Source organism: Geobacillus sp. PK12, from assembly GCF_004123125.1.
Taxonomy (GTDB): Bacteria; Bacillota; Bacilli; order Bacillales; family Anoxybacillaceae; genus Geobacillus; species Geobacillus zalihae.
Genome location: NZ_SDKL01000036.1, coordinates 57,672 through 102,948 on the forward strand (window position 1 = coordinate 57,672; position 45,277 = coordinate 102,948).

Sequence of the window (45,277 nt, forward strand, 5' to 3'; positions counted from 1 at the left end):
TTCGAGCCACGCCGCGTTGTCAGCCGGTTTGCCTTGCTGGGCGATCAGTTCCTGCAGCGCCGCTTTGGCGTCGCTGACAATCGGAATTTTGGTCGGCACGTTTTTGCCGATTTCCGCCGGGTCGATGTCGATATGAGCGACAGTCGCCTTTGGCGCGAAGTATTTCAAGTTGCCGGTGACCCGGTCGTCAAAACGGGCGCCGATGTTGATAAGCAAATCGCACTCATAGAGCGCCATGTTCGCCGTGTACGTCCCGTGCATGCCCGCCATCCCCAAGAAAAGCGGATGGTCTGCCGGGAAACCGCCAAGGCCAAGGAGCGTATGAATGACCGGAATGTTTTGCTGTTCGGCGTATTGCCGCAATTCATTGGACGCATTGGCGTGCAAGACGCCAGCGCCGGCTAAAATGACCGGCCGCTTTGATTGGCTGACCGCCTCGACAAGCCGGCGGATTTGCCAATGGTTCGGCTGCGTCGTCGGCTGATAGCCAGGCAAATGAACGTCTTGATCGTAATCAAACTCCCCTTCGGCCGTCGTAATGTCTTTTGGAATATCGATCAACACCGGTCCGGGGCGCCCGGTCGTCGCGATGTGAAACGCCTCTTTAATGATTCTCGGCAGCTCGCTGATGTCGCGCACTTGGTAGTTGTGTTTCGTAATCGGCATCGTAATGCCGACAACGTCCGCCTCCTGAAACGCATCCGAACCGATGACGCTTGTCGCCACTTGCCCGGTAAAGACGACGAGCGGCAGCGAATCCATCATCGCGTCGGTCAACCCGGTGACGATGTTGGTCGCTCCCGGGCCGGAGGTGGCGATGACGACCCCCGGTTTTCCAGAAATGCGCGCATATCCTTCCGCCGCATGGATGGCCCCTTGCTCATGCCGCGTCAGCACGTGGAACACGCCGGCTTTATACAACTCGTCATACAGCGGGAGCACCGCCCCCCCTGGATAGCCGAAGATGACTTCGACTTTTTCTTCCTTGAGCGCTTCAATGAGCATCAGCGACCCGCTCATTCTCGCCTTCGTCCTCGCTTTTTCTTGTTCCTCGACTTTCATTTTTGTCATCGTCGATCCTCCCTGTGATTTGTCATCCATATAAAAAACCTTTCCGCCCACGATGGCTGTCATTTCCAGCCAAAGGGGCGAAAAGGTTTCCTTTCCGCGGTACCACCCTTCTTCACGGCCGTGACGGCCGCCTCAGGAGCGGCCAGCCGAAGCCGGCCGCTCATTTTGGTAACGAGTGAAGCGCGCGTCTCCACTCGTCCAGCCCTACTAGCCGTCCGGCGTTCAGGCTGGCGCTCAGAGGTGAGTTCATCAAGCGGCAACATCACCGGTTCGCAGCTCCCCCGGCTCTCTGTGGATGTTGGCCCCGCTGACTACTTATCCTCGTCAACGCTTTTTCGCTATCCACTTGTCATGGACGATCAACCGACATTGGCGTTCGTCGGATACACCTTTACTCCTTCGACGACCACGCGGCGGCGGAATTCTTCAAGCAACCGCTTGGTATGCGGTCCCGGCGTCCCGTCGCCGATCGTCCGGCCATCGACTTTAATGACCGAAATGACTTCGGCCGCCGTCCCCGTCAAAAACACTTCATCCGCGACATAGACGTCATGGCGGGTAAACGGCTCCTCTTTCACCGTATAGCCGAGATCCTCCGCGATTTCGATGATCGCTTGGCGCGTAATGCCTTCAAGCGCCCCGACATACCCAGGCGGCGTGTAAATGACGCCGTTTTTGATGATGAAAACATTGTCTCCCGAACCTTCCGCGACATAGCCTTGATCGTTTAAGATCAGCGCTTCGCTTACGTTCGCCAAATGCGCCTCGATTTTGACAAGCACATTGTTTAGGTAGTTGAGCGATTTGACTTTCGGGCTCAGCACATCAGAGCGGTTGCGGCGCGTCGCCACTGTCACCACTTCGATGCCGGTTTCATATAAATGCTTCGGGAAGAGCGCGAGCGGCTCGACGATAATCACGATTTGCGGCGTTTTGCATTTGTACGGATCCAGTCCTAAATCGCCGACCCCGCGCGAAACAACCAGGCGGATGTACGCATCTTGATAGCCGTTGCGGCGGATCGTTTCGAGCACGTGGCCAATCATTTCTTCCTTCGTGTACGGAATGTCGAGCAAAATCGATTTCGCGGAATTGTATAGCCGATCTATATGTTCTTCGAGGCGGAATACGTTGCCGCTATAGACACGAATGCCTTCAAATACCCCGTCGCCATACAAAAATCCATGGTCATACACGGAAATTTTGGCGTTTTCTTTTGTCACAAATTCTCCGTTTAAAAAGATCCATTGTTCGCCCACTTCGGTTCCCCTCTTCCTTGATCAGTCAGCAGTTGCTTTGAACGGCTTGATCATTGTATTGAGTCGTTTCTCTTATTTGAAAATTATAATAATCCGAAACCTTTGCGCCGTCAATAACGTTTTTCGAAAATTCCGATTGGTCAAACTATTTGAATGCGCTTACATTATGATAGAATCAAGGTTTTGCCGATTCAAAAATTTTTTCTTTCTTGGCGGCTCATAGAAAGCGGACGCGCTCTAACTGCCAAAGACGAAAAACAAAAAATAGCGGACGTTTTGTCCGCTTAGATCGAAAAGGTTCGTTCCATTCCGGAAACGGGCTGCCCATTCACTTCATAAAATTGGACATGCACGCGCCCGCCGCCGATGGTCAACACCGCGTACGTTTTTTCTTTTCTTCCGCGCGGCAAAGCAATGCTGCCGGGGTTGATGAACAACCGCCCATCCATTTGCTCGGCGCCGGCCAAATGCGAGTGGCCGAAACAAACGACGTGAGCCCCTGTTTCTTGCGCGCGATAGGATAAACGCAAAAGCGACGTTTTCACCCCGTATAAATGGCCGTGGGTGACAAACAACCGAACGCCGCCTGCCTCTTCGATGCGCTCAGCAGGAAACGCGGCGAAATCGCAGTTGCCGCGCACAACGGCAAACGGGGCGATCTCGTCCGCCCCCACCTCCAACTCCGAGTCACCGCAATGGATAAACAAATCCGCTTCATGGCGATGACGGTTGACAATTTCAGCAAGTTCGGCAGTCAGCCCATGGCTGTCGCTCACAATCACCGCCTTCATTCCGTCCGCCCCTTTCCACCGACGATCTCCTCCCACTGCTCATCGAGCTTCGTCAGCGCCTTGGCGCGATGACTGATTTGATTTTTTTCCTCCGGCGCAAGCTCCGCCATCGTTTTTCCCCACTCCGGAAGGTAAAAGATTGGATCATAGCCAAAGCCCCCCTCCCCACGCGGCACTTCGGCGATATAACCATCGCATGTCGCTTCGACAACGGCGGTCGGCCGCCCTGGGATCGCGACGGCGAGCGCGCAATGAAAACGAGCCGTGCGCTGCTCCATCGGCACCCCGTCAAGCTCGCGAAGCAGCTTGGCGATGTTGCGTGCATCGTTTTTATCTTCCCCGGCATAACGGGCCGAATGAACGCCCGGCCGGCCGCCGAGCGCATCGACCACGAGCCCGGAATCATCGGCGATCACCGGCCGCTTTAGACGCCGCGACGCCGCTTCTGCTTTGAGCACGGCATTGTCCGCAAACGTGCTTCCCGTTTCTGCGACATCCGGAGCGTCCGGAAAGTCAAGCAACGATTTCACTTCGACGCCCCGCTTGGCAAACAAAGCGGCGAACTCGCGCACTTTGCCAGCGTTTTTGGTCGCGATGACGATCTCCTTCACTCTGTGTCCTCCTCTGCCGCTTCTTTTTTTTCGCCGATGCGCGCCGCCCACTCGCCCAATGCGCGGCGCTGAACGGCGATGAGCTGCTCGATGCCGATTTGCGCCGCTTCAAGCAATTCATCAAGCTCGGCGCGCGAAAAAACTGCTTCCTCTCCGGTTCCTTGAATCTCAACAAATTGACCGGCTCCGGTCATGACGACGTTCATATCCACTTTCGCCCGCGCATCCTCGTTGTAATCTAAATCAAGAATCACCCCATGCTCCGGATCGATGCCGACCGAGGTAGCGGCGAGAAAATCGCGGATCGGAAGCGCCTCGAGCTTCCCTTCTTCCACCAGTCTGGCAAGCGCCAACACAAGCGCCACATACGCACCAGTGATCGACGCCGTCCGCGTTCCGCCATCCGCCTGAATGACGTCGCAATCGATCCAAATGGTCCGCTCGCCAAGCTGTTCAAGATCAACAACCGAGCGAAGCGCGCGGCCGATTAAGCGCTGAATTTCCATCGTCCGCCCCGACACTTTTCCTTTGCTCGCTTCCCTCACATTCCGCTGCTCTGTCGCCCGCGGCAGCATCCCATATTCGGCCGTAATCCATCCTTTGCCGCCGCCGCGCATAAACGACGGCACTTTCTCTTCGACCGTCGCCGTGCAAATGACTTTCGTGTCGCCGATTTCAATGAGCACCGACCCTTCAGCGTGCTTCATGTAATGCGGGTGTATATGTACAGGGCGCAGCTCGCAACTGCTTCGTCCGTCCGCTCTCATCAACTGAGTCCTCCTTTTCTCCATCTTCAACGGAATGCCAGACGCCGCATTTCTTTCCGCCTAGCGAAAAAAAAGAAAGAGGCAGAATACGTTTCCACCTCTTTGTTATACCATAACGTCCTATTCGTTTCCAGCCAGTCAGCACCAACCGGTTAAAATGTCCCGGTATTGACGTTTTGCGGCCGAGCGACCGGTTTGGTGAGCGGCTTGCCATCTTCCGTGACAAGATTGGCTTTGCCATTGACGGTGATCGCCACGCTTTCGACTCCTTTTTGCTCCGTGAGCGACAAAACGAGAGAATTCAACACGACGTCGGAAATGACATTTTTCTTGTTGCTTCCATAAATGCCTTCGTTAAAGTTGAGCGTCACTTTGCCATCCTCGTATTTCGGGGCATCGACAAGCTTCGCGTCCGGCTGAAAGACGCCGACAAGCCCGCTCCCTTGCTCTGGTCCTTGAATCAGTTCGTTGACGGCCGCGGCAATATCATCTTTCTCCTTATTGGACACACGCCGTGTCACCGGCACATAGTATGTGCTGTTCCCTTGTTGGGCGACAAAATAAACGGTGACCGGATGCGTATTCGTAATGTCTGGCACGCCGTTCGCTTCCATATTGATGCCATCGGCGCGGCTTACCCCATCTTGGATCGGCGTTTTATTGACCGGCATCACGTTTTGATCGTAGCCGTTGATGCGGATTTTGACGCGCTTGATATTGTCAAATTGCGTCAATGTCCACGTAATGGACTGCAAAATTCGTTTTTCGTCCTCCGGCTTATAGTTTTTAAATTCCGGCGAAAAGTCAGCGATCAACGTTCCGTCTTTTTCCAATTTTGTGCCAAGCACCGTCGTTCCGGCCGGAATGACCGCGCGGAAGCCGTTCGGTAACATTTCTGACACGGGTCCGTCTTCAACCAAATATTCGAGTACTTGTTTCGCCACGGCCTGCGTTTTCGGCAATTCCACTGTTTGCGGCACGACAAAGCCGTTTTTGTCAATCAAGTACAGCTCTCTTTTCACCGTCTCGGTGGCCTTCGCTTTCTCTTTCCCTTCCTTTTGGCTTTCCGTCGCTTCCTGAAGCGCTTGGCCGTCTTTGACATAACTCGTCTCTTGCGGCGGATCGATCTCCTTCACCGCCTCATCTCGCCCAAACAAACCGCAGCCGCCAAGCAACAACAGCGAGGCGAGCAGCGGCGCCGCCCATATTTGAGTCGTCCGTTTCATTGACGTTCCCTCCTACTCGTAGTTTGTACTACTATGTATACGAGCCGTTTTCCAAAATAGAATAAAAAAATCCTTTAGCGCATGGACGCTAAAGGATTGGTTGGTTACAGCCGAATCGCTTCGACCGTGCCGATCGGCTTGCCAAACCACTTCCCGGAAATCTTTTCAAACAGCTCTTTCGGCCCGGTCGTGAAAAACAAATGCTCCGGTTCGCGCTCGCCGGTGTAAAGGAGCTGGCTGTGGTGCAAAATCGCGCTCACTTCACGAGCCGTCTCACCGCCCGAGCAAATGAGCTTCACGCGTTTGCCCATATACGTGCGAATGAGCGGCGCGAGCAACGGATAATGCGTGCAGCCTAAAATCAGCACATCGATCGGCAGCGGACGGAGCGGAGCGAGCGATTCGGCGACGATCGCCATCGCCTCCTGCCCTTCAAAGTCGCCGCTTTCCACAAGCGGAACGAATTTCGGACAGGCCAAGCTCTCGACTTGGACGCGCGGATTGATGGATTGAAGCGCCTTTTCATACGCCCGGCTTCGGATCGTGCCAATCGTGCCGATGACGCCGATGTGCCCGCGCCTAGTCGCTTTCAGGGCCGCGCGAGCGCCGGGATGAATAACGCCAAGCACAGGAATGTCAAGCTTCGCCCGCACGTCGTCAAGCGCGACCGCCGTCGCGGTGTTGCAGGCGATAACAAGCATTTTCAAGGGATATTGCCGCAAGTAATCAATCATTTGCCACGTAAATCGACGGACTTCTTCCACCGGCCGCGGCCCGTACGGGCAACGGGCGGTGTCGCCTAAGTAAATAATTTGTTCTTTCGGCAGCTGCCTCATAATTTCTTTGGCGACGGTCAAACCGCCGACTCCTGAGTCAATGACACCAATTGCTCTTTCCAAGTGATCGCCTCATTCTTTCGTCATTTCTTGATGCAATTTGCGCAAACAACGCTCAAAGAGAACGATTTCCTCTTCAGAAAAATTTTCCAACACTTTAGCTAAATCTCTCTGGCGTTTTTCAATCACTTCCTCAATGATGCGCTCGCCTTTTTCCAACAAGTGAATGCGGACGACGCGGCGGTCGTGTTCATCGCGGACTCTGGCGACAAGTCCGTTCCGCTCCATACGGTCGACCAAGTCGGTCGTCGTGCTGCACGCCAAATACATTTTGTTCGATAACTCGCCGACCGTCAAGTCCCCTTCTTCAAGCAGCCACTGCAGGGCGACAAATTGCGGTGGGGTGATCGGATAGTTGGTTAAAATTTCACGGCCGCGCTGTTTCAAATTGGCGGCGATATAGCGAAGCAATTTTTCCAACTCGGCGACCGTTTGTTCATTCATCGCAGACGGCATACCATCTCTCCTTGATCGTTTCCGCGGCCAGCCTCAAACGGCGGCTTGCGTCGACAGCTATTCTTACTTTTCATTTTACAACACCGGCAAAGATAATCAACAAAAAAATGCGGCGGCCGCCGCGGACGAAGGCCGGACGGGCGCCAAGCCTCGTCCGGCCGCAAGGGAACATAACAGCCGGCTGTCCAACAAGGAAAGCCGGCATCGTTTATAGTTCAAGTTCGCCCATTCGAAGCAATTCAATGACAGCTTGCGAGCGCCCCTTGACCCCAAGCTTTTGCATCGCATTCGAAATATGGTTGCGGACCGTTTTCTCGCTGATAAACAGCTCTTGGGCGATCTCTTTCGTCGTCTTGTCTTGCACGAGCAATTCGAAGACTTCTTTTTCTCTTTTTGTCAAAAGCGGCTTCGATTGAAATGATTTGTCCTTCAACGGTTGTAACCCTCCTTGCTCTCAATGGGCCCGAACTGCCGGATGGGTATTTCCTCGCCATATCGTATGTGAGAGCAAGAGCGGCGGTGACGAAAATTTGCTTATCTAATAGAAAAATGGGTCTTTTTTTTTCGGTTCATCACCAAATGACTTTTAAAGACAAACATGATAGCAATGTTGTTCAAAGAGATGTGTGGTATAAAAAGGAAAAAATGCTGTTTTGGTTTTTCTTTATCATGATCGTCTTTCTTTTTCAAGTACACTTTGTGATGAAGAGCCTTTTCTTCTTTATCTTTCGATTCGCCGGAGACGGTTGGCTGCCGCTTGTCCAGCAAAACAAAAAATCCCCCTCATGTCTGTTCGAATGAAGGGGATTTTGATTCTGCCGCTACACTTCGTCGCTGCCAAAGAAATCGCGGAACATTTGAATCGTCGTTTCGCGGTTTAACGCCGCGATCGATGTCGTCAACGGAATGCCCTTCGGGCACGATTGCACGCAGTTTTGCGAGTTGCCGCAGTTGGCCAGTCCGCCGTCGCCCATAATCGCCCGCAACCGTTCGGCTTTATGCATCGCCCCGGTCGGATGGGCGTTAAACAGCCGCACTTGCGACAGCGGCGCCGGGCCGATAAAGTTCGACTTGCTGTTGACGTTCGGGCACGCTTCCAGGCAGACGCCGCACGTCATGCATTTGGACAGCTCGTACGCCCATTGCCGCTTCCGCTCCGGCATGCGCGGCCCCGGGCCCAAGTCGTACGTTCCGTCGATCGGAATCCATGCTTTCACTCGCTTCAACGCATCAAACATCCGGCTCCGGTCGATGACCAAGTCGCGGATGACAGGGAATGTGCGCATCGGCTCAAGGCGGATCGGCTGCTCGAGTTTGTCAATGAGTGCGGCGCACGCCTGGCGCGGTTTGCCGTTAATGACCATCGAACAGGCTCCGCATACTTCTTCCAGACAGTTCATTTCCCAAGCGACCGGCGTCGTTTTTTCCCCTTTGGCGTTGACCGGATTGCGGCGAATTTCCATGAGCGCCGAAATGACGTTCATGTTCGGGCGGTACGGAATGACAAACTCCTCTTCATACGGAGCAGAATCCGGACGATCTTGACGGGTGATGATGAATCGAACCGTTTTGTTCTCGCTCATCTTACTTCACTTCCTCTTTCTTTTTGCTGTAGTCGCGCTTGCGCGGTTTAATCAACGAGACGTCAACGTCTTCATAATGGAACGCCGGACCGTCTGGCGTGTAGCGGGCCATCGTCGTTTTCAGCCATTCTTCGTCGTTGCGCTCCGGAAACTCCGGCTTGTAGTGCGCGCCGCGGCTTTCATTGCGATAGTAAGCGCCAAGCGTAATGACGCGGGCGAGCTGCAGCATGTTGTACAGCTGGCGGATAAACGTCGCTCCTTGGTTGCTCCATCTCGACGTATCGGTGACGCTGATGTTTTTATACCGCTCCATCAGCTCTTGAATTTTCTCATCGGTCTTCAGCAGCCGGTCGTTGTAGCGGACGATCGTCACGTTTGCCGTCATCCATTCACCGAGCTCTTTATGCAGCACGTAGGCGTTTTCCGTGCCGTCCATCGCCAAAATGTTTTCCCACTTTTCTTGCTCCCGTTTCACATAGCTGTCGTATAACGTCGACGGCATCGCATCGGCCGATTTCTCGAGACCGCGGATGTAGCGGACGGCGTTCGGGCCGGCGACCATTCCGCCGTAAATCGCCGACAGAAGCGAGTTTGCCCCGAGGCGGTTCGCGCCGTGAATCGAATAATCGCACTCGCCGGCAGCAAACAACCCTTTGATGTTCGTCATTTGGTCATAGTCGACCCATAAGCCGCCCATCGAGTAGTGAACGGCCGGGAACACCTTCATTGGCACTTTGCGCGGGTCTTCGCCCATGAACTTCTCGTAAATTTCGATAATGCCGCCGAGCTTGACATCCAACTCTTTCGGATCTTTATGTGACAAATCCAAATACACCATGTTTTCGCCGTTGATGCCGAGCTTCAAATCGACGCAGACGTGGAAAATTTCCCGGGCGGCGATGTCGCGCGGCACCAAGTTTCCGTAAGCCGGATATTTTTCCTCAAGGAAGTACCACGGTTTCCCGTCCTTATACGTCCAAATGCGTCCGCCTTCCCCGCGCGCCGATTCGCTCATCAACCGAAGCTTGTCATCGCCTGGGATCGCGGTCGGGTGAATTTGGATGAACTCGCCGTTCGCGTAGTAAACGCCTTGCTGATAGGCGATCGAAGCCGCTGAACCAGTGTTGATGACCGAGTTCGTCGATTTCCCAAAAATGATCCCCGGGCCGCCGGTCGCCAAAATGACGGCATCGGCTGGAAACGCTTTGATTTCCATGGACCGCAAATCTTGTGCGACGATGCCGCGGCAAATTTGCTCGTCATCCAAAACGACGCCTAAAAACTCCCAATGCTCGTACTTCGTGACGAGCCCGGCCACTTCATGGCGGCGCACCTGTTCATCAAGTGCATACAAAATTTGCTGCCCGGTCGTGGCTCCAGCATAGGCGGTCCGGTGATGCTGCGTCCCCCCGAAACGACGGAAATCAAGCAACCCTTCCGGCGTCCGGTTGAACATGACGCCCATCCGATCGAGCATGTAAATGATCCCCGGCGCCGCTTCACACATCGCTTTGACCGGAGGCTGGTTCGCCAAGAAGTCCCCGCCATAGACGGTGTCGTCAAAATGCTCCCACGGCGAGTCGCCTTCCCCTTTCGTGTTGACCGCTCCGTTAATGCCGCCTTGGGCACAGACGGAATGAGAACGCTTTACCGGAACGAGCGAAAACAGTTCGACAGGCACTCCTGCTTCGGCGATTTTAATCGTGGCCATCAAACCGGCCAACCCACCGCCAACAACGATGATTTTCCCTTTTTTCATAGCTACTCACTCCCTAATAGATTGCTGCTTTTGCTTGCATGCCGCACGTTTTGCCTTGCCGGCCCGCCATCGACCAAGCGATCGTTCGGCGAACGGCTAGAGCACGTTTGTCACGAGCCAACGCAGCAGTTCATCGTTGAATCATTCCTTAGGAATGGAACGCTTGTCTTACGCAAACGCCAAGATGGCGCGAATGCCGACAATGGAAAGCGCGATGAAAATGATCATCGTAATGTACGTAAATACTTGCTGCGAACGAGGGGACACCGTCAACCCCCAGCTGACGCAGAACGACCATAAGCCGTTGGCGAAGTGAAAGACCGTGGACAAGATTCCAACAATATAAAATCCGAGCATAAACGGATTGTCGACAATGTTGGCCATCATGTCGTAGTTCACTTCGGCGCCGAATGCAGCCTGCACCCGCGTTTCATACACATGCCAGACGACAAAAATCAATGTAATGATGCCGGTGATCCGCTGAAGCATGAACATCCAGTTGCGGAAATAGCCGTACTGGCGAGTGTTGAATTTGGCTGTAAACGCGATATAAATGCCGTATACAGCGTGGAACAACAATGGAAGAAAAATAACAAAAATTTCAAGAAAATAGCGGAACGGCAAGTTTTCCATAAACGCCGCCGCCCGGTTAAACGCTTCCGGCCCACGGGTCGCAAAATGGTTGACGACCAAGTGCTGCACTAAAAAGATGCCGACGGGAACAACCCCCAGCAGCGAATGGAGCCGGCGATAGTAAAACTCGCGATTCCCTGCCATTATGTAAACCCCCTTCAATTGAATAAAAAATATGTCCCTCTCGCTCGCCATGCGGAAACGGAAACGTCTTCCATTCCCCTATTCGCTTGTCACATTCATTGTACTCCCACATTGTACAAGCGTCAAGAAAACACTGACACAAAATGTTCAAACATTCTCATAGTTGCGCCACCTTAGGAAAGAGGATGCACTCCGGCAGCAATTCAGCTATAATGGGGAAATGGATAGAAAGAGGGGAAAACGATGAAACAGCCACCATTAGAGGACCAATATCAAATGTTTGGGTCAATTGCGCTTTCCGCCTTCGGGACTGAGCTGCTTCGCCATTCGCTTCTTCCCGAGCTGCTTGGCAAAGATGCCGCTTCGCTGCTGTACTGGGCCGGCAAACAGCTGGCGCGGCGCTACCCGCTCGGAACGCTCGATGACGTCGCCGTATTTTTTGAACGGGCGGGCTGGGGGGAGCTATCAACCGGCGAAGAGCGAAACGACGAACTCTATATCGAGCTGTCGGGCCCCATCATCGCCGCCCGCTTTTCCTTGTACGGCAGCTGCTCGTTCCAGCTTGAGGCTGGATTTCTCGCCCAGCAAATCGAACAACAAAAGCGGTTCGTCACCGAAGCGGTCGAACTGCCGCCAAAGCGGGACGGCAAAGCGCGCATTTTGGTGAAATGGGATCGGAAGCAGGCGATCGAATGACATGCAAAGAACGGGCGTCCGCTCGCAAAACGGGCGTCCGTTCAGCCATTATTCATGCAGTTTTTCATAGATTTTCTCCGCCACCGCCCGTGGAATGTTCGCCCGTTGCAGCTCATCAACGGTCGCCTCTTTCATCTTTTTGACTGATCCGAAATAGTTTAACAGCGCTTTTTTCCGCTTTTCCCCGACGCCGGGAATGTCATCAAGCACGGAATGGAACATCGTTTTCTGCCGCGTCTTTCGGTGAAACATAACGGCAAACCGATGCACTTCATCCTGGATGCGCTGCAATAAATAAAACTCTTGACTTTGCCGGTCAAGCGGCACGACATCCGGCGGGTCGCCGGCCAAAAGCTCTGATGTGCGATGTTTTTCGTCTTTCGCCAATCCAGCCAGCGGCACATCCAGTCCAAGTTCGTTTTCGAGCACATCCCGCACCGCCGACAAGTGTCCTTTGCCGCCGTCGATGATGATCAAATCGGGAAGCGGCAATCCTTCTTTCAACACGCGCGTATAGCGGCGGCGCACGACTTCGCGCATCGTTTCATAATCGTTCGGCCCCGCGACCGTTTTCACCTTATATTTCCGGTATTCTTTTTTCGCCGGCTTGCCATCGAGGAAAACGACAAGCGCCGAGACCGGATCGGCCCCGTAAATGTTCGAGTTGTCAAACGCCTCGATGCGGCGCGGCGCCGGAATGCCAAGACGCTCTCCGAGACGTTCGACCGCTTTGATCGTCCGTTCTTCGTCCCGCTCGATGAAATAAAATTTTTCTTTCAGAGCAATGGCCGCGTTTTTGCTCGCCAGCTCAACAAGCTCTTTTTTCTTCCCTTTTTTCGGCTGGACGACGGCAACGCCGAGCAATTCGCGGGCGAGCTCGCCGTCAATGTCGGACGGGAGGACGACTTCTTTTGGCTTCAAATGATGCGCTTTCGCATAAAACTGACCCAAAAACGTAAGCATTTCCTCATCCGGGTCTTGGTAAAGCGGGAAGATCGACACGTCGCGCTCGATCAGCTTTCCTTGGCGGAGGAAAAACACTTGCACGCACATCCAGCCTTTGTCGTACGCATAGCCGAATACATCGCGGTCGATGAAGTCGTTGAGCATCATTTTTTGCTTTTCCATCGTCATCTCAATCGCTGCGATTTGATCGCGGTATTCTTTCGCCCGTTCAAACTCGAGCGCTTCCGCCGCCTCGTGCATTTTCTCGGCCAACTCCCGCTTCACGTCTTCATACCCGCCGTTTAAAAAGCGGACGATTTGTTCAACCATCGCCTTATTTTGTTCGTCCGACACCGGGTGGACGCACGGGGCGAGGCATTGGCCCATATGGTAATACAAACAGGCGCGCGAAGGCAGCGTCGAACATTTGCGGAGCGGATATAAGCGGTCGAGCAGCTTTTTCGTTTCGTTCGCCGCCTGCACGTTTGGATACGGGCCGAAATATTTGCCCCCGTCTTTTTTCACTTTGCGGGTGATCAGCAGGCGCGGATGCTTTTCCGCGGTGATTTTAATAAACGGGTAGCTTTTATCATCTTTCAGCATGACGTTGTATTTCGGATCATGCTTTTTGATCAAATTCATCTCCAAAATGAGCGCCTCGGCGTTTGACGAGGTGACGATGTATTCGAAATCGGCGATCTCCTCAACAAGCCGCTGCGTCTTGCCGTCATGCGTCCCGGTGAAATACGAGCGGACGCGCGCTTTCAGCGACTTCGCTTTGCCGACGTAAATGACCGTTCCGTGTTTGTCTTTCATCAAATAGCAACCCGGCTGTTCCGGCAGCACGGCCAGCTTTTCTTTCAGCCGCTCGTTCATTGGCCATCACCTCACTCTCCATCCACCCATTCGTACAGCGTAATCGTCCCATACACCGGATCAGCAAGCAGACTGGAACGATACGTTTTCACTTTGCGCACATGGCGGGAAACATCGATCCCTTGAGCCTCGAACCCTTGGACAACGTGATTGGTCATATATATCGCAGCATGGCGGTAGTTTTCTTTGTCTTGCAAAAAGAAGGAAAAATGGAGCACGTCTTTATGTGGAAAGGGCACGTTCAAATAGTCTAGGACGCGCGTCTCTTCCCACGTATATACCACAAACGGCTGCCGTTTGTCACGCAAATCGTCCGCAAGCTGATACACTGCCGGCGGCGTCTTTGCCTGCTCGCACAGCTGCCCGATGCCGATTGCAGCCTGCAGCAGCACAACCGCCGCCGCCAACACATGCTTCCATGATCGCGGTGCAGCCAATACGCGCCCCCACACGAAAACGAGCGCAATGTGAACGAGCGGAAGGAGATGACGCGGCTTGTCAATGTTTTGTCCGAAAAGCGCCCACAAAGCATACAGCAACGCGGAAACGACAAGCGGGCGCGGCAGCCGAAACGGCCCAGTGCGCCAGGCGATGGCGCCGACCACTGCATAGGCAGCCAGCAGCCAAGCATTTCGGCTGGCCATGCCGGTCCAAAGAAAGTTGTCAAGGACAAAGCGGCGCACCCGCTCCCAAAATGGAAGCGGGCTCGCCGCCGCCGTTCCCCCCCAGTCGCTGAAATGACCGACGACAAACGCCCAGCCAAGCTTGAAAAACGGCCAAAGGCCGCCTTCCGTCGCCGCGACCGCCGCCACCCAAACAAATTGAAAGGCGGCCGCCGCCAACAGCGATGCCGCCACGCGGCCGAGGCGGCGGTGCGTTTTCCAGTCTTCATGCCAAAGGATCAACAACGCAGCGGCAAACGGGGCATAAGACAAACGGATGCCCATGAGGATGCTGAACAACGCGGCCGGCCAAAGCTGCGCCATCCATGTTGTTCGCCGCCGCGCCCATTCCACCGCCCATATGTACCACCAAAGCACGCCAAGCGCCGCGCCGTCCGACATCGGTCTGGCGGCGGCAAGGAGCACGTAGCTTGAAGAAAGCACCGAAAGCGCCGCCCATAGCGCCGCTGAACGCGGCATATGGCGAGCGAGCAGCCAAACGATGGGAAAGGCGGCGGAAAACAACACGAGCACATTCAAGATCGAAAGCGCTTTGGCCGGATTGGCGACCAGAGCGTGCACTGCCATGCCGCCAAGAATCAAATACGGATAGCCCGGGAAATGCGGCTGCATGGCCAATAAATCATAGCGTTCCAACGCCCGCGCAAAGTCAACTTCGTCCCACGAGGCCGCATACGGGTTCGCCCCATACAAACCGGCGCCGGCCAACAAAGCAGCCATTCCGACACCAAAGCTCATCCAAAAGCGATCATCGCCCAACCGTTTGTCCACCGTGTTTCCCTCCAAAGAAAACGTACAAGGCGCAGCGTCCTTGTACGTTACATGACGTTTTTGGCTTGTTCCTCCAACGAGGCAACCGCCGGCTTCTCAACCACGGCCTTCTTTTGACCGCGGCGGCTCGCCACCAACAAATACACGACGACGAAGTAGCCGATATAGGCCAACACTTCTTCAAGCGACGGCATTGAAGAATAACCGAACAGCGCTTTTAAAAAGACGCCGACTTCGCCGGAAAAGACAGGGGCGACGCCATGGTCGCGCACGTAATGTTCGTAATCGATCGGATGTTCCGGAAGCAGCCACGTCAAATCGTATACGTGCGGCATGACGCTGCCGATGAGGCCGATGTCCTGCATCATCGAAATGGCTTGCACGAGCAGTCCGGCGGCAATTAGGACGATAAACGCGCCAGTCACTTTAAAGAACGTCTTCAACGGAATGCGCATCGTCCCTTTAAAGAAGAAGTAGCTGACAAAAGCGGCAATGACGACCCCGGTCGCCGCTCCCCAGCCTTGCATCGCCGCGCCGATGTTGCCGTGCGTAATGGCGGCGAAGAAGAAGACCGTTTCCACTCCTTCGCGCAGCACGACCAAAAACGAGTGGATGACCATGCCGGCGACATTGCCGGCGGTGACAAACTGATCCATTTTCCCTTCCACGCTTTTTTTCATGTCCCGACTATGTTCGGCCATCCAGAACACCATTTGCGTCAAGAGCAACGCGGAAATGACCATGATGCCGATTTTCAAATACGTCTCGCTTCCCATTGCCGCAAAACCGGTAAAGACGAGCTGAAACAACATGGCGACGCCGACGCTCGCCGCCACAGCAAGAGCGGCGCCAAGCCATACATATTTCGTGTATTCACGGTGACCGACCCGTTTCAAATACGATGTAATGATGCCGACAATCAGCAGCGCTTCCAGCGCTTCACGAAACGTGATAAGCAGCGCTTGAACTTCCATGCCCCCGCCTCCCATTCAGTTTAGACTAAGCACGCTTCCGGCGACGTGCGTAAATCAAGACAGTCCCGATGATCACCACAGCGATGACGATGAGCGGAATCCAGTTTTTGGCCTCGGACAAATCGGTCCACTCTTTCTTTTGCACTGCATCCGGCTTTTCCGTGGCGCTTTCCGAAAAATGGCCGACTTTTAGGCTTTTGAGGCCAAATTGCTTTTGCAACGCCGATAAAATGGTTTCCTTGCTTTTCTTGAACGTTTCGATGTCTGATTTTTTCTCGCCGACGCCAAACAGCCCCGGGTTGCCAAGCGACTGAAGCGCCTTGTCAAACTCGGTGCGCAGCTGTTTGTCAAGCGCAGGGTCTTTCCCTTGGATGATCGGCGACAGCGCCTCATACGTCGCAAACGCCTTCGCCAACAGCCGCTTGCTCGTGTCGTACTGATCAAAGTTCGCCTCAATATTGTCCAAACGTCGGGCGATATTGAGCACTAAAATTTTTTCCATGTCTTTGATCACCGCCTGGCGGTCCTTCGCTTCGATGGCTGCAAGCACCGCCTTGGACGGCTCAGGCCCCATGTGCATGTCGATTTCTTCTTTTATGGTTCCGAAAATTTCCTTCGCTGCGGCAAAGTTCGGCGGCTGCTCGTTCAACTTTTCTTTCATCTCTTTATACGCCTCAGCAACCGCTTCTTTGTTCGGATCTCCATACGAATAGGCGAACGCTTTCAGCGGAATGAGATTGAGAATAATGATCACTGCTATGTAAAAAAAGAAACGGGATGTTTTCACGTTTCTGATCCCCCTCCATCAAGATCAATGATAATCATTATCACCATCATTGTCAATATTGGAAAAATGGCCGGCGGCCCAAGGCGGCCGCCTCACGAACAATGGCGCTCCCGCTCCAAAGAAAGCAGATGCGCTTTTCGGTCAATGACCGCTTTTGTTACCGGGCGGCGCATTTCCTTCCAGATGGCCGGGATGACCGCGGTCATATAGGCGGTGAACTTGATGAACGAACGGCCGGTCGTCCGCACTTGGTAGCGGATCGGCACTTCCTTTAGTCGAAACCCTTTGCGCACTAAGTTGAGCGTCAACACTTGGGCGTAATTGTAATCGTGGATGATTTCCGCCTCTTCCATCGCTTGGCGGGAAAACGCGCGCATGCCGGATTGCCCGTCGTACAGCCGCTGGCCGAGCAGGAGCGACTGCAGCCACGTAAAGGCATAGTTGCCGAGGCGGCGGTGCCATTTCATGCCGCGAATCGTGCCAAGGAAGCGCGAGCCGATCGTATAGTCGGCCTCACCGGCGAAAATCGGCGCCAAAAGGTCAGGAATTTGTTCCGGCGGATATTCGTTATCGGCATCGATCATCACGCCGATATCCGCGCCAAGACGGACACACTCTTTGAGCCCTCGCCGCACCGCCGCCCCGAGGCCGCGGTTTTCCGGCCAGCGGCAAATGTAATCGGCTCCCGCTTCTTGCGCCGCTTCAGCAGTCCGGTCGGTCGACCCGTCATCAATGACCAAGACGCTGACCTCTACATCGGGATGGAAATGACGCGGAATGCGGCGAATCACGTCCCCAATCGCCCCTTCCTCATTGTGCGCCGGCAAAAAAACGATGACGTGCTGCTGTTTCATCGCTCTCCTCCTTCCGCATTGCTTCGATCAAAACAGGGCCGCGGCTATGGCTTGGATACGGCGCGCCAAGCAAATAGGCGATCGTCGGCGCCAGCGAGACGAGGCTTCTTTTCTCATCAACCCGTTTCCCTGCCTCAATCGCCGGACCGTACATGAAAAACGGCACATACCGCTCCCCTTCATCGAGATGGCCGTGGCCGCCGATGCCATCCGCTTGGCCATGGTCGGCGCAGACGATCAGCGTCGCGCGCTCAAGCTCGCCTCGCTCCTCAAGCCAGGCGACAAACTCGGCGATCAGCGCATCGGCTTCTTCAATTTTTTCAATATACTCGTCATACAGCACCCCGCGGCTATGGCCGGTCTGGTCGGTGGCGATCAATTGTACGACAAGCAAGTCCGGGTGCTGCTCTTCCACAATGCGTTTCGCCCGCTCGATAATATAGCGGTCAGCTAGTTCGTTAGGCATGACGGCCGTCACCGTTTCGACATCATCTCCGAACGAATCGACCAAATGAGCGATGCCAAGCAAGCGGCCTGTTTTCCCTACTTTGCGGAGCGAGTCAAAGATCGTTTCCACTTTCGCTCCGAGCTTCCATACCATATTCGAGCGAATCCCGTGCTCAAACGGATACGTGCCCGTCAACATCGATGTAAAGCAAACGACCGTACGCGCCGGGTACACGGTCTCCATTTGCGCAAATTCCGTCCCTTGCGCGCGCAGCCGTTTCAAAAACGGGGCGTTGGCCGCTTCAAACCGGTCTTTGCGCATCCCATCAATCACGATGACATACACTTTGTCACTGATCGGCACGGTTGGACTCGGCACATTGTTCGTATAAGTCGGAATGATCTCGGGCTGCCAGTCGAACAAATTCCGATGCAAAATCCATGAAAACAGCCACACCAAAGCAGCAAACAGCCAAAGCGCCCCGCACAGCGGCGCCAAATCCGCCCCTCGTTCCACTTGGATCGACGCATATTCCCAAACAGATAAAAGGAGAAAGACTTTCGGCAGCTGCTCTTGAGCGTTGCCGCTCGTCGAATCGCTGTTTTTCAGCACGAGCTTCCAAAAGCGGGTGAAATTCCACCATGACGTGCCGATGCGCAAATGGTAATAGAGCGTTCCCCAAAAAAAGACGGTAAAGAAAAAGTAAAGCCCCGACGCCAACAGCAGCAGCGCCGCATCAGCAAACGACCAAACGATGAGAAACACAACGTAAGGAATCCATAAATAATTGCGCAAAAACAGCGGATAATCATAGACATAGTAGATGACAAACAGCGGCAGCGCCGCCGCCAGACCAAGCATCCATCCCCATGAGCCGCCCATCCAATCAGCGGCATGGTAGATCGTCATCGTTCCCGCGACAAAAATCGGCGTAAACGGCTTTCCTTCATTCAGCAAATTCCAGCAGCGCGCCGCCATTTTTTCGAATCGTGACGCTTCTTTCATCGCCTCTCCCTTTCCTTTTTCCATACACCCCGCACCATCTGCCAATCGGACCGCCAAAGCAACAATACCATGGCCCCGGCGGCGTAAGAAAACAAAAACTTAAACGCATGGGTCAACACTGCCGCCGCATACGCTTTCTCCCATGGTGCGCCGAGCCGGGTCAACGCAAACGCCATCACCGCCTCATACGTTCCGATCCCGCCGGGGACGACTTGGGCGATCTGGCCGGAAACGGCCGCGCTGTTTGCCCACACCGCCTGTCCAAAGGAAAGCGGGATGCCGACTGCTTTGGCGATCACGCCAATGACGGCCGCTTCACACAACCAGCTCGCCGCCACAGCCGCAGCGATCTCCGCGCCGCGGCGGCCCTGCAACACCGTCCGCCATCGGCGCCATAACCGTTCGAGGCGGAGCGGACGGCGAAACATCACGAGCACAAGCGCCCCCCCTGCGGCAGCGGCCGCCCCCACCAGCGGAAGGCCGGGAATCCGATGCATGTACACATACACCCCCGCTGCCGCAAAACCGCCCAGCACCGCCATGTCCAATAACCGCATGACCGCAACCGACTCGATCGCCTCAGCGGCGGAAACACCCGGCTGGCGGGCAAGCACAGCGACGCGGGCGGCATCGCCCATTTTGACGGGGACGAGATGATTGATCAACAAGCTGAGCAACACCCCACGCCAATAGACGGCAAAGGCGATCGGTTTCCCGACATATTGCTTCCATGCCCATGCCCGCAGCCAAAAGGACGCGCCATACACGAAAACGGCGGCAGCCATATCCGCCGGATGGCGGGCCAGCCCGGCGAGATGCCGAAGCAACGCACGGCCGTCAAAATAGCGATACGTCATCCAACCAAACAGAACAACCATGGCCACCCCGGCGGCCTGCAGCCCCGCCTTGGCCGCCCTACCGCTCATATTCGCGCGCCCACGCCACCGTGCGGGCGAGCCCTTCGGCAAACGCCACCTTCGGCTTGTAACCAAACGCCCGCTCCGCCTTTGTGATGTCCGCCCATGTCGCTTTCACATCGCCTTTCCGCTCCGGCGCGTGCACGATTTTCATATCGGGAAAGTGCTTCCGCAACTCAGCGAGCAGCTGCTCCATGGTGACGGGCGCCCCGGCGCCCAAGTTGAACACTTCGCTTCGCCCGCCGCTGCGGTGAAGCGCCGCGGCCATGCCGGCGACAATATCATCGATGTACGTATAATCGCGCGCCGTCCCCTTGCCATACACGACAATCTCCTCGCCCACCAACAATCGGCGCAAAAACGTGCCGATCGCCATATCCGGACGACCCCACGGCCCGTAAACGGTGAAATAGCGGAAAATCGTCATTTGGTAGCCATACAAATGGGCATAGGCATGACAAAACGATTCCGCTCCGTATTTCGTCGCCGCATACGGCGACACGACGCGGCCATCAGCCATTTCTTCTTTCAGCGGCACGTTGCCGCGGTCGCCATAGACGGATGACGACGAAGCAAACAGCACATGGCTGACTCCCGCTTCCCCCGCCGCCGCCAACACATTGACCGTCGCTTTGATGTCATAATCGATATACGCGAACGGCTCCTCGAGGGAATACGGCACGCCCGGCAGCGCCGCCAAATGGTAGACGACATCGGGGCGAAACTCGACCAGCCACCTTTTCGTTCGCTCCCCATCAAGCAAATCCAAGCGGACAAGCGGCACCCGACCGCCGGTGAGTGTCTGAAACTGCCGCTCTTTCCGTTCAGCCGAATAGTACGGATGAAAGCAGTCGACGGCTATTACGTCATATCCTTGCTTGCTGAGATGGGCCGCGAGGTGGCTGCCGATAAACCCCGCTCCCCCGGTCACCACTACTTTCACAGTCGTCACCCCATTATCAAATTCACTGTCCATTAAGCATCTTACCATAGCGGCCGGCAAAAGTCGCGGATTGCAGGCAAAAGCGAAAAGCATCCGCCAAAACGCATTCTCAGCCGGGACAAGCCGAAAGGGCGTTTGTGAAAAAAGGGCGTCCTTGGGGACACCCTCCTTCGTCATTATTTCGCCTTTTCCACTACTTGCTGCAGCGCAGCTTCAATTTGCGGCAGCCATTTGTCAGCTTCGGCTTTGTTTTTCGCCTTTGCTGCTTCCAAGTAGCGCGCCGCCTGATCGTTCAACGTGCTGTACGCCTTGTCGCCGAGCAGCGTTTTGATATCATTTTCGATCATGTTAATAAAGAGCGCGCCTTCTAAGGCGGTGATCACCGACTTGTCTTGCCCCCAATTTTCTTTGCTTTCTTCATATTCGTGAAGCGCCACTTTCGCCCATCCGCGCACGAACGCATGGTTCACCGCTTTCGGATCGAGCGTTTTGACATCGGTTTGCAGGTCAAACTGTTTCAAAATGTAGTCCGCCTCCTCCGCGGCATGCCGTTTCATATACGGATAGACGGACTGATAAAACGCCCAGCCTTCCGCCTGCTCCACTTTGGCTTCTTCGGCGTTTTCCTTGGCCGCAGCCGCCGCCTTCGCCGCATAGCCGTGCGGCAACGCTCCGCTCGCTAAATAGAATGTTTTCATCAATGTTTTGTCCACGACTTGCTTGCCGAGGGCAAATGAGAGCGCATCATCGTTTTGCACCGCTTGCTCCATTTGGGCAAACGCCCCGTTGATCGCGTCAACCAACTTCGTTCCGTAAGCCACATCGCGCTTTTCCACGGTCGACTGCAAAATCGCGTAAAATGCCTTCGCTTCCTCAAGCTCTTCCTTTACTTCTTCCTTATTGGCCCAATGCTCTTCTGCTTCGGTAAACTCATGTTTGATCGTCGTGTAAAACACTTTTTGCATCAGCTTGTCAAAAATTTGCTTGACAACCAACGGCTCAAGCGACCCGTCTTTGCCGGCGGCCAGTGCGTTGGTAATATGTTGGTCAAGCGTATCTTCAAATTCCGCGTCACGTTTTTGTACAAGCGGCTGCAGCTTTTCTTTGTAGATGCTCTCCACTTTGCCGAAGTCGACCGCCCCGCCTTGCTTCGCCTTCTCAAGCTCCGCGAGCGCTTCGCTGAACGCTCCCGCATAATCGACTTCCGCTTCTTCCTTCTCGTTCTCCGTCTTCTCTTCCTCTTTCGGCTTTTCTTGTTTTTCCACAGCCGTTTGGTTGCTGCTTTCTTTTTCTGTTCCCGCCGTCTGTTTGCTCTGGCCGCACGCGCCAAGCGCCAACGCCGCGGCGGCGAACACGGCGAGCCACTTCCATTTCCATGACATGATCGATCCCCCCATAGACCATTAAAAATGATAATCAATATCACACAAGCACGATTATAAAAGAACATGAATTTCAAAGTCAATCAAAAATAAAAAAGGATGGATGCTCTTTTGCAGCGCATCCCCCTTTTTTAGAACCGATCACACCTTAATCACATTTGGAAAAAACTCGTGACCCACTACCTCGCCGCGAATGGAAGAAGAAGGAACATCCAATGACAACAACGGGAATAACAATTCCGCCACGCGATACGCCTCTTCCAAATGCGGATAACCTGATAAAATGAAGTAACGGATGCCGAGTTGCTCGTATTCACGGAGACGTTCAGCCACTGTTTCCGGATCACCGACAAGCGCGGTGCCCGCGCCGCCGCGAACGAGCCCAATCCCCGCCCAAAGGTTTGGGCTGATCTCCAACGACTCTTTCCTCCCCCTGTGCAGCTCGCGCATCCGTTGCTGCCCGACAGAGTCATAACGGGAAAACACCCGCTGCGCCTCTTCAATCGTCCGGTCATCTACATACTGAATCAATCGCTCTGCCGCTTCCCACGCTTCTTTTTCTGTTTCGCGAACAATGATGTGGAGACGAATGCCAAATTCGATTTCTCTCCCTTCTTGGCGAGCGAGTTCCCTTACCCGTTCTATTTTTTCTTTCACCTGTCTAGGCGGCTCCCCCCAAGTCAAGTAGACGTCCGCATGGCGGGCGGCAACCTGTTGGCCGGCATCCGACGATCCGCCGAAAAAGAGGCGCGGATACGGTTTTTGCACAGCCGGGAACAACAATTTCGCCCCTTTGACTGACACGTGCTTTCCTGCAAACGTCACTTCTTCTCCTTCCAGCAATCGGCGCCAAATCGTCAAAAACTCGTCCGTCGCTTCATACCGTTCGTCATGCGACAAAAACAGCCCATCCCCCGCCAACTCAACGGGGTCGCCGCCGGTGACGACATTTACAAGCAGCCGGCCATCGGAAATGCGATCGAACGTGGAGGCCATGCGCGCCGCCAATGTTGGCGTCATCAATCCTGGGCGAACAGCGACAAGAAAACGCAATCGCCTCGTTTCCGCTGCCAGCGCTGCCGCCAACAGCCATGGATCTTCGCACGATTTCCCCGTTGGAATGAGCACCCCTTCGTATCCCAATCGATCAGCCGCTTGGGCCACTTGTTTGAAATAGCTGTATTCCGGCGAGCGGCCGCCTTTTGCCGTCCCTAAATACCGTCCGTCGCCATGAGAAGGAATAAACCAAAGGACTTTCATATTGTTTTCCTCCTTATCTCATGATCGTTTTTTCAGAGCCATGGGAAATGGAATGAATCACCTCTTCCATCCTCGACAACAAGTCGTCCGAAAACACGAGGCGGCCTTCGTCATCATGCCCCAATGTCCAATCCAAAATAAAGACGCCATGCAAGATTTCCCGCGCTCCCAAAATGGAGAAAATGGGTTTGAGCGCGTATTCGAGAGCCAACAGATGAGCAATGGTCCCCCCCGTAACAATCGGCACAACTAGCTTCCCAGCAAACGCCTTTTCCGGCAGCAAATCCAAATACGCTTTTAAAATGCCGGTGTAACTTCCCTTATACACTGGACTTAGTACAACCACCACTCGTGACTGGCGGATCCAATCATGTGTTTTCACAATCGAATCGCTTGATGAATGCGCATAAAGCAAATCTTCCGCCGGCAAATCGCGCAATCGGATGAAATATACCGTATGGCCGATCCGTTGCAATTGCTCGCTCACCCATTCGGCCACTCGATTCGTTTTCGAGGCGCGCGACGGACTTCCAGAAATAATGGCCACCGTTGTCATTTGTTTTCCCCCCACATTCTTTTATGCCCCGCTGTCCTTAACATCCCCTTGGAAGAGCGTTGTTCAAGGGGAATTCGGCTTTTCACAATGCCCTATCATTTTCAGTGGAACAGCTTGTATTGATGAAGTGTGAATGTTACAGGATTTCCTTATTGTCCCTTTATGACGACCACAGCGTCTTCCACTTTGACCCGTTTTGGAATCACCCCGGCCTCATAAAAACGATCCGCAATGCGTTGCTGGGCGTCGACCACCTCCTTCGTCAGCGGAAACACCCCATATCCTCTTCGGCTCAACGTCCGTTTCCAAATCTCTTCGCCAATTTTCGTTTCTTTAACCAATAGTTTGGCGGCTTCATCGGGAGAGGAGTGGATTTCTTGATGAACTTTATTCAGTTGTGCAATGACCGTCTTCGCTACATCTGCATACTGCTTCACATCCCCATTCCGTCCTACGATAAATCCATATTGTTTGGGAAGTCCTTTCGCATCCATCAAAATGCGCGCACCGCCGTTCACTTCGGCATCGGCCAAGAACGGATCCCAAATGACCCAGGCGTCCACATCACCACGCTCAAACGCAGTTCGCGCTTCAGACGGCTGCAAATACACCGGAGTAATGTCGTTAAGTGTCAATCCAGCTGTCTCTAATGCCGTCAATAGTGTATAATGGGCGCTTGATCCTTTGCCGAAAGCCACTTTTTTTCCTTTCAAATCAGCAACGGTTTGAATCGACGATGTTTTGGGCACAATGATCGCCCGCGCAACTTCCGGTTCGTAGGCAAGATACACCAACTGTGAATCCGGGTTCGCCTGCGCCAACACCGCGGGAGCCCCGCCGACATAACCGATGTCGATTTGTCCGGCATTCAACGCTTCCAGAAGGGGGGGACCGGATTGGAATTCAAACCATTTGACTTGAACACCATGCTTTTGTAATTGTTTTTCCAAGTATCCTTTTTCTTTCAAAAATAGTGAAAACGATGATTTTTGATAGCCAATATGCAGCTCTTTCGGCCATGAATCGGCTGACGCCGAATCCTTGGACGAGGCGGGGGAGGCGCCTCGTTCTTGCCCGCAAGCCGCCAGCAGCAGGCATAAGCATGCGCTTAACACAGATAGCCAAACCAACCGTTTTTTCATCTACAACGCCCTCCTTTTCTCACCGATGGAAACTGAAGCGATCGCTCTCTCCTCCGGCTTTGTGCCTAAAATGCGACGCAAAATCGTATCCACCAAATCGGCGAACGCCGCATCGCCGCGCTGGCGCGGCCGCGGCAGACGCACAGGCACATCAAGTGTGCACACCCCGTCTTCGATGAGGATTACTCGATCCGCCAGCATCACCGCTTCATCAACATCGTGCGTAACAAGCAAAGCCGTAAACTTCTGTTCAAGCCAAAGCCGTTCAATGAGACGCTGCATGTCAATCCGAGTGAGCGCATCAAGAGCTCCAAGTGGTTCATCGAGCAACAGTAGCTGCGGATGGCTGATGAGGGCGCGGGCAAGGGCCACGCGCTGGCGCTGTCCTCCTGACAGCACGGTCGGCCAATCGTCCGCACGGTCAGCCAGCCCCACTTGCTCGAGCACCTCCAGCGCTTTCGGCTCCCATTCCCCTTTCAATCCGAGCCCGACGTTATCCATGACGCGCCGCCACGGCAGCAAGCGGGCGTCCTGAAACATGACACGTGCCTTCTCATTGAGCCCACGCAGCTCCTCCCCATCCACCAGGATCCGGCCGGACGTCGGCTCCTCCAATCCGGCGGCCAAGCGCAACAGAGTGCTTTTGCCGCATCCGCTGCGGCCAATGATGGCGACAAACTCTCCCCTCTTCACCACCAAATTGACGCGGCGCAACGCGTGTTTGTCCCCAAACTGTTTTCCCACTTGTTCCAAAATCAACTCCGCCCCTCGTCCCGGTCCCATTCATTGATCCTCCTTCCAACATTCGTTTCCAAGCCTTATGGACATTTGTTGAAGCGCCTGACATTGTTTGGCGATTTTCATATATGCTGATAATTGACGTTCCAACGAAGCCATCTTCTTTCTAGAAAACGGGCGATGCTGTCGGCCAGCTTGCCGAACAGCGCGTAAAGCAAAATGCTGAAAACAACGACATCGGTCTGCATAAACTCGCGCGCATTCATGGCCAAATATCCAATGCCGCGGTCGGCCGCGATCGTTTCCGCGACGATGAGCGTCAACCACATAATGCCAAGGGCATAGCGCAATCCAACTAAAATCGAAGGCAACGCACCAGGCAGCCAAATGCGCCAAAACAGCTGCCATGGTCCAAGCCCATAGACGCGCCCCATTTCCAGCAAGCCGGCGTCGACATTGCGGATGCCGTGCAAGGTGTTGACATACATCGGGAACAGCACGCCTAACGCGACAAGAAACACTTTCGCCTCCTCTCCAATGCCAAACCATAAGATAACGAGCGGGATCAATGCTAAATGCGGAATATTGCGAATCATTTGGATCGATGTGTCCAACAATCGCTCAGCCGGACGAAACACTCCATTGAGCAAGCCGAGAAGAAATCCGATCGATCCGCCGATGGCAAAGCCAGTCAGCGCTCTCCAAAAACTGACGGACAAATGTTTCCATAATTCTCCGTTCGAAGCAAGATTCCACGCCGCAACAATCACATCAGTCGGCGCCGGCAGCACTCGCGAAGACAGCCAACCAGCTGCTGCTGCCGCTTGCCATGCAGCGAGTAGACCGATCGGCAACGCCCACGGCACAGCCTTCCCCCCAGCCCATCCCGTCCACCTTGATAATTTCACTTCATTTCCACTCCTTTCCATCGATTCTCGTCCAAAAGTTGTCTGCCCTTTCAGCCTGTTGGATGACGCATTCGAACCTAACCACGATCATGTTGTCAAGGAGGCAGACCGGCTTTCTATCATACATTCAGCCTCTCATCACTCTTGTGCGCATTTCTTCATTTCCCCTCACGCCAAACCGCCTCTTTCACGTCTATTTTCTTTGGCAGCAGCCCTAACTGAAAAAACTGGTCGGCGATTTGCTGCTGTTGAGCCACGACTTCATCGGTGACCGGCTCAATGTTGTATGTGCGCCGTTTGGCTGCCGTCTCCAGCGCCTGTTCATCAATGCCGAGCTCCGGAGCCAAAAACGCGGCTACTCCTTTCGGATCATTGCTTGCCCAGCGATCGACCTTCTTCAGCTCTTCCAAAATGATGTTGACAACATCCGCATGCTTTTCCGCAAACGATCGAGAAGCAAAGAAAAACTCCCGGTTGGCTGCTAATCCTTGCCCGTCTGCTATGACACGCGCTTTTCCGCCTTGCTCCGCCGCGGCGTAGAACGGATCCCAAATGACCCACGCATCGACGCTTCCTTGCTCAAAAGCAGCGCGCGCGTCTGCGGGAGGCAAATAAACGGGCTGGATGTCAGAAAGTTTCAATCCTGCTTTTTCCAACGCCTGGACAAGCAAATAGTGAACGTTCGATCCTTTGTTCAACGCCACTTTTTTCCCTTTCAAGTCCGCGATCGTGCGAATTGGCGAATTTTTGGGGACTAAAATCGCTTCAGCAGCCGGATTCGGCGGCGTGGTCGCCACGTATAAAAGCGGTGTTCCAGCTGCTTGGGCAAATACAGGCGGCGCTTCACCTGTATGGCCAAAATCCAAGCTGCCCGCGTTCATCGCCTCAAGCAGTTGGGGCCCACCGGGAAACAGCGACCATTGCACCGTATACCCCAACTTTTTCAATCGTTTTTCCAAATCCCCGCGCGCTTTTAGCATATTGAGCGTGCCATATTTTTGATAGCCGATCCGAATGACCTCGCTTGCTTCCCCTTTTTGCGACGAAGCAGATCCTTTGTCTTCCTTCCCGCTATGTGCGTCGCATCCGGAGCCCATCCATAACAAAAAGACGATGGCCAGCATCCATAGTGCTTTCTTCTGTTTTAACCATTGATCCATCATTGTCCCTCCTCGTTTTCCTCATCTAATTCGCAACGGAATAAAGCGAAGCGGCATCACCTCCCAAAAATAAACTATAACTATAGAAAAACTATGAATAAAAAATGTATAATTCCTATATAACCAATATGAATTGTTGGTTATTAATATAAAGAAAATGCTTCCTGTTGTCAATCATTTTTTGAGGCCATCAAAAAAATCCAGAGGTCCCTCCCTCTGGATTTTTGGTCATCGACATTACGCATGCTTGCTCACAAACTCCACAAGCGCCTCTTTCGGCTGATAGCCGATCGCTTTGTCGACAAGTTGGCCATCTTTGAACAGAAGCAGCGTCGGGATGCTCATGACGCCGAACTTCGACGCTGTTTCTTGGTTTTCATCGACATTCACTTTGACGATTTTCACTTTGTCGCCCATTTCGCGGTCAAGCTCTTCCAGCACCGGAGCGATCATGCGGCACGGTCCGCACCATGGCGCCCAAAAGTCAACGAGCGTGAGGCCGTCTTTCGTTTCTGCGGCGAACGTTTGGTCAGTGGCGTTGACAATCGCCATATGGATTCCCTCCCATCTTCTTGAATGCTGCAAGCAAAGTATACCATGGAATGCAAGTCTGCGCGAATGTTTTGCTTCGTTTCTACTATTCGCTTTTGCCGCGGAATTTATCCGTCAAAAAACGGACGGCTGCAGCCGCCCGTGTTGTTCATTACGAATGCACTTTCAGTTTTTTGAACTCTTCGGTGAGGAGCGGAACGACTTCGAACAAATCGCCGACAATGCCGTAGTCCGCGACTTTAAAGATGTTGGCTTCCGGGTCTTTGTTAATGGCGACGATGACTTTCGAGTTGGACATCCCCGCTAAATGCTGGATGGCGCCTGAGATGCCGCAGGCGATGTAAAGGTCCGGCGTGACGACTTTTCCCGTTTGTCCGATTTGCAGCGAGTAGTCGCAATAGCCGGCATCGCACGCCCCGCGCGAAGCGCCGACCGCGCCGCCCAACACTTCGGCGAGCTCTTTGAGCGGCTTGAAGCCTTCGGCGCTTTTGACGCCTCGGCCGCCGGCGACGATCACTTTCGCCTCGGTCAAGTCGACGCCTTCCGCCGTTTTGCGGACGACTTCTTTGACAATCGCGCGCAAGTCTTTAATCTCGACGGCGAGCGCTTCCACGCTGCCTGTGCGCGACTCGTCGCGCTCAAGCGGCGCGATGTTGTTCGGACGCACGGTCGCGAAGATGATGCCATCGGTGACAATTTTCTTTTCAAACGCCTTGCCGGAGTAGATCGGACGGGTAAAGACGATGTTGCCGCCTGCCTCTTCGACGGCGATGACGTCGGAAACGAGGCCGGCGTCGAGCTTGATGGCCAATTTCGGCGACAAGTCTTTGCCGAGCGCCGTATGGCCGAAGACGATGCCTTCCGGCTGCTCTTTGTCAATCACGGCTTTTAACGCTTGCGAATAGCCATCTGATGTATAAAATTTCAAATTCGGATGTTCGATGACGACGACGCGGTCGGCACCGCGGTAAATGAGTTCGTTCGCATGCGCCTGCACTTGGTCGCCGACGAGCACCGAGACGACTTCCCCGCCTTCGGCGATCGTTTTGGCCGCTGCAATGGCTTCAAACGAAACGTTCCGCAGCGATCCATCCCGCACTTCTGCTAAGGTCAATACTTTACGTGCCATGTTTCAGTCCCCCTATCCTTTGATTCCCCGTTGTGCTTCATCCGAACGCCGACAGCGGTTTCCGCTTATACCACTTTCGCTTCGGAGCGGAGCAGCTGAACGAGTTCCTTCACTTGATCAGCGATCTCGCCTTGCAAAATTTTGCCCGCTTCGCGCTTCGGCGGCAAGAACACTTCGATCGTTTTCGTTTTTGCTTCGACATCCTCTTCATCAAGATCCAGGTCGTCAAGCTCCAACTCGTCAAGCGGCTTTTTCTTCGCCTTCATAATGCCCGGCAACGACGGATAGCGCGGTTCATTCAGCCCTTGTTGAGCGGTGACAAGGAGCGGCAGCGACGTTTCGATGATTTCCTCATCCCCCTCGACGTCGCGCACAACGGTCACTTTGCCGCCGTCGGCAATGTCGAGCTTCGTGATCGTCGTCACATACGGAATGCCGAGCAATTCCGCAACGCGCGGGCCGACTTGCCCGGAACCGCCGTCAATAGCGACGTTGCCGGCTAAAATCAAGTCCGGGTTTTTGTCTTTTAAGTATTCAGCGAGCACTTTCGCCGTCGTATATTGGTCTTGTTCTTCGACATCATCGTCAATGTTGATGAGCACCGCTTTATCGCAGCCCATGGCGAGCGCCGTGCGCAGCTCTTTTTCCGCTTCCTCGCTGCCGACGGTGACGACCGTCACTTCACCGCCCTGTTTGTCGCGGACTTGAATGGCTTCTTCAATGGCGTATTCGTCGTACGGGTTGATGATGAATTCAGCGCCTTCCTCGTTGATCTTGCCATTGACGATGGAGATTTTTTCTTCCGTGTCAAAGGTGCGTTTCATCAACACAAAAATGTTCATGTCGTTCCCCTCCTCGGTTTGATCGAACATTGTTTCATGTTCCAACATTCAGATATTTACAGGGATCATTTCCCTTTAAAGACAGGCGGCCGTTTTTCCAAAAACGCCTGCACGCCTTCTTTTGCATCCTCGGATCCAAACACGCGGCCAAACCATTCCGCTTCCTCGCGCACTGCCTCGGCAAACGATTTTTCCTTCGCGGTGTTGAGCAGTTCAATCGTCGCACGGACGGAAAGCGGACTTTTGGCGGCGATCTTTTTCGCCAACGCTTTTGCTTCATCAAGAAGCCGCTCTTCCGGCACCGCCTTGTTGGCAAGCCCCCATTCAACCGCTTCGAGTCCGGTGATCGGCTCGCTCGTCCACATCATTTCCGCCGCTTTGCCAAAGCCGACGTAGCGCACAAGCCGCTGCGTGCCAGCAAATCCAGGGATGATGCCAAGCTGCAACTCCGGAAGGCCGAGTTTGGCGTTTTCCGCCACCACGCGAATGTGGCAGCTCATAGCCAGCTCCAACCCACCGCCTAATGCGGCGCCGTGAATCGCCGCAATGACTGGTTTGGAAAAGCGTTCGATCCGCTCCATCACGAGTTGGCCGTTGCGCGACAAGCCGGATGCCTCCTCAGCGGAAGCGATGGACGTGAATTCTTTAATATCGGCGCCGGCTGAGAAAAATCTTCCTTCGCCATGAAGCAGCACGACGCGTACTTCCGGATCGGTCTCGAGCTCGTCCAACACGGTTGAAAACTCTTTCAAAACCGCTGATGAAAGGGCGTTCGCCGGCGGCCGCGAAAACGTCACGACGGCGACGAACTCCTCTTTCGCTATGCGAAAATGCTCCATGAAGCCTCTCCCCTTTCTGCCTTTCCTAACGCCCGGCGGCGCACCCTTTGACGAGCAGTTCGTACACCGGATCGGCGAGGGCGGCCAAGTCATACTTTTGCTCGTTCATCACCCACGTCGTCACCGTTTCATCAAGGGTGCCAAAGATCATTTGCCGAGTGAGCCGGACGTCTAAATCTTGGCGAAACTCCCCTTTTTCCATCCCCTCCATGATGATGCGGTCGATGAGCCGCAAATATCCTTTCAGCACCTCATTGATGCGATGGCGCAGCTCTTTGTTCGACTGGCGCAGCTCAAGCTGCGTCACGACCGCCATATGCGGATCAGCGGCGAGGGCGGAAAAATGAGTTTTCACCAATACATACAATTTCTCTAGGGGGCTTGAAATTCCTTCTGTCTCTTGTTCAATTTTCTCGATGAACGCCCCCATCTTTTCCTGAAAAAGCGAAATTAAAATATCCTCTTTGTTTTTAAAATAAAGGTAGATCGTGCCGTCGGCGACACCGGCCTGCTTGGCGATTTTCGACACCTGTGCTTGATGGTAGCCGTGCTCGGCGATGACGACGACGGCAGCGTCAATGATTTGCTTAAATTTCGGCTTTTCCCTCCGCAATATGGATTCTCCTTTTCTCACTTTCCATCCGCCAAATGAATGAACCATCATTCATATTTTCATTTTACGGGCAATTCTGCCGATTTGTCAAGCTTCTTTTTCTCCTCTTCCACCAACACGCGGCGCAAAATTTTGCCGACCGCCGTCTTCGGCAATTCGCTGCGGAACTCGTAGATGCGCGGCACTTTGTAAGCAGCCAGGCGCTGGCGCATAAACGCGTCAAGCTCCTGTTCGCTGCACATCTCCCCCGGCTTTAACACGACGAACGCTTTCACCGTCTCGCCGCGGTACGGATCCGGAACGCCGATCACGGCCGCTTCCTGCACTTTCGGGTGCTCGTACAGCGCTTCTTCGACTTCGCGCGGGTAAATGTTGTAACCGCCGGCGATAATGACATCTTTCTTGCGGTCGACGATATAAAAATACCCCCGCTCATCCATATAGCCGATGTCACCTGTATACAGCCAACCGTCGCGCAGCACTTGCTCGGTCTCCTCCGGACGGTTCCAATAGCCTTTCATCACTTGCGGCCCGCGCACGACGAGTTCTCCACGCTCGCCCGGCTTTGCTTCCTCACCCGTTTCCAAGGAAATGATTTTCGCGTCCGTATCCGGCCACGGAACGCCGATGCTTCCTTTCACCCGCTCCCCATCCCAAAGGAAGTTGCTGTGGGTGACAGGGGACGCCTCGGTCAACCCATAGCCTTCAATCAATTTTCCGCCCGTCACCCGTTCAAACTGCTCCTGCACCTCAACCGGCAACGGAGCGGAGCCGCTGATGCAGACGTTGATCGAGGATAAATCATATTTGGCCAAGTCGGGCTCATTCAACAAAGCGATATACATCGTCGGCGCGCCTGGGAACATCGTCGGCCGGGTGCGCTCGATTGCTTTTAATGTTTGCTTGACATCAAAGCGCGGGAGCAGCACCATTTTGCTCGCCATCATCACGGACAAATTCATCACCGTCGTCATGCCGTACACGTGGAAAAACGGAAGCACACCGAGCACCGTTTCTTTTCCTTTTTCGCATTTATACACCCAATGAGCGCACATGAGCGTATTGGCGATCAAATTGCGATGCGTCAACATGGCCGCTTTCGGATGCCCCGTCGTGCCGCCTGTATATTGCAGCAGCGCCACATCTTCCACCGGATCAATGTCCTCCCCGATCGGCGCCGTCTCTTTGCAGCTCATGATCGTGCGGAACAGATGAACAGTTTCGCTTTCCGCGATGCGGACAATCGGCATGTTTTGCTTCCGCTGCACAAGCGGATACAGCCATTTCTTCACCGTGGGCAAATAATCTTGCATTCTCGTGACAATCCAATGTTTGACTGGCGTCCTCCCTTTCACCTTTTCCGCCTTTGGATACAGAAGATCCATCGTCACGAGCACCGAGGCGCCGCTGTCGTTCAGCTGGTATTCAAGCTCATACTCGGTGTAAAGCGGATTCGTCTGCACGACGATGCCGCCGGCTAGGAGCGTCCCATAGTAGCTGATGACGGCCTGCGGGCAGTTCGGCAGCATCACCGCCACCCGATCCCCTTTTTTCAATCCGATCGTCCGCAAATAATGCGCGAATGTCAAAGCCTGCTCGTACAGCTCGCGAAACGTCATCGTTTTGCCCAAAAAGTCGATCGCCTCATGGTCTCCGAATTGTTCCGCCGTCTCCCGCAAATAGTCGGAAAGCGTTTTCTTTGGATAGTCGAGCGTATGCGGAATCTCCGGCGGGTAGTGAGCGAGCCACGGTTTTTCCATCCCAATCCCCCCTTACTTCTATTTTATTTTACTTTTTCTAATTTTTCATCAAAAAAACGCCTCGCCTGAGCGAGACGTCACCAAAACCAGTACACCAAACCAACGAAGAAAAAGCACGCGCAAATGACAAACAAGATTTTCGCCAACACATCAACCGATCGGTTGCGCACCGCCATATAGACGATGCCGGCGATCAAAAGCAGTCCGACTGCGATCAACAACCATTTGACTACTGCGTTCATTCGTTGTTCCCCTTTACTGAATCCCTTCGCCGATGACAAACGACAAACCGACGGAAATCACCATGGAAATCAAGCCGACGGCCCGGTTGTCATTGGCAATTTCGTCATCAATATTGAATTTCGGCGTCAAAAATTCGTAAATAAAGTACGCGGCCAGCAGAAGCAAAAACCCGTACAGCCCCCAGCCGATCATCGACGGCAGCGATTCATGGCGGGCGAGCGCATAGCGAAAAATGTTGGCGATGCCGAAAATTTTCCCGCCGGTTGCCATCGCCACCGCCACATTGCCTTTGCGAATCTCTTCCCAGTTTTTGTACTTCGTCACCAATTCAAATACGGCTAAAAAGACGACGATGCACAGCACGGCGACGCTGAAATTGGCCGCCGTTTTCACCATGTCGTGCTCCCAAAACGACGCCATTGCCATCGCCCCCATCATTTCAGTTCCACGATCGTCACCCCAGTGCCGCCTTCATTCGCCTCACCAAATCGGAAGCTTTTCACCGCCCGATGCTGCTTCAAAAACTGCTGTACTCCTTGGCGGAGCGCGCCCGTTCCTTTGCCGTGAATGATCGAAACACGCGCATAGCCAGCGAGCACAGCATCATCCAAGTACTTCTCAAGCCGAAGGAGAGCGTCTTCGTACCGTTCGCCGCGCAAGTCAAGCTCGAGGCTCACATGGGCGTCCTTGCCTTTCACCGTCGCAATCGGCGTCACTTCTTTCGCCGGCGCACTGCCGATATACTCCAAATCGCGTTCACGGATTTTCATTTTTAAAATGCCAAGCTGCACTTGCCATTCGTCGTCCGACACTTTTTCGATCAAGTAGCCTTTTTGGTTGAGGCTCGTCACCTTCACTTCATCACCCGGCTGGAACACATGGCGTGAAGCAGCCTTTTTCGCTTTTTTTCGCTTCTCCACTTTCGGCAGCGCAGCAGCGAGCCGCTGTTTCGCCTCGACGAGCTCATGCTCTTTCACTTCCGCCTGCTTTTCTTTTTGCAAGCGGCGCAGCTCTTGAATGATCCGCTCGGCTTCGCGTTCCGCGGCGCGGATGATGTCGGCTGCTTTTTGCGTTGCTTCCGCCAGCCGCTCCGCTTTTTCTTCTTCGAGCTCTTCCCATTTTTGTTCCCATTCGGCGCGCAGACGCTCAGCCTCCTCCAGCGCCGCCCGCGCCCGCGCTTCCTCTTCCTCCGCTTGCTTTTTGCTCCGTTCAAGCGACGCGATCATGTTTTCGACGTTATGGCTTTCCGCGCTCACTTGCGCTTTCGCCCGCTCAATGATGCGTTCATCAAGCCCAAGGCGGCGCGAGATGTCAAAGGCGTTGCTGCGGCCGGGGATGCCGATCAACAGTTTATACGTCGGGCGGAGCGTTTCGGTGTCAAACTCGACGCTCGCATTCACGACACCGGGGCGGTTGTAGCCGTACGCTTTCAACTCCGGATAATGCGTCGTCGCCACCGTCCGCGCTCCGCGCCCATGCACTTCATCCAAGATGGCGATGGCGAGCGCCGCCCCTTCCTGCGGATCGGTGCCAGCCCCAAGCTCGTCAAACAGCACAAGGCTTTCACCATCGACATGGCGCAAAATGTCAACGATATTGACCATATGGGACGAGAACGTGCTCAAGCTTTGTTCGATCGACTGCTCATCGCCGATATCGGCGAAAACGGAACGGAACACCGCCGCTTCCGATCCATCAGCCGCCGGGATGAACAGCCCCGCTTGCGCCATGAGCGTCAACAAGCCGATCGTTTTTAACGTCACCGTTTTTCCGCCGGTGTTCGGCCCGGTGATGACGATCGTCGTATAGTCGCCGCCGAGTTCAATGTCATTCGGCACCGCCTTTTCTTGATCCAGCAGCGGATGGCGTGCCTGCAAAAAACGAAGATAGCCTCGGCTATTGACCGCTGGCTTCGCGGCTTGCAACCGGCGGGCGTATTTCGCCTTGGCGAACGCAAAATCAAGCGCCGCAAGTGACTCAACCGCCCGCGCAAGCGGCTCGGCCTGCTCAGCGACTTTTGCCGAAAGTTCGCGCAAAATGCGTTCGATTTCTTGCTTTTCTTTCGCCCGCGCTTCGCGGAGCGCGTTGTTCAACTCGACGACCGCCTGCGGTTCAATAAACAGCGTCGCCCCGGACGCTGACTGGTCGTGGACGATGCCGCCGTAGGCGCCGCGATACTCTTGTTTCACCGGGATGACATATCGGTCATTGCGGATCGTAATGATGGCGTCCGACAGCCGCTTTTGCGCCGACGGCGAGCGGATGATGTTCTCGAGTTTCTCGCGGATGCGCGCTTCCACTGACCGAATTTGCCCGCGCAGCGAGCGGAGGCGGTCGCTTGCGGCATCCAACACTTCGCCATGGTCGTCGATCGAGCGGCGAATGTCATGTTCAAGCGCCGGCACCTCCACGAGCTCATCGGCATAAGTGGACAGACGGTCCAATCCCCCGTGCTCTTCATGCAGATCCATAATCAGCCGCTTCATTTGCCGGCTTGCGGCCGAGGTGGCCGCCACTTCAAGCAGCTCTTGCGGGCTGAGCGTGCCGCCGATCGCCGCCCGCTTGAGATGCGGACGGATGTCGACTACTCCGTCAAGCGGCGCATAGCCAGCAAGCCGCAAAACAGCGGCGGCTTCATCCGTTTCGTCAAGCCAGGCGGCCACCTCCTCCAAGTCAGAAGACGGTATGAGAGCGTCGATTTTTTCCAAACCGAGCGGCGAGGACGCATGCTCTGCCAACTGCTCTTTCACTTTATCGAACCCCAAGGTGTGAAGCACTTTTCGTTGCACGTATCTGACCCCCAGCTGATTCATTTCTTTCGTTTGTCGCGCAAAAACTGTTGCAGCTTTTCAAGCGGCCATGTGTTGATGACCGTTTCCTTATGGATCCAACCTTTTCTTGCCGTCGCTACGCCGATCGCCATATCCTCGAGCATGTCCAAATGGTGGGCGTCCGTGTTAATGGCAATATACGCCCCCGCTTCCTCGGCTTTTTTCACGTAGGCCGCCGACAAGTCGAGCCGGTTTGGGTTGGCGTTTAACTCAAGCACCGTGTTCGTCTCCGCCGCCAGCTCGATGAGCCGCTCGATATCGACGTCATAGCCGTCGCGCTGGCCGATCAGCCGCCCGGTCGGGTGGGCAATGACATCGACGTACGGGTGGCGAAGCGCCGCCTCCAACCGTTTCATGATCGTCTCGCGCGGCTGTTTGAACGCAGAGTGAATGGCGGCGATGACAAAATCAAGCTCCTTGAGCACGTCATCGTCGTAATCGAGCGTCCCGTCCGGCAAAATATCCATCTCAATGCCGGCCAAAATCGTAAAATCCGAATAGCGCGCGTTCAGCCGCTCAATTTCCTCGCGCTGGCGCCGCAACCGATCCGGGGTCAAGCCGTTGGCGACTTTCAAATAGTGCGAATGGTCGGTGATGGCGATATACCGGTAGCCGCGGCGGCGGCACGCCTCAGCGAGCTCCGCAAGCGAACACGACCCGTCGCTCCACGCCGAATGCATATGCAAATCGCCTTGAATGTCTTCAAGGCGCACAAGCGGCCGATCAGCGGAAAACCGCTCGATTTCCGTGCCATCTTCACGCAGCTCCGGCGGAATGTGCGGCAGCCCGAAATGGGCGTAAAACGCCGCTTCATTCGGGAACGTTTTCACTTCGCCTGTCGCTTCGTCTTCCACGCCGTATTCGCTGATTTTCTCGCCGCGCTCTTTGGCGAGCTGGCGCATGCGCACGTTATGCTCCTTCGATCCGGTGAAATGATGAAGCGCGGTCGCGAATTGCGCCTCGCTGACCAGCCGAAAGTCAACGGCCACTTCATCCTCATACTGGAAAAGAAGCGACACTTTCGTCTCCCCAGCGGCGAGCACCCCGCGGACGCGCTCAAAGCCGAGCAGCCCGTCGCGCACCTCGGCCGGACGGTCGGTAGCGATGACATAATCCAAATCTTTCACCGTTTCATTCAAGCGCCGCAAACTGCCGGCCCGCGAGAAGCGGATGACGCCATCAAGACAAGCGAGCTGGCGTTCAATGTCCGCCGCGATCGCGAGCACCCGAGCGAGCGGCAGCCGCTCGGGGCGTTTGCCTGCCTTTTCAATGGCCGCAAGCAGCTTTTCTTCCGTTTTCGCGCCAAAACCGGGAAGCTCCCGCACTTTTCCAGCCAAGCACGCTTCTTTCAATCCGTCCATATCGACAATGCCAAGCTCCTGATGCAGCTTGGCGATTTTTTTGCCGCCAAGCCCCGGGATCTTAAGCAAGGAAAGAAGCGTTTCCGGAATATCGCGCTTTAATTCCTCGAGCACCGATGATGAACCGGTTTCGACAAACTCGGTGATGATCGCCGCCGTGCTTTTGCCGATGCCGGGAATGGCGGTGAAATCGCCAATTTCCGCGAGGCTCCGCTCATCCGTTTCCAAGGCGTTCGCCGCTTTGCGGAAGGCGTTGACCTTAAATGGATTTTCTCCTTTGATCTCCATATACAGTGCGATCGTTTCAAGCAGGCGGATGACCTCTTTTTTATGGACGCTCATCCCCGTCCCTCCCTTTCCCGAAAAACCGCGGCCGCGCTCCGTCAAACGCGGCCATGAATCCACCAGTTGCCAAGCATCTCCGACAACACCGGCGTATGTTTCACAATCACGGTCGCCATGAGCGAACGTTGCAGCTGTTCTTGGACGCTGTCAATCGGCACGAGCGCACCGATATACAAAAGCAAAAAGACAAGCAAATACACTTCCGCAAATCCGAGCGCCGCCCCGGCCAAGCGGTTGACGCTGCGCAACAGCGGCAGCTGGGCGACGAAATCGAGCATCGAGCCGACGATTTGAAGCACGATTTTCACCACAAAAAATAAAAGTGCAAAGGAAATCGCCCGATAATAGGCATCGTCTAAATGGGTGCTCTGAAACAGCAGCTTCATCGTCTCCGGATCGCCAAACGTCGGATACGGAATCCAAAGGCGCAATGTCGGCACCAACCGTTCATAATACCGGTAAGCGACGTAAAAGGCGATGAAAAACCCGGCCATATGAATGAACTGGAGAATAAAGCCGCGCTTCAGCCCGATCATCGCCCCCAGCAACAGGACAAACAGCAGCACGACATCAATCATCCTGTTTCCCGTCCTTTTCCTGTTTCAGCTTTTCCGCCAGCCGTTGATATTCTTCTTTCAGTTTGAGATACTCACTGGCGATGTTGACGGCCGTCAACACGGCCAGCTTCGGCACATCGAGCAGCGGATTTTTCTCACTGAATTCATGCATTTTATCGTCAACGAACGCCGCCACGAGCCGGATGTGGGCCGGGCTTTCCGCGCCGACGATCGTGTAGTCTTGTCCATAGATGCGGACGCTCACCCGCGTTTTTGGCTGTTCTGTCAAGCTTTCTCCCCCATTTCGCCAAATCCTACTGTTTATCATATCATGAACGCTGGTATAATGGAAAGAAGCGACACACAGCAACGATAGAGAAGATAAAGGAGCGATCGAACGTTGTCAAACTATGTGATTCAAGCCGACCAACAGCTGCTTGACGCCTTGCGCGCTCACTACCAAGACGCCTTGTCCGACCGGCTTCCGGCTGGAGCGTTGTTTGCCGTCAAGCGCCCGGATGTCGTGATCACCGCCTACCGCTCAGGCAAAGTGCTGTTTCAAGGGAAAGCGGCGGAGCAAGAAGCAGCGAAATGGATATCAGGGGCGAGCGCCTCAAACGAAACAGCTGACCACCAGCCGTCCGCTTTGGCAGCTCATCAACTCGGGTCTCTTTCCGCCATCGGTTCCGATGAAGTCGGCACCGGCGATTATTTCGGCCCGATCGTCGTCGCCGCTGCCTACGTTGAGCGGTCGCATATCGCCAAAATCGCGGCGCTTGGCGTGAAAGATTCGAAACAATTGAACGATGAAGCGATCAAACGGATCGCACCAGCCATCATGGAAACCGTGCCGCATGCGGTCACCGTGCTGGATAACCCCCAATACAACCGCTGGCAGCGAAGCGGCATGCCGCAGACGAAAATGAAGGCGCTGCTTCACAACCGGACGCTCACCAAGCTGCTCGACAAAATCGCGCCTATCGAACCGGAAGCAATCATTATCGATCAATTTTTAGAACGTGACTCGTATTTCCGCTGCCTCGCAGGGGAAGCGCGCATCGTAAGCGAGCGGGTGCACTGCCTTCCAAAGGCAGAAAGTGCCCACGTATCAGTCGCCTCCGCCTCGATCATCGCCCGCTATGTGTTTTTAGACGAAATGGAGCGATTATCCCGCGCCATCGGCCTCCCGCTTCCAAAAGGCGCCGGCGCCATGGCCGATGAAGCCGCCGCCCGGATCATCCGCGCGCGGGGGGCTGAAGCGCTTGAGACGTGCGCCAAGCTTCATTTCGCCAATACGAAAAAGGCGCTGGCCATCGCCAAGCGCCGGTAATTGTTTCCATCACACCCATGGGAAACGGTAGCGTTGGCTCCGTTGCAAAGGTCGGCCCGTAGTAACTGAACGACACCGTTTCCCATCCTTTCCATATGTTTCGTTTTACATATGAAGAAAATGTCTTTTCATCCATAAACAACCAAAAGACTGTCCCCATCCAGCCTAATGAGCCGGACTTTTTGGACAGCCTGTTCTCCCTCCGTTATCGATGCCCAACGATCGGATGCGGCACGTACGGTTCTTCTAGGTAGGCGATTTCTTCTGCTGTTAACGAGATGGATAGCGCGCCGACCGCATCTTCGAGATGGGACAGTTTCGTCGCCCCGACAATCGGTGCGGTGACCGGTTCTTTCTGCAGCAGCCAGGCAAGGGCGATTTGCGCGCGCTTCACGCCGTGTTGTTTGGCGAGCTCAGAGACCCGTTCGATGATCACTCGATCCGCCTCGGCCGTGGTGTCGTATTTTGATCGTTGAATTTGATCGGTTTCGGAACGATGCGTTGTTTCTGACGCGCCGCGCGCCAGCCTTCCTGACGCCAGCGGGCTGTACGGGATCACAGCGATGTTCTCCTCTTGGCAAAGCGGCAGCATTTCCCGCTCTTCCTCACGGTAAATGAGATTGTAATGATTTTGCATCGACACAAATTTCGTCCACCCGTGTTTTTCCGCTGTATAATTGGCCTTCAAAAACTGCCAAGCATACATCGAAGACGCGCCGATGTATCGTGCTTTTCCCGCTTTCACCACATCGTGCAACGCTTCCATCGTTTCCTCGATCGGCGTATCATAGTCCCAGCGGTGGATTTGATACAAATCGACATAATCGGTGCCCAGCCGTTTCAAACTTTTGTCAATTTCGCTCATGATGGCCTTTCGGGACAGCCCTTTCCGGTTTGGCCCTTCGTGCGCCGTGAAATACACTTTCGTGGCAATGACAATTTCATCTCGATCGGCGTAGTCCTTTAACACCCGCCCCAATATTTCCTCGCTCGTTCCGTCGGAATACACATTGGCGGTATCAAAAAAGTTGATGCCTAATTCCAGCGCCCGCTTGATGATCGGACGGCTTTTCTCTTCATCAAGCACCCATGGATGAATCCAGCGGCCGGGGACGCCAAAACTCATGCCGCCGAGGCAAAGGCGCGAAACGTCCAAACCGGTGTTGCCAAGTTTCACATATTTCATGTTGGTTCACCCTCTCTTTCCCCTTTGCTTGCTTTACACTGTGTTTGCGAAATGAACAAAACGAGCAACAATGTCTACCATCATTGGAACGAACGTCGGCTTTTGCCCTGGCAAAAAAAAGATCGCCAAATACACAACTACAATCGAGCGATCCAAAAAGCAGCCTTTATCCCCCAGCGCTATTTGCTTACCCGCTTGGCAAAGTCCGAACCAGCCGGATAACGGTCGCCGGCAATGTCGATGTTGGCGAGGGCATCGTTCAACCGCTGCAATTCCTCTGCCGTCAACACGACCTCCAACGCGCCAAGATTTTCTTCGAGGCGCTCGAATTTGCGCGTTCCCGGGATCGGCACGATCCATGGCTTTTGCGCCAACAGCCACGCCAAGGCGATTTGCGCCGGCGTCGCTTGTTTCTCGGCCGCAAACCGTTTGATGAGCTCGACCAGCCCTTGATTGGCCTCGAGGTTTTCCGGCTGGAACCGCGGCACAATGCGGCGGAAATCGGATTCGGCGAACGTTGCGTTCCGATCAATCGCTCCGGTCAGAAATCCCTTGCCAAGCGGGCTGAACGGCACAAAGCCAATGCCGAGCTCCTCAAGCGCAGGCAATAGTTCTTCTTCCGGACTTCTCCACCATAACGAGTATTCGCTTTGGACAGCCGTAAGCGGCTCTACCGCATGGGCGCGGCGGATCGTTTGCACCCCAGCTTCCGAAAGCCCCCAATGCCGAATTTTGCCTTCCTTCATCAAGTCTTGGATCACTCCGGCTACTTCCTCGATCGGCACGTCCGGGTCGACGCGGTGTTGATAGTACAGGTCAATGGCTTCCACTCTCAGACGCTTGAGCGAACCTTCCACCGAGCGGCGGATCGTCTCCGGCTTGCTGTCGAGCACTTGCTTGCCGTCTTTCAGTTGAATGCCGAATTTCGTGGCGATGACCACCTCTCCTTTGAACGGAGCGAGCGCCTCGCCGACCAATTCCTCATTCACGTATGGCCCGTACACTTCGGCCGTATCAAAAAACGTGACCCCGCGCTCCACGGCCGCATGAATGAGAGCGATCATTTCGTTTTTGTCGGCAGCCGGCCCATAGCCGTAGCTCATCCCCATGCAGCCGAGCCCGATCGCGGACACTTCTAAGCCGCTTTTGCCTAATTGACGTTTTTGCATCCTCTTCCTCCTTTATTTTCCGTTAAATCTCCAATCGGCGCTGGCAAAGCCACTTCACGATTTCGGGATCGCGATGGGAAAAGAACAAGCTTTGCTTCGTATCGAGGGCGGCGATGTTGTTCATATCCTCTTGATCGAGCTCAAAATCAAAGATTTGGAAGTTTTCCACGATGCGCTCTTTATGCACCGATTTCGGAATCGCCACAATCCCCCTTTGCGTCAGCCAGCGCAAAATGACTTGGGCGACCGATTTGTTGTGCTTGTTCGCGATTGAAACCAATACTTCATTTTGAAACATATTGTTTCGTCCTTCCGCAAAAGGCGCCCACGACTCGATTTGGACGCCATGTTGTTTCATGAACTCCGCGCTTTCCACTTGTTGGCAGAACGGATGCGTTTCAATTTGATTGACCGCCGGGGTCACGTCATGATGAAGAATCAAATCGATGAGACGGTCCATGTGGAAATTGCTCACCCCAATCGCGCGAACTTTCCCTTCGCGATACAACTCCTCCATGGCGCGCCAAGAGCCGTATACATCCCCAAATGGCTGGTGAATGAGATACAAATCGATGTAATCAAGCTGCAGCCGCTCCAACGATCTCGCAAATGCTTTTTTCGTGCTTTCATAGCCGGCATCTTGAATCCACAGTTTCGTCGTCACAAAAATGTCTTCTCTCGGAATGCCGCTCCGTTTGATCGCCCGCCCAACAGCCTCTTCATTTTGATACGACGCAGCCGTATCAATGAGCCGATAGCCGGTCATGAGCGCATCGTACACGCATTGTTCGCACAATTCCAGATCGTTGATTTGATAGACGCCGAAGCCTAAGATCGGCATGTTGACGCCGTTGTTTAACACTACCATTTGCATCGTTCTCTACCTCCTTGCTTGATTCGGTTAATCATGGCGACAATGGCAAACCGGCAGCGCACATCGCCACGAAGAACGCTACCCACAATGTCATTATGCTCTCTTTTGCACCGCAACCGGTATCACAATTCTCGCAAATCATTGCCTAATTCTCTCAACCCTCTTCCAGTTACGGAAAAGGGTTAGGTAAAATAACTGTAGTGGAAGGGGGAAAAACGGTTGAAATCGATCATTGAGCAACAACAGAAATTGGCGTCGCTCATCGAACGCCATACCGGAAAAGACGGGGTTTACGAAACAGAGATTCCATCGCTTTTTCTGTTTCGCGAATCACATCCAACAACACCGAAGCACGGCGTCCAACGCCCATCGTTTTGCTTGATCGTGCAAGGCCGAAAAGACGTATGGCTGGCGGGGGAACGGTTTACGTACAGCCCAACCCATTATCTTGTCTCTTCCGTCGACTTGCCGGTCATCTCCCAAGTGGTCGAAGCAAGCGAACAGACGCCGTATTTGGCCTTGCGCATGGAAATAGCGCTCCAGCAAGTCATCGAGCTGCTGCAGCGCACCGAAAACCATATTCGTCCGCCGAAAAAACCGAAGCGGGCGATGTTTGTCAGCGCGGTGGAACCGGATTTGCTTGATGCCGTCACGAGGCTCATTCGCTTGCTCGACGCGCCCAACGATATCCGTATTTTAGCGCCGATGTACCAAAAAGAAATTTTATACCGCGTGCTGCAAGGGCCGTATGGCGACGTCCTCAAACAATTGGCCGTCCAAAACAGCCGTACCCATCACATTCATCATGTCATCGAATATATGAAGAAACACTATCGTCAACCGATTCGCATCGAAGAGCTGGCGGAGTTGTCTCATATGAGTCCGGCATCGCTCCATCGCCATTTCAAAGAAGTCACCGGAATGAGCCCGATCCAGTTTCAAAAGCAGCTGCGCCTGCAAGAAGCGCGGCGGCTTTTGCTGACGGAGGCGATCGATGCCGCTGACGCCGCCTTTCAAGTCGGCTATGAAAGCCCGTCGCAATTCAGCCGTGAATATTCCCGACTATTCGGGCGGCCGCCGAAGGAAGATGCGAAACATTTGCGGTCTGGGTCTACGGAACGAGCGAACGCCTAAAAGCGAAGGTCGGTTCATATGCTGGTCTTTTTTTTGCGCATCGCTCTCCCGTTGCATTCGAACCGTCCGTTCTTCTCTTCCCATCGTCTTTGGCGAATGCGTCCCGCCTAACGGGATGGTCCGTGTGGAATGTTTCTCAACCGGTTGGCGTCGCCCAGCGCCTGCATGGTTCCATATGATTTCTCTCAAAAATCATCATTGATTGATTAAAATACATATGTTTATAATTTAACCCGTGGTGCTAGTTGAGTGTCAGCGCTCAACCAGCCCT

The 45,277-nt window shown here is 54.3% G+C and carries 46 protein-coding genes and 1 other annotated feature (1 of these 47 running past the window's edge); of the genes, 3 read left to right on the forward strand and 43 right to left on the reverse strand.

Annotated elements, in window-relative coordinates; genetic code table 11:
• The 13 genes from ilvB to ETR37_RS12785 all read right to left on the reverse strand — a co-directional run.
• On the reverse strand, positions 1–1,071 hold the 5' portion of the coding sequence (gene ilvB / locus ETR37_RS12720; RefSeq protein ID WP_033004993.1) for an acetolactate synthase large subunit. 669 nt of this gene lie to the left of the window's left edge; 1,071 of the gene's 1,740 nt are visible here — the first part of the coding sequence; the start codon lies at positions 1,069–1,071; its stop codon lies off the left edge, out of view.
• 70 nt (positions 1,072–1,141) lie between these two features.
• Positions 1,142–1,408, reverse strand: a binding site (T-box leader).
• Between the two features lie 22 nt (positions 1,409–1,430).
• Positions 1,431–2,330 carry a branched-chain-amino-acid transaminase gene (gene ilvE, locus ETR37_RS12730; RefSeq protein WP_011232138.1) on the reverse strand — a complete coding sequence of 300 codons (900 nt, stop codon included), beginning with the start codon at positions 2,328–2,330 and terminating at the stop codon, positions 1,431–1,433.
• Positions 2,331–2,614: 284 nt separating this feature from the next.
• A complete protein-coding gene (locus tag ETR37_RS12735; protein ID WP_033004987.1) occupies positions 2,615–3,121 on the reverse strand; it encodes a metallophosphoesterase family protein in 507 nt (168 codons plus the stop codon).
• Positions 3,118–3,732 carry an XTP/dITP diphosphatase gene (locus ETR37_RS12740; RefSeq protein WP_015375534.1) on the reverse strand — a complete coding sequence of 205 codons (615 nt, stop codon included), beginning with the start codon at positions 3,730–3,732 and terminating at the stop codon, positions 3,118–3,120. The genes ETR37_RS12735 and ETR37_RS12740 overlap by 4 nt, the downstream gene beginning before the upstream one ends.
• Positions 3,729–4,499, reverse strand: coding sequence for a ribonuclease PH (gene rph / locus ETR37_RS12745; RefSeq protein ID WP_015375535.1), 771 nt, complete (start codon positions 4,497–4,499; stop codon positions 3,729–3,731). Before rph ends, ETR37_RS12740 begins: the two co-directional genes overlap by 4 nt.
• Before the next feature lie 152 nt (positions 4,500–4,651).
• On the reverse strand, positions 4,652–5,725 hold the full coding sequence (locus ETR37_RS12750; RefSeq protein ID WP_015375536.1) for a GerMN domain-containing protein: 1,074 nt from the start codon (positions 5,723–5,725) through the stop codon (positions 4,652–4,654).
• Between the two features lie 104 nt (positions 5,726–5,829).
• Positions 5,830–6,624 (reverse strand): glutamate racemase, encoded by a 795-nt coding sequence (racE, locus tag ETR37_RS12755; RefSeq protein WP_011232143.1) that lies wholly within the window; start codon positions 6,622–6,624, stop codon positions 5,830–5,832.
• 9 nt (positions 6,625–6,633) lie between these two features.
• Positions 6,634–7,077 (reverse strand): MarR family winged helix-turn-helix transcriptional regulator, encoded by a 444-nt coding sequence (locus ETR37_RS12760; protein ID WP_015375537.1) that lies wholly within the window; start codon positions 7,075–7,077, stop codon positions 6,634–6,636.
• A 208-nt stretch (positions 7,078–7,285) separates the two neighbouring features.
• Positions 7,286–7,510, reverse strand: a complete 225-nt coding sequence (locus ETR37_RS12765) for a helix-turn-helix domain-containing protein (RefSeq protein WP_020754265.1) — start codon at positions 7,508–7,510, stop codon at positions 7,286–7,288.
• A 101-nt stretch (positions 7,511–7,611) separates the two neighbouring features.
• On the reverse strand, positions 7,612–7,845 hold the full coding sequence (locus tag ETR37_RS12770; protein WP_060788003.1) for a hypothetical protein: 234 nt from the start codon (positions 7,843–7,845) through the stop codon (positions 7,612–7,614).
• Positions 7,846–7,898: 53 nt separating this feature from the next.
• Positions 7,899–8,660 (reverse strand): succinate dehydrogenase iron-sulfur subunit, encoded by a 762-nt coding sequence (gene sdhB / locus ETR37_RS12775; protein ID WP_015375538.1) that lies wholly within the window; start codon positions 8,658–8,660, stop codon positions 7,899–7,901.
• Between the two features lies 1 nt (position 8,661).
• A complete protein-coding gene (gene sdhA / locus ETR37_RS12780; RefSeq protein ID WP_015375539.1) occupies positions 8,662–10,419 on the reverse strand; it encodes a succinate dehydrogenase flavoprotein subunit in 1,758 nt (585 codons plus the stop codon).
• 168 nt (positions 10,420–10,587) lie between these two features.
• The gene (locus ETR37_RS12785; protein WP_011232147.1) at positions 10,588–11,196 is read right to left on the reverse strand and encodes a succinate dehydrogenase cytochrome b558 subunit; all 609 of its coding nucleotides are present in this window, start codon (positions 11,194–11,196) and stop codon (positions 10,588–10,590) included.
• Positions 11,197–11,439: 243 nt separating this feature from the next.
• Here ETR37_RS12785 and ETR37_RS12790 point away from each other — a divergent pair, with 243 nt between their 5' ends.
• Positions 11,440–11,892, forward strand: coding sequence for a YslB family protein (locus tag ETR37_RS12790; RefSeq protein ID WP_014196467.1), 453 nt, complete (start codon positions 11,440–11,442; stop codon positions 11,890–11,892).
• Between the two features lie 48 nt (positions 11,893–11,940).
• Here the strand turns inward: ETR37_RS12790 and uvrC are convergent, their stop codons facing one another.
• From uvrC to zapA, 27 genes are all read right to left on the reverse strand, one after another.
• Entirely contained in the window at positions 11,941–13,713 is a 1,773-nt protein-coding gene (gene uvrC, locus ETR37_RS12795) for an excinuclease ABC subunit UvrC (protein ID WP_020755563.1), read from the reverse strand.
• A gap of 11 nt (positions 13,714–13,724) precedes the next feature.
• Positions 13,725–15,167, reverse strand: coding sequence for a hypothetical protein (locus ETR37_RS12800; protein ID WP_015375542.1), 1,443 nt, complete (start codon positions 15,165–15,167; stop codon positions 13,725–13,727).
• 47 nt (positions 15,168–15,214) lie between these two features.
• Positions 15,215–16,141 (reverse strand): FTR1 family iron permease, encoded by a 927-nt coding sequence (locus ETR37_RS12805; protein ID WP_015375543.1) that lies wholly within the window; start codon positions 16,139–16,141, stop codon positions 15,215–15,217.
• A gap of 25 nt (positions 16,142–16,166) precedes the next feature.
• Complete coding sequence (locus ETR37_RS12810; protein ID WP_015375544.1) at positions 16,167–16,928, reverse strand: hypothetical protein; 762 nt, start codon at positions 16,926–16,928, stop codon at positions 16,167–16,169.
• A gap of 92 nt (positions 16,929–17,020) precedes the next feature.
• On the reverse strand, positions 17,021–17,782 hold the full coding sequence (locus tag ETR37_RS12815) for a glycosyltransferase family 2 protein (protein WP_129447346.1): 762 nt from the start codon (positions 17,780–17,782) through the stop codon (positions 17,021–17,023).
• Positions 17,739–19,235, reverse strand: coding sequence for an alkaline phosphatase family protein (locus ETR37_RS12820; protein WP_033005943.1), 1,497 nt, complete (start codon positions 19,233–19,235; stop codon positions 17,739–17,741). Before ETR37_RS12820 ends, ETR37_RS12815 begins: the two co-directional genes overlap by 44 nt.
• A complete protein-coding gene (locus ETR37_RS12825) occupies positions 19,232–20,161 on the reverse strand; it encodes a lysylphosphatidylglycerol synthase transmembrane domain-containing protein (protein WP_033005937.1) in 930 nt (309 codons plus the stop codon). Before ETR37_RS12825 ends, ETR37_RS12820 begins: the two co-directional genes overlap by 4 nt.
• Positions 20,151–21,095, reverse strand: a complete 945-nt coding sequence (locus ETR37_RS12830) for an NAD-dependent epimerase/dehydratase family protein (protein ID WP_129447347.1) — start codon at positions 21,093–21,095, stop codon at positions 20,151–20,153. Before ETR37_RS12830 ends, ETR37_RS12825 begins: the two co-directional genes overlap by 11 nt.
• Positions 21,096–21,271: 176 nt before the next feature.
• Positions 21,272–22,477 carry a hypothetical protein gene (locus ETR37_RS12835; protein ID WP_033005938.1) on the reverse strand — a complete coding sequence of 402 codons (1,206 nt, stop codon included), beginning with the start codon at positions 22,475–22,477 and terminating at the stop codon, positions 21,272–21,274.
• Between the two features lie 141 nt (positions 22,478–22,618).
• Positions 22,619–23,737 carry an FMNH2-dependent alkanesulfonate monooxygenase gene (gene ssuD / locus ETR37_RS12840; protein ID WP_020755571.1) on the reverse strand — a complete coding sequence of 373 codons (1,119 nt, stop codon included), beginning with the start codon at positions 23,735–23,737 and terminating at the stop codon, positions 22,619–22,621.
• A 13-nt stretch (positions 23,738–23,750) separates the two neighbouring features.
• Positions 23,751–24,293 (reverse strand): NADPH-dependent FMN reductase, encoded by a 543-nt coding sequence (gene ssuE / locus ETR37_RS12845; RefSeq protein ID WP_015375551.1) that lies wholly within the window; start codon positions 24,291–24,293, stop codon positions 23,751–23,753.
• Positions 24,294–24,442: 149 nt separating this feature from the next.
• Positions 24,443–25,435, reverse strand: coding sequence for an aliphatic sulfonate ABC transporter substrate-binding protein (locus tag ETR37_RS12850; RefSeq protein ID WP_129447348.1), 993 nt, complete (start codon positions 25,433–25,435; stop codon positions 24,443–24,445).
• Entirely contained in the window at positions 25,436–26,218 is a 783-nt protein-coding gene (locus ETR37_RS12855; protein WP_015375553.1) for an ATP-binding cassette domain-containing protein, read from the reverse strand.
• Positions 26,219–26,295: 77 nt separating this feature from the next.
• The gene (ssuC, locus tag ETR37_RS12860) at positions 26,296–27,102 is read right to left on the reverse strand and encodes an aliphatic sulfonate ABC transporter permease SsuC (protein WP_020755574.1); all 807 of its coding nucleotides are present in this window, start codon (positions 27,100–27,102) and stop codon (positions 26,296–26,298) included.
• Between the two features lie 137 nt (positions 27,103–27,239).
• Positions 27,240–28,241, reverse strand: a complete 1,002-nt coding sequence (locus tag ETR37_RS12865) for a sulfonate ABC transporter substrate-binding protein (protein ID WP_015375555.1) — start codon at positions 28,239–28,241, stop codon at positions 27,240–27,242.
• Positions 28,242–28,478: 237 nt separating this feature from the next.
• Positions 28,479–28,793, reverse strand: coding sequence for a thioredoxin (gene trxA / locus ETR37_RS12870; RefSeq protein WP_015375556.1), 315 nt, complete (start codon positions 28,791–28,793; stop codon positions 28,479–28,481).
• Positions 28,794–28,944: 151 nt separating this feature from the next.
• Positions 28,945–29,922 carry an electron transfer flavoprotein subunit alpha/FixB family protein gene (locus tag ETR37_RS12875; RefSeq protein WP_015375557.1) on the reverse strand — a complete coding sequence of 326 codons (978 nt, stop codon included), beginning with the start codon at positions 29,920–29,922 and terminating at the stop codon, positions 28,945–28,947.
• A gap of 65 nt (positions 29,923–29,987) precedes the next feature.
• Entirely contained in the window at positions 29,988–30,764 is a 777-nt protein-coding gene (locus ETR37_RS12880) for an electron transfer flavoprotein subunit beta/FixA family protein (RefSeq protein ID WP_129447349.1), read from the reverse strand.
• Between the two features lie 65 nt (positions 30,765–30,829).
• Positions 30,830–31,603, reverse strand: coding sequence for an enoyl-CoA hydratase (locus tag ETR37_RS12885; protein ID WP_060788008.1), 774 nt, complete (start codon positions 31,601–31,603; stop codon positions 30,830–30,832).
• A gap of 25 nt (positions 31,604–31,628) precedes the next feature.
• Positions 31,629–32,216 carry a fatty acid metabolism transcriptional regulator FadR gene (locus ETR37_RS12890; protein ID WP_011232163.1) on the reverse strand — a complete coding sequence of 196 codons (588 nt, stop codon included), beginning with the start codon at positions 32,214–32,216 and terminating at the stop codon, positions 31,629–31,631.
• A gap of 59 nt (positions 32,217–32,275) precedes the next feature.
• The gene (locus ETR37_RS12895) at positions 32,276–33,976 is read right to left on the reverse strand and encodes a long-chain-fatty-acid--CoA ligase (RefSeq protein WP_129447350.1); all 1,701 of its coding nucleotides are present in this window, start codon (positions 33,974–33,976) and stop codon (positions 32,276–32,278) included.
• A gap of 77 nt (positions 33,977–34,053) precedes the next feature.
• A complete protein-coding gene (locus ETR37_RS19170) occupies positions 34,054–34,218 on the reverse strand; it encodes a hypothetical protein (RefSeq protein WP_013144552.1) in 165 nt (54 codons plus the stop codon).
• Between the two features lie 13 nt (positions 34,219–34,231).
• The gene (locus ETR37_RS12900; protein WP_015375560.1) at positions 34,232–34,639 is read right to left on the reverse strand and encodes a DUF350 domain-containing protein; all 408 of its coding nucleotides are present in this window, start codon (positions 34,637–34,639) and stop codon (positions 34,232–34,234) included.
• Between the two features lie 14 nt (positions 34,640–34,653).
• Complete coding sequence (locus ETR37_RS12905) at positions 34,654–37,008, reverse strand: endonuclease MutS2 (protein ID WP_368665941.1); 2,355 nt, start codon at positions 37,006–37,008, stop codon at positions 34,654–34,656.
• A gap of 20 nt (positions 37,009–37,028) precedes the next feature.
• Complete coding sequence (polX, locus tag ETR37_RS12910; protein ID WP_129447352.1) at positions 37,029–38,753, reverse strand: DNA polymerase/3'-5' exonuclease PolX; 1,725 nt, start codon at positions 38,751–38,753, stop codon at positions 37,029–37,031.
• Between the two features lie 41 nt (positions 38,754–38,794).
• Complete coding sequence (locus ETR37_RS12915) at positions 38,795–39,334, reverse strand: CvpA family protein (protein ID WP_020755584.1); 540 nt, start codon at positions 39,332–39,334, stop codon at positions 38,795–38,797.
• Positions 39,327–39,602, reverse strand: coding sequence for a cell division protein ZapA (zapA, locus tag ETR37_RS12920; protein ID WP_021322154.1), 276 nt, complete (start codon positions 39,600–39,602; stop codon positions 39,327–39,329). The genes ETR37_RS12915 and zapA overlap by 8 nt, the downstream gene beginning before the upstream one ends.
• Before the next feature lie 111 nt (positions 39,603–39,713).
• Between zapA and rnhC the strand changes: the two genes are divergently transcribed.
• Positions 39,714–40,643 (forward strand): ribonuclease HIII, encoded by a 930-nt coding sequence (gene rnhC / locus ETR37_RS12925; protein ID WP_021322153.1) that lies wholly within the window; start codon positions 39,714–39,716, stop codon positions 40,641–40,643.
• Between the two features lie 205 nt (positions 40,644–40,848).
• Here the strand turns inward: rnhC and ETR37_RS12930 are convergent, their stop codons facing one another.
• The 3 genes from ETR37_RS12930 to ETR37_RS12940 form a co-directional block, all read right to left on the reverse strand.
• Positions 40,849–41,829: an aldo/keto reductase gene (locus ETR37_RS12930; protein WP_081132345.1), complete on the reverse strand. Its 981-nt coding sequence runs from the start codon at positions 41,827–41,829 to the stop codon at positions 40,849–40,851.
• Between the two features lie 179 nt (positions 41,830–42,008).
• Positions 42,009–42,998: an aldo/keto reductase gene (locus ETR37_RS12935; protein ID WP_081132343.1), complete on the reverse strand. Its 990-nt coding sequence runs from the start codon at positions 42,996–42,998 to the stop codon at positions 42,009–42,011.
• 22 nt (positions 42,999–43,020) lie between these two features.
• The gene (locus ETR37_RS12940; RefSeq protein WP_081132341.1) at positions 43,021–43,872 is read right to left on the reverse strand and encodes an aldo/keto reductase; all 852 of its coding nucleotides are present in this window, start codon (positions 43,870–43,872) and stop codon (positions 43,021–43,023) included.
• Positions 43,873–44,091: 219 nt separating this feature from the next.
• Here ETR37_RS12940 and ETR37_RS12945 point away from each other — a divergent pair, with 219 nt between their 5' ends.
• Complete coding sequence (locus ETR37_RS12945) at positions 44,092–45,006, forward strand: AraC family transcriptional regulator (protein WP_081132339.1); 915 nt, start codon at positions 44,092–44,094, stop codon at positions 45,004–45,006.
• The last annotated feature ends 271 nt before the right edge of the window (positions 45,007–45,277 follow it).

Excerpts from the sequence above, each read along its gene's own strand:
- ETR37_RS12735 (WP_033004987.1), bottom strand. The coding sequence starts at position 3,121 with ATGAAGGCGGTGATTGTGAGCGACAGCCATGGGCTGACTGCCGAACTT.
- rph (WP_015375535.1), bottom strand. The coding sequence starts at position 4,499 with ATGAGAGCGGACGGACGAAGCAGTTGCGAGCTGCGCCCTGTACATATA.
- ETR37_RS12750 (WP_015375536.1), bottom strand. The coding sequence starts at position 5,725 with ATGAAACGGACGACTCAAATATGGGCGGCGCCGCTGCTCGCCTCGCTG.
- ETR37_RS12760 (WP_015375537.1), bottom strand. The coding sequence starts at position 7,077 with ATGCCGTCTGCGATGAATGAACAAACGGTCGCCGAGTTGGAAAAATTG.
- sdhB (WP_015375538.1), bottom strand. The coding sequence starts at position 8,660 with ATGAGCGAGAACAAAACGGTTCGATTCATCATCACCCGTCAAGATCGT.
- sdhA (WP_015375539.1), bottom strand. The coding sequence starts at position 10,419 with ATGAAAAAAGGGAAAATCATCGTTGTTGGCGGTGGGTTGGCCGGTTTG.
- ETR37_RS12785 (WP_011232147.1), bottom strand. The coding sequence starts at position 11,196 with ATGGCAGGGAATCGCGAGTTTTACTATCGCCGGCTCCATTCGCTGCTG.
- ETR37_RS12790 (WP_014196467.1), top strand. The coding sequence starts at position 11,440 with ATGAAACAGCCACCATTAGAGGACCAATATCAAATGTTTGGGTCAATT.
- uvrC (WP_020755563.1), bottom strand. The coding sequence starts at position 13,713 with ATGAACGAGCGGCTGAAAGAAAAGCTGGCCGTGCTGCCGGAACAGCCG.
- ETR37_RS12805 (WP_015375543.1), bottom strand. The coding sequence starts at position 16,141 with ATGGAAGTTCAAGCGCTGCTTATCACGTTTCGTGAAGCGCTGGAAGCG.
- ETR37_RS12815 (WP_129447346.1), bottom strand. The coding sequence starts at position 17,782 with ATGAAACAGCAGCACGTCATCGTTTTTTTGCCGGCGCACAATGAGGAA.
- ETR37_RS12820 (WP_033005943.1), bottom strand. The coding sequence starts at position 19,235 with ATGAAAGAAGCGTCACGATTCGAAAAAATGGCGGCGCGCTGCTGGAAT.
- ETR37_RS12825 (WP_033005937.1), bottom strand. The coding sequence starts at position 20,161 with ATGAGCGGTAGGGCGGCCAAGGCGGGGCTGCAGGCCGCCGGGGTGGCC.
- ETR37_RS12835 (WP_033005938.1), bottom strand. The coding sequence starts at position 22,477 with ATGTCATGGAAATGGAAGTGGCTCGCCGTGTTCGCCGCCGCGGCGTTG.
- ssuD (WP_020755571.1), bottom strand. The coding sequence starts at position 23,737 with ATGAAAGTCCTTTGGTTTATTCCTTCTCATGGCGACGGACGGTATTTA.
- ssuE (WP_015375551.1), bottom strand. The coding sequence starts at position 24,293 with ATGACAACGGTGGCCATTATTTCTGGAAGTCCGTCGCGCGCCTCGAAA.
- ETR37_RS12850 (WP_129447348.1), bottom strand. The coding sequence starts at position 25,435 with ATGAAAAAACGGTTGGTTTGGCTATCTGTGTTAAGCGCATGCTTATGC.
- ETR37_RS12855 (WP_015375553.1), bottom strand. The coding sequence starts at position 26,218 with ATGGGACCGGGACGAGGGGCGGAGTTGATTTTGGAACAAGTGGGAAAA.
- ssuC (WP_020755574.1), bottom strand. The coding sequence starts at position 27,102 with ATGGAAAGGAGTGGAAATGAAGTGAAATTATCAAGGTGGACGGGATGG.
- ETR37_RS12865 (WP_015375555.1), bottom strand. The coding sequence starts at position 28,241 with ATGGATCAATGGTTAAAACAGAAGAAAGCACTATGGATGCTGGCCATC.
- trxA (WP_015375556.1), bottom strand. The coding sequence starts at position 28,793 with ATGGCGATTGTCAACGCCACTGACCAAACGTTCGCCGCAGAAACGAAA.
- ETR37_RS12875 (WP_015375557.1), bottom strand. The coding sequence starts at position 29,922 with ATGGCACGTAAAGTATTGACCTTAGCAGAAGTGCGGGATGGATCGCTG.
- ETR37_RS12880 (WP_129447349.1), bottom strand. The coding sequence starts at position 30,764 with ATGAACATTTTTGTGTTGATGAAACGCACCTTTGACACGGAAGAAAAA.
- ETR37_RS12885 (WP_060788008.1), bottom strand. The coding sequence starts at position 31,603 with ATGGAGCATTTTCGCATAGCGAAAGAGGAGTTCGTCGCCGTCGTGACG.
- ETR37_RS12895 (WP_129447350.1), bottom strand. The coding sequence starts at position 33,976 with ATGGAAAAACCGTGGCTCGCTCACTACCCGCCGGAGATTCCGCATACG.
- ETR37_RS19170 (WP_013144552.1), bottom strand. The coding sequence starts at position 34,218 with ATGAACGCAGTAGTCAAATGGTTGTTGATCGCAGTCGGACTGCTTTTG.
- ETR37_RS12900 (WP_015375560.1), bottom strand. The coding sequence starts at position 34,639 with ATGGCGTCGTTTTGGGAGCACGACATGGTGAAAACGGCGGCCAATTTC.
- polX (WP_129447352.1), bottom strand. The coding sequence starts at position 38,753 with ATGAGCGTCCATAAAAAAGAGGTCATCCGCCTGCTTGAAACGATCGCA.
- ETR37_RS12915 (WP_020755584.1), bottom strand. The coding sequence starts at position 39,334 with ATGATTGATGTCGTGCTGCTGTTTGTCCTGTTGCTGGGGGCGATGATC.
- ETR37_RS12930 (WP_081132345.1), bottom strand. The coding sequence starts at position 41,829 with ATGAAATATGTGAAACTTGGCAACACCGGTTTGGACGTTTCGCGCCTT.
- ETR37_RS12935 (WP_081132343.1), bottom strand. The coding sequence starts at position 42,998 with ATGCAAAAACGTCAATTAGGCAAAAGCGGCTTAGAAGTGTCCGCGATC.
- ETR37_RS12940 (WP_081132341.1), bottom strand. The coding sequence starts at position 43,872 with ATGCAAATGGTAGTGTTAAACAACGGCGTCAACATGCCGATCTTAGGC.